Annotated in this window: 53 protein-coding genes and 1 pseudogene (2 of these 54 cut by a window edge); 41 read left to right on the top strand and 13 right to left on the bottom strand. The window is 56.5% G+C overall.

Annotated features, from left to right (window positions below; genetic code table 11):
• The 4 genes in view from flgG to RDV48_13260 are tightly spaced (at most 50 nt apart) and all read right to left on the bottom strand, a layout consistent with a single transcriptional unit that may run on beyond the window.
• Positions 1–406: the 5' portion of a flagellar basal-body rod protein FlgG gene (gene flgG / locus RDV48_13275; protein MDQ7823763.1), read on the bottom strand. It extends 359 nt beyond the left edge of the window; 406 of the gene's 765 nt are visible here — the first part of the coding sequence; its start codon is at positions 404–406; the stop codon falls past the left edge of the window.
• 31 nt (positions 407–437) lie between these two features.
• Positions 438–1,223, bottom strand: a complete 786-nt coding sequence (locus tag RDV48_13270; protein MDQ7823762.1) for a flagellar hook-basal body complex protein — start codon at positions 1,221–1,223, stop codon at positions 438–440.
• Between the two features lie 50 nt (positions 1,224–1,273).
• Positions 1,274–1,591: an EscU/YscU/HrcU family type III secretion system export apparatus switch protein gene (locus RDV48_13265; protein MDQ7823761.1), complete on the bottom strand. Its 318-nt coding sequence runs from the start codon at positions 1,589–1,591 to the stop codon at positions 1,274–1,276.
• Between the two features lie 35 nt (positions 1,592–1,626).
• Positions 1,627–2,961: a hypothetical protein gene (locus tag RDV48_13260; protein ID MDQ7823760.1), complete on the bottom strand. Its 1,335-nt coding sequence runs from the start codon at positions 2,959–2,961 to the stop codon at positions 1,627–1,629.
• Between the two features lie 190 nt (positions 2,962–3,151).
• Between RDV48_13260 and RDV48_13255 the strand changes: the two genes are divergently transcribed.
• The 5 genes from RDV48_13255 to RDV48_13235 all read left to right on the top strand — a co-directional run bounded on the left by RDV48_13255 (position 3,152) and on the right by RDV48_13235 (position 8,057).
• Positions 3,152–4,507 (top strand): HD domain-containing protein, encoded by a 1,356-nt coding sequence (locus tag RDV48_13255; GenBank protein MDQ7823759.1) that lies wholly within the window; start codon positions 3,152–3,154, stop codon positions 4,505–4,507.
• A gap of 143 nt (positions 4,508–4,650) precedes the next feature.
• Positions 4,651–5,184, top strand: coding sequence for a hypothetical protein (locus RDV48_13250; GenBank protein MDQ7823758.1), 534 nt, complete (start codon positions 4,651–4,653; stop codon positions 5,182–5,184).
• A gap of 107 nt (positions 5,185–5,291) precedes the next feature.
• Entirely contained in the window at positions 5,292–6,827 is a 1,536-nt protein-coding gene (locus tag RDV48_13245; protein ID MDQ7823757.1) for an HD-GYP domain-containing protein, read from the top strand.
• Positions 6,828–6,894: 67 nt separating this feature from the next.
• Positions 6,895–7,605 (top strand): MotA/TolQ/ExbB proton channel family protein, encoded by a 711-nt coding sequence (locus tag RDV48_13240; GenBank protein ID MDQ7823756.1) that lies wholly within the window; start codon positions 6,895–6,897, stop codon positions 7,603–7,605.
• Positions 7,606–7,643: 38 nt separating this feature from the next.
• The gene (locus RDV48_13235) at positions 7,644–8,057 is read left to right on the top strand and encodes a biopolymer transporter ExbD (protein ID MDQ7823755.1); all 414 of its coding nucleotides are present in this window, start codon (positions 7,644–7,646) and stop codon (positions 8,055–8,057) included.
• A gap of 61 nt (positions 8,058–8,118) precedes the next feature.
• Here the strand turns inward: RDV48_13235 and rsmA are convergent, their stop codons facing one another.
• The gene (gene rsmA / locus RDV48_13230) at positions 8,119–8,973 is read right to left on the bottom strand and encodes a 16S rRNA (adenine(1518)-N(6)/adenine(1519)-N(6))-dimethyltransferase RsmA (GenBank protein MDQ7823754.1); all 855 of its coding nucleotides are present in this window, start codon (positions 8,971–8,973) and stop codon (positions 8,119–8,121) included.
• Positions 8,974–9,138: 165 nt separating this feature from the next.
• On the opposite strand from rsmA, the gene RDV48_13225 reads away from it, so the two are divergent.
• Together RDV48_13225 and RDV48_13220 are read left to right on the top strand one after the other, a co-directional pair.
• Entirely contained in the window at positions 9,139–10,773 is a 1,635-nt protein-coding gene (locus tag RDV48_13225; GenBank protein ID MDQ7823753.1) for an LCP family protein, read from the top strand.
• A gap of 21 nt (positions 10,774–10,794) precedes the next feature.
• Positions 10,795–11,691: a PrsW family glutamic-type intramembrane protease gene (locus RDV48_13220; protein MDQ7823752.1), complete on the top strand. Its 897-nt coding sequence runs from the start codon at positions 10,795–10,797 to the stop codon at positions 11,689–11,691.
• Between the two features lie 9 nt (positions 11,692–11,700).
• Here RDV48_13220 and RDV48_13215 read toward each other — a convergent pair whose 3' ends face one another.
• Entirely contained in the window at positions 11,701–12,192 is a 492-nt protein-coding gene (locus tag RDV48_13215; protein ID MDQ7823751.1) for a diguanylate cyclase, read from the bottom strand.
• 290 nt (positions 12,193–12,482) lie between these two features.
• Here RDV48_13215 and lexA point away from each other — a divergent pair, with 290 nt between their 5' ends.
• From lexA to RDV48_13195, 4 genes are all read left to right on the top strand, one after another.
• Positions 12,483–13,088, top strand: coding sequence for a transcriptional repressor LexA (gene lexA / locus RDV48_13210; protein MDQ7823750.1), 606 nt, complete (start codon positions 12,483–12,485; stop codon positions 13,086–13,088).
• Between the two features lie 62 nt (positions 13,089–13,150).
• Positions 13,151–14,371, top strand: coding sequence for a DNA polymerase IV (gene dinB, locus RDV48_13205; protein MDQ7823749.1), 1,221 nt, complete (start codon positions 13,151–13,153; stop codon positions 14,369–14,371).
• Positions 14,372–14,413: 42 nt separating this feature from the next.
• Positions 14,414–15,274: a hypothetical protein gene (locus RDV48_13200; GenBank protein MDQ7823748.1), complete on the top strand. Its 861-nt coding sequence runs from the start codon at positions 14,414–14,416 to the stop codon at positions 15,272–15,274.
• Positions 15,275–15,415: 141 nt separating this feature from the next.
• On the top strand, positions 15,416–17,281 hold the full coding sequence (locus tag RDV48_13195; GenBank protein ID MDQ7823747.1) for a hypothetical protein: 1,866 nt from the start codon (positions 15,416–15,418) through the stop codon (positions 17,279–17,281).
• Positions 17,282–17,288: 7 nt separating this feature from the next.
• Here RDV48_13195 and RDV48_13190 read toward each other — a convergent pair whose 3' ends face one another.
• Together RDV48_13190 and glmS are read right to left on the bottom strand one after the other, a co-directional pair.
• Complete coding sequence (locus tag RDV48_13190; protein MDQ7823746.1) at positions 17,289–18,506, bottom strand: type II secretion system F family protein; 1,218 nt, start codon at positions 18,504–18,506, stop codon at positions 17,289–17,291.
• A 112-nt stretch (positions 18,507–18,618) separates the two neighbouring features.
• A complete protein-coding gene (gene glmS / locus RDV48_13185) occupies positions 18,619–20,442 on the bottom strand; it encodes a glutamine--fructose-6-phosphate transaminase (isomerizing) (GenBank protein ID MDQ7823745.1) in 1,824 nt (607 codons plus the stop codon).
• A 322-nt stretch (positions 20,443–20,764) separates the two neighbouring features.
• Here glmS and RDV48_13180 point away from each other — a divergent pair, with 322 nt between their 5' ends.
• From RDV48_13180 to RDV48_13145, 8 genes are all read left to right on the top strand, one after another.
• The gene (locus RDV48_13180; protein MDQ7823744.1) at positions 20,765–23,263 is read left to right on the top strand and encodes an ATP-dependent Clp protease ATP-binding subunit; all 2,499 of its coding nucleotides are present in this window, start codon (positions 20,765–20,767) and stop codon (positions 23,261–23,263) included.
• A 65-nt stretch (positions 23,264–23,328) separates the two neighbouring features.
• A complete protein-coding gene (gene radA / locus RDV48_13175; GenBank protein MDQ7823743.1) occupies positions 23,329–24,690 on the top strand; it encodes a DNA repair protein RadA in 1,362 nt (453 codons plus the stop codon).
• Between the two features lie 25 nt (positions 24,691–24,715).
• Entirely contained in the window at positions 24,716–25,840 is a 1,125-nt protein-coding gene (locus RDV48_13170; protein MDQ7823742.1) for a TRAM domain-containing protein, read from the top strand.
• 3 nt (positions 25,841–25,843) lie between these two features.
• Positions 25,844–26,584 carry a 2-C-methyl-D-erythritol 4-phosphate cytidylyltransferase gene (ispD, locus tag RDV48_13165; GenBank protein MDQ7823741.1) on the top strand — a complete coding sequence of 247 codons (741 nt, stop codon included), beginning with the start codon at positions 25,844–25,846 and terminating at the stop codon, positions 26,582–26,584.
• On the top strand, positions 26,574–26,948 hold the full coding sequence (locus tag RDV48_13160) for a hypothetical protein (GenBank protein ID MDQ7823740.1): 375 nt from the start codon (positions 26,574–26,576) through the stop codon (positions 26,946–26,948). Before ispD ends, RDV48_13160 begins: the two co-directional genes overlap by 11 nt.
• Complete coding sequence (locus RDV48_13155) at positions 26,914–27,210, top strand: hypothetical protein (GenBank protein ID MDQ7823739.1); 297 nt, start codon at positions 26,914–26,916, stop codon at positions 27,208–27,210. Before RDV48_13160 ends, RDV48_13155 begins: the two co-directional genes overlap by 35 nt.
• Before the next feature lie 48 nt (positions 27,211–27,258).
• A complete protein-coding gene (locus RDV48_13150; GenBank protein MDQ7823738.1) occupies positions 27,259–27,978 on the top strand; it encodes a deoxynucleoside kinase in 720 nt (239 codons plus the stop codon).
• 28 nt (positions 27,979–28,006) lie between these two features.
• Complete coding sequence (locus RDV48_13145; protein MDQ7823737.1) at positions 28,007–28,204, top strand: hypothetical protein; 198 nt, start codon at positions 28,007–28,009, stop codon at positions 28,202–28,204.
• Here RDV48_13145 and RDV48_13140 read toward each other — a convergent pair.
• Positions 28,185–28,523 (bottom strand): hypothetical protein, encoded by a 339-nt coding sequence (locus RDV48_13140; protein ID MDQ7823736.1) that lies wholly within the window; start codon positions 28,521–28,523, stop codon positions 28,185–28,187. The genes RDV48_13145 and RDV48_13140 overlap by 20 nt on opposite strands.
• Before the next feature lie 201 nt (positions 28,524–28,724).
• Here RDV48_13140 and RDV48_13135 point away from each other — a divergent pair, with 201 nt between their 5' ends.
• Positions 28,725–29,381, top strand: a complete 657-nt coding sequence (locus RDV48_13135; GenBank protein ID MDQ7823735.1) for a zinc ribbon domain-containing protein — start codon at positions 28,725–28,727, stop codon at positions 29,379–29,381.
• On the opposite strand, the gene RDV48_13130 is transcribed toward RDV48_13135, so the two are convergent.
• Complete coding sequence (locus tag RDV48_13130; protein ID MDQ7823734.1) at positions 29,362–29,919, bottom strand: macro domain-containing protein; 558 nt, start codon at positions 29,917–29,919, stop codon at positions 29,362–29,364. The genes RDV48_13135 and RDV48_13130 overlap by 20 nt on opposite strands.
• A 128-nt stretch (positions 29,920–30,047) precedes the next feature.
• Here RDV48_13130 and RDV48_13125 point away from each other — a divergent pair, with 128 nt between their 5' ends.
• A complete protein-coding gene (locus tag RDV48_13125; GenBank protein MDQ7823733.1) occupies positions 30,048–32,291 on the top strand; it encodes an HD domain-containing protein in 2,244 nt (747 codons plus the stop codon).
• A gap of 32 nt (positions 32,292–32,323) precedes the next feature.
• On the opposite strand, the gene RDV48_13120 is transcribed toward RDV48_13125, so the two are convergent.
• Positions 32,324–33,190 (bottom strand): M48 family metallopeptidase, encoded by an 867-nt coding sequence (locus RDV48_13120; protein MDQ7823732.1) that lies wholly within the window; start codon positions 33,188–33,190, stop codon positions 32,324–32,326.
• A gap of 268 nt (positions 33,191–33,458) precedes the next feature.
• Between RDV48_13120 and RDV48_13115 the strand changes: the two genes are divergently transcribed.
• The 5 genes from RDV48_13115 to RDV48_13095 all read left to right on the top strand — a co-directional run bounded on the left by RDV48_13115 (position 33,459) and on the right by RDV48_13095 (position 40,151).
• The gene (locus tag RDV48_13115) at positions 33,459–33,920 is read left to right on the top strand and encodes a hypothetical protein (GenBank protein MDQ7823731.1); all 462 of its coding nucleotides are present in this window, start codon (positions 33,459–33,461) and stop codon (positions 33,918–33,920) included.
• 97 nt (positions 33,921–34,017) lie between these two features.
• A complete protein-coding gene (locus RDV48_13110; GenBank protein ID MDQ7823730.1) occupies positions 34,018–35,733 on the top strand; it encodes a methyltransferase domain-containing protein in 1,716 nt (571 codons plus the stop codon).
• The gene (locus RDV48_13105) at positions 35,734–37,872 is read left to right on the top strand and encodes a glycosyltransferase (protein ID MDQ7823729.1); all 2,139 of its coding nucleotides are present in this window, start codon (positions 35,734–35,736) and stop codon (positions 37,870–37,872) included.
• Positions 37,869–39,848, top strand: a complete 1,980-nt coding sequence (locus RDV48_13100) for a glycosyltransferase (protein ID MDQ7823728.1) — start codon at positions 37,869–37,871, stop codon at positions 39,846–39,848. Before RDV48_13105 ends, RDV48_13100 begins: the two co-directional genes overlap by 4 nt.
• 3 nt (positions 39,849–39,851) lie before the next feature.
• Complete coding sequence (locus RDV48_13095) at positions 39,852–40,151, top strand: PqqD family protein (protein MDQ7823727.1); 300 nt, start codon at positions 39,852–39,854, stop codon at positions 40,149–40,151.
• On the opposite strand, the gene RDV48_13090 is transcribed toward RDV48_13095, so the two are convergent.
• Both RDV48_13090 and RDV48_13085 read right to left on the bottom strand, forming a co-directional pair.
• Positions 40,117–41,217, bottom strand: coding sequence for a radical SAM protein (locus RDV48_13090; GenBank protein MDQ7823726.1), 1,101 nt, complete (start codon positions 41,215–41,217; stop codon positions 40,117–40,119). The two genes, RDV48_13095 and RDV48_13090, sit on opposite strands and share 35 nt — an antisense overlap.
• An 11-nt stretch (positions 41,218–41,228) precedes the next feature.
• Positions 41,229–42,593 (bottom strand): NCS2 family permease, encoded by a 1,365-nt coding sequence (locus RDV48_13085; protein ID MDQ7823725.1) that lies wholly within the window; start codon positions 42,591–42,593, stop codon positions 41,229–41,231.
• A 225-nt stretch (positions 42,594–42,818) separates the two neighbouring features.
• Here RDV48_13085 and mtnP point away from each other — a divergent pair.
• The 15 genes and pseudogenes from mtnP to RDV48_13010 form a co-directional block, all read left to right on the top strand.
• A pseudogene (gene mtnP / locus RDV48_13080) lies at positions 42,819–43,559 on the top strand (S-methyl-5'-thioadenosine phosphorylase).
• A gap of 15 nt (positions 43,560–43,574) precedes the next feature.
• Complete coding sequence (locus tag RDV48_13075) at positions 43,575–44,108, top strand: adenine phosphoribosyltransferase (GenBank protein MDQ7823724.1); 534 nt, start codon at positions 43,575–43,577, stop codon at positions 44,106–44,108.
• A gap of 2 nt (positions 44,109–44,110) precedes the next feature.
• Positions 44,111–45,187: a hypothetical protein gene (locus RDV48_13070; protein MDQ7823723.1), complete on the top strand. Its 1,077-nt coding sequence runs from the start codon at positions 44,111–44,113 to the stop codon at positions 45,185–45,187.
• Positions 45,188–45,259: 72 nt separating this feature from the next.
• Positions 45,260–45,412: a hypothetical protein gene (locus RDV48_13065; GenBank protein MDQ7823722.1), complete on the top strand. Its 153-nt coding sequence runs from the start codon at positions 45,260–45,262 to the stop codon at positions 45,410–45,412.
• Positions 45,413–45,494: 82 nt separating this feature from the next.
• Positions 45,495–47,054 (top strand): DUF116 domain-containing protein, encoded by a 1,560-nt coding sequence (locus RDV48_13060; GenBank protein MDQ7823721.1) that lies wholly within the window; start codon positions 45,495–45,497, stop codon positions 47,052–47,054.
• Positions 47,041–48,102 carry an NAD(P)/FAD-dependent oxidoreductase gene (locus RDV48_13055; protein MDQ7823720.1) on the top strand — a complete coding sequence of 354 codons (1,062 nt, stop codon included), beginning with the start codon at positions 47,041–47,043 and terminating at the stop codon, positions 48,100–48,102. The genes RDV48_13060 and RDV48_13055 overlap by 14 nt, the downstream gene beginning before the upstream one ends.
• 16 nt (positions 48,103–48,118) lie before the next feature.
• The gene (locus RDV48_13050; GenBank protein ID MDQ7823719.1) at positions 48,119–49,063 is read left to right on the top strand and encodes a radical SAM protein; all 945 of its coding nucleotides are present in this window, start codon (positions 48,119–48,121) and stop codon (positions 49,061–49,063) included.
• Positions 49,060–50,097 (top strand): radical SAM protein, encoded by a 1,038-nt coding sequence (locus RDV48_13045; protein ID MDQ7823718.1) that lies wholly within the window; start codon positions 49,060–49,062, stop codon positions 50,095–50,097. The genes RDV48_13050 and RDV48_13045 overlap by 4 nt, the downstream gene beginning before the upstream one ends.
• A gap of 17 nt (positions 50,098–50,114) precedes the next feature.
• Entirely contained in the window at positions 50,115–51,206 is a 1,092-nt protein-coding gene (locus RDV48_13040) for a glycosyltransferase (GenBank protein MDQ7823717.1), read from the top strand.
• Positions 51,207–51,218: 12 nt separating this feature from the next.
• A complete protein-coding gene (locus tag RDV48_13035) occupies positions 51,219–51,998 on the top strand; it encodes an ABC transporter permease (protein MDQ7823716.1) in 780 nt (259 codons plus the stop codon).
• The gene (locus tag RDV48_13030) at positions 51,995–52,753 is read left to right on the top strand and encodes an ABC transporter ATP-binding protein (protein MDQ7823715.1); all 759 of its coding nucleotides are present in this window, start codon (positions 51,995–51,997) and stop codon (positions 52,751–52,753) included. The genes RDV48_13035 and RDV48_13030 overlap by 4 nt, the downstream gene beginning before the upstream one ends.
• Positions 52,737–54,092, top strand: a complete 1,356-nt coding sequence (locus RDV48_13025) for a glycosyltransferase (protein ID MDQ7823714.1) — start codon at positions 52,737–52,739, stop codon at positions 54,090–54,092. Before RDV48_13030 ends, RDV48_13025 begins: the two co-directional genes overlap by 17 nt.
• A complete protein-coding gene (locus RDV48_13020; protein MDQ7823713.1) occupies positions 54,089–55,681 on the top strand; it encodes a methyltransferase domain-containing protein in 1,593 nt (530 codons plus the stop codon). The genes RDV48_13025 and RDV48_13020 overlap by 4 nt, the downstream gene beginning before the upstream one ends.
• Positions 55,605–56,858 (top strand): nucleotidyltransferase family protein, encoded by a 1,254-nt coding sequence (locus tag RDV48_13015; GenBank protein ID MDQ7823712.1) that lies wholly within the window; start codon positions 55,605–55,607, stop codon positions 56,856–56,858. The genes RDV48_13020 and RDV48_13015 overlap by 77 nt, the downstream gene beginning before the upstream one ends.
• Positions 56,803–57,671, top strand: partial view of a type II secretion system F family protein gene (locus tag RDV48_13010; protein MDQ7823711.1) — the 5' portion only. 421 nt of this gene lie beyond the right edge of the window; the window shows 869 of its 1,290 coding nt (coding positions 1–869); the start codon lies at positions 56,803–56,805; its stop codon lies beyond the right edge, outside the window. The genes RDV48_13015 and RDV48_13010 overlap by 56 nt, the downstream gene beginning before the upstream one ends.

Raw genomic sequence — 57,671 nt, 5'->3', positions numbered from 1 at the left:
TGGGAATCTGCACGCCCAGTGAGTAGCCGGCACCGGTGAGGAGATTCCCCTGGCCGTCCATTTTGAAGGCGCCGTCCCTGGTATAGGCCTTCTTGTTGTTGGGAAGGGTCACTTCAAAAAAGCCCTGGCCCTGTACGGCCACGTCAAGGTCACGGCCCGTCTGAAGTAAGCTCCCGTCGGTGAAGATCTGCTGCGTCGCCGAGGCTCTCACGCCCATACCGATCTGGGTGCCCACCGTCGCGTCGGTGCCGGGATCCTGGGTGTGGGAGTAGAGAAGATCCTGGAAATCCAGGCGGGATTTTTTGTACCCCGTCGTCTGAATGTTCGCCAGGTTATTGGCAATATTGTCAATATTCATCTGCTGGGCAGACATTCCTGACGCTGCTGTGTAAAGCCCTCTTAACATATGGTTCACCCTCCTTGTTGATTTATAAAACTTACCGAACCTTACCGGTCTCGTTCACCGTCTTCTGGATCATCTTGTCTTCCGCCTGGAGGGTCTTCTGGTTCGCCTCGTAGGCCCTCATGATGGTCATGAGCTCAATCATCGACTGCACGGCATTGACATTTGCCATCTCCAGGAAGCCCTGCTTCACATGAGAGTTCGTGGCAATCCTGCCGCCGGCATTCGCCTGGAAGTTGTTGTCACCGGAGTGCATGAGGCCCCTGTTGGCCATCTTGTCGTTGAACTCGGTGACAAGAAGCTTGTCAACCTCTTTCCCGTCAACCTTGATCATCCCCTCGTTGGTCACCCCTACGCTCGAGCCCCCGAGCTGTATCTTCCCCTTGTGGCCCATCACGAACGAGCCATCCTGGGTGCACAGGTAACCCTGGTTGTCGATGCGGAAGGAGCCGCCCCTCGAAAAGGCCAGGCCCTTATCCGTCTTGATGGTGAAGAAGCCTCTCCCGTCGTCATCAAGGGCAAGGTCCAGGGTGTTGCCGGTGTTCTTCAGGGAGCCCTGCGAAAAAGAGGTCAGCGTGCGCTGGTAGAGCATCCCGTCTGACTCAACACCGATGCCGGCCTGCTGGTACTCGCTGCTCTTCTTGGTGGGACTGGGGTTGAAGGTCATCTCCTTCTCCATCACCTCGCTGAAGGACGAGAAGGTCATGTTCTCCCTCCTGTAGCCCGTGGTGCCCACGTTGGCCAGGTTGTTGAGTATGACGTCCTGCTTCTGGTTCATCGCCTGCATTCCTAACGTCGCCTTTTTTATTCCATCATACATATGCCGCACCTCCATTAATACTCTTTAATCCCTTGCGGGAATTAATTCCTTTACCCTTCGCCCTCTTCCGGGCTCTCTTCCTCGACTGTCCCTGTATCCCTCCTTAACCAGGCCTCGTTGAGCTCGGTCACGAAGGCTTCTATCTCGGCGACAAGACTGTATATCTTATTCGGTACCGCCTGCGGTGCCGTCCCGCCCAGGAGCCTCCGTATCTCTTCCTCATCCTTGACAATCTCTACTTCGGATTCTCTGGCTCTTTCTATTATCGCGTCGGCTTCTTCTCCCTCGCCGTACGCGAGGACACTCAGGGTTCCATCCTCCTCTCTCCTTACTGCCAAGGCCTTTCTCTCATTATTCTGTCCTTCCATTTTCTCTACCTGTCATCTTGCATCAGGTTATTTCTCTAACCGCTGATATTGACTCTTTCCATTTTTTCAAACTCCCCGGCTGCCTCGGTAAAAGAAACCAGAGGATCGTCTTCCTTCACGTAGCACCTGGTTTTCCCCGGTGCGTAAGGGATCCTCTTCAGGTTCTCCATAAGGGCCGGCACATATCTCTCAACAAAGGCGCACACTTCCTCGCTTCCTGTACCGACATCCATATATATTATACCATGAACTATCTCCACCTGGAAATAGAGGGCCCCAAGATGCTCCGTAACCACGGAGAACTCAAGCCTGGCATTGTCCTCATCGACCTTTTTCTCGTTGTAATAATCGGTGGTGTAATATATCTTCACCTCGGCGGTGACCTCTCTCTCATCGAGCCTGAGAGGAACCTGCATATAGTAATAGGGCGCCTCGTTACTTTTTTTCGCGCCGTTGATGAGCTGCTGCGCGGCGATATTCTCCTCAAGCTGGCCCATAAGGGCGAGGAGCTTCATAAGGGCCGCTTCCTCTTCGCTCATCTCCTCCTGTGAGAGCTTTCCTCTCACGGCGGCGAGCATCTTGAGCAGATCCCACTCATCTTCGCTTCCCCATCCCGGCCCGAGCATCTCGATGCCTACCTGGCGGGCCATATTCTTCGATGCCTTGGAGTTCTTCGCCCTGGGCTTGCTCTTCCCGTCTATGATGTACTCGCCCAGAAGCCCCGATGCCGCCGAGAGAATCTCCACCATCTCACGGGAGACCCTGCCCGACTTTCCCCCGGTGAGCTTCCTGAACTCCTGCTGCACCTCGAAAAGCTGGGCCCCTATGAGGGGATGGGTGGTGATGAAGTTGGAGAGGGTGGTGATATTCTGCGGAGTAAAGGGAAGGGAGCTCATCTTGAGAAAGGAGGCTGACTGCATGTCCGTTGAAAGGGTTTTGGGCAGCTGTGAAAAGGCTTCATTGAACTCCTTGAGGTTCTCCGAGGTGAGGGGTATGCCATTTTCCAGCATACCTTTGGCAAGTGTCACATTTTTCTCCGTGACGGGGAGCTTCATGGCCGCCATGGTGCTCATGAGGTCGTCTTCCGTCATGGGGGTGAAAGACTGGGCCCTCAGCAGCTGAAGGTTAAGAGTCCCCTGCGAGTCCTTGCCTTTCACCTGGACCTGGAACTGCGCTCCCACATCGACAGGCAGATTTCCCTCGGCCTGGAGCACATTGTTGCCGAGCCGGAGCGTCATCTGGTTTCCCGTCTTTGCCAGCACCTGGCCGTTGAGGACCCTTCCCATCGCGAGGTTAAGGCCGCTCTGGGGCTGCACCTGGAAGGGCATCGGGGTAAAACTCACAGGAGCCGGCATGTTCGGCAGCTGCATTGGCAGATTCCCTCACAACTCATAATAGAAAAAGCCCGTTAATCCTCAGTCTCATTATAAAAGAGGGCTGTTACCAATATATTAACAGTTTGTTTCCAACTTGTTAACATTTTTGATTTTTCCCATGGCACAGGAGTTTCTTGAGAGACAGTCCTTGCGAACCATTACCATGAGAGGAGCAGAATGGAATTTGTGGAATAGTGAGAGATGCGACAAGTCTTATGGAAGGCTTACAGGACTGATGGGCGGAAAACTCCATGACGGCGTGCAGAGAAGGCTCTTCAGAAGCTCCATTGCAGGGCTGATAAGCGCTCTCCTTATCATTTACATAGTGTGGGGGAAAAGCCTGTCCTACGGGAACGGGTCACAGGAACAATTTTTCAGCACAGGCCACGGAATCTTTATTCTTCTTTCCGTTATCACAAGCTTCTGGGTTCTTGACATGCCCCGTTACGGCAGGATAGTCATGCTCACCCCCGTCCTCTATGCCGCCCTTCTTCTCTACGGCCCCCTGTGGTGCCAGCTGCTCATCACCATTTCCGGCGCCGCCAAGTTTCTCTCTTGCCGGGCACTGAAAAGAAAAGTGCCGAAAGAGGAGGAAAGAGAGCTGTTTTTCCTCTTTATCTGTTTCGGAACAGGCGGGCTGATCTACCGGGCCCTCATTGACAGGCCCTTTTCAAAACTCCTTGATGTGCATACCGTCCTTGTCCTTATTCTCACTGCCCTTATCATATTATTACTGAATCATATCCTCACCTTCATCGAGAGAAAAATCAATACAGGCATAAATTTGAGGTACCTGCTGAAAATCAATCTAGGGAACATAAAAGTCCATCTCGCGATGCTTGTGCCGGTGGGACTGCTCGTTGCCACCGTGTATCTCATCGATCCCAAGGCCCTTCTCCTCCTCGCCCCCGTGTACCTCATGTACGCCTCCATAAAGAATTATTCCGAGATTTCGCGGGAGGCCCGCGCAGCCATAGAAGATCTTGCCCTTGCCTACGAGAGCCGCGATCCCTTTTCCAGGAGCCATTCCCTCAATGTGGCCCAGATCGCCGGGGAAATCGCCCGGGAGATGTTCCTGGAGGAAGAGGAGATAGAAAAGATCATTTCGGCGGGAAAGCTCCATGACATCGGTAAAATCGGAATTGCCGACGAGATCCTGGAGAAGGGGAAGCTGGAACAGCTCAGTTTTGAAGAATACGAGGAGATCAGAAAGCACCCCGAGACGGGCTTCAAGGTTGCCTACCAGCTCAAGTGGTATGAAGATGAAGCCAAGCTCATCTATTCCCACCACGAGTGGTTTGACGGGTCGGGATACCCCGAGGGGAAACGGGGAGAGGAGATCCTCATCGGCTCAAGAATTCTTGCCGTTGCCGAGGCTTTTGACTCAATGGCCTCGCCGCGATCCTACCGCGACCCTATCCCGCTTCCTGTCATACTTGACGAACTGAGAAAAAAAAGGGGAACCCAGTTTGATCCCCAGGTCGTCGATGCGTTTCTTGCCATCGTAAAGAGACAGGGACAGGCTGCTGTTCCGCAGTAGCAGTCCCCGTCTCTTGAGGATATGGCGATAAGTTAGCAAATTGTTAACAAAGAGGGAGACGATTTCTGATTGACCTCCCGGGCAGGTTTATGGTATAAAGAGAACGGGATATCTTTCTACTTCATCGTGGAGGGCAGAGCGCCATGGCAATTCAGCAGGTCGGAAATTCCATGCCACCTCTTTTCCCGGAAAAAGGGCTCCGGGCTTTACCCGGACCGCAATCGTCCGGTGATGCCTCACCTCCCCCTGCGGAAGATTCCACCTCGATATCGAGCGGCGAGAGAGGAAATGACCCTCCCCCTGCCCAGAGTGCACAGAGCACAGCGGACACTGAAGGCCCTGACAACTATCCCAGTTACGGCGACAAGAGCGACGCCTCTGCCCGGCAGGGAGGGAAGCCAAAGCCTGAAACTCCTGCTGAGCCTGCAATAGAAAACAGCGGGGAAGAATATTACATTGCCTGCGGCGCAGGCGGCACAAGCACGAAAAAAGAGCCCCAGGCGAGGGGAAACGCTACCGCAGAAGGCCCCGACAACTATCCCAACTATGGCGATAAGGCCAAGCCGGCTGATACACTGCTCACTGCAGGCTGCCAGGGCTTGATGAACGGGATAGGGAACCTTCCCATCACCCTGGGACCCGACAACTATCCGGGCTATGGCGACAAGCCGCATTAAAGCCCGTTTCACCATGCAAGAGTTTAAAAGCGCTTTTCTGAGCGCTTTTAATATATCCCGATCCCTGCTTGATGTTAAGTCCGCATGCCAGTGACAGGTGAAAGTTCATGCAAGAAGAGCTCTCCTGGCAGGAGAAGATTGTTTATCCACTTTTAATTGCCCTTGGGACTGTTCTTCTCATCTATGCCACGCCGATGGCGCCATGGAGAGTGCCCTGGAGCATGCCCTGTGCCCTCGCGGCCGCTTCAGACGCTCATGCACTGCTTTCCCCTGCTTTCCTCAAGACCCTGCGTATCTTTCTGAACCTTCATACCCTGCTCCTCAACAGGGAGACTTTCATCTTCACCCTGATCTTCGCCGCGCTCTGCTTTCTGCTCCACCTTAAAAAAATGGCGCTCCGCATCCTGAAGACGCCGCTTCGCAAAAAGACCAGGGGGGGGAGCGTCAAGTGGATTATGGATGAAATCATTCTCTATGCCGCCCTTTTCCTGAAAGGAGTGGGCGTCGCCGCGTGGGTAATCGCCCTTGCCTCATTCTCCTTCCAGGTCTATCTCCTTCACTCGGCAATCAAGAAGCGGATCAAGAAAGGCAAGCGCTTCATAATCATCGAGAAGAAGAGGAAAATCAGCGACAAGTTCAGGAAAGGGAAACCATTCCCCCTCGGCCAGGTCCTCTACGGCTTCACAAGCCCCTTTAACAGGGTCACCATGATTGTCCCGGCAGGCATTCTTTATGAATGCATAAACAGGGGAAGCCCCCTTGGCTCCTGGACCAACATAGCGGCCGTGCTTGCGATGTTCTTTGTCTATTTCACCATCGCGACATTTATAAGCGCCCTTACCATCATGCTCAGGGAGAGGCGCCCCAGAAGATATTTTCCCGTCATCTGGTGGGAGATGTATTCCGATCCCTCGATCTATATCTTCATGCTCTGCCCCCTGGGGCTTCTTTTTGCCCTCATTTACCAGCGCGAGCCCCTGGCGCTCGTTCTGATCCTGGTGCCCCTCTACGCTATGCACCGCGCCATGAAGAACATAGAGAGAATAATTGAAGACTGCGAGCAGTTCATCATTTCACTCGCCAACGCGCTGGATGCAAGAGACCATTATACTTACGGCCATTCTGACCGGGTTGCAAGATACTCCAAGACCATTGCCAAAGAGATGGGACTCTCACCGCAGAAAGTGGAGGCAATCGAGAGGGCCGGCCAGATTCATGATCTCGGGAAAATCGGCATACCGGACGCCATCCTCAGGAAGCAGGGAAAGCTTGACGACAATGAATATGCCATCATGAAAGGCCATGCCCTTGCGATCAAGGACTTGTTCGAAGGCAAGAAGAAGCTCCTGGAAAAAATACCGGTGGAGCTTGCCTATTCCCATCATGAGCGCTTTGACGGCAAGGGCTATGCCTATGGAAAAAGAGGAGACGAGATTCCCCTGGGCGCCAGGATCCTCAGCATCGCCGACACCTTTGACGCCCTTACCACCGACAGGCCTTACAGAAAAGGCATGAATCCCGAAAAGGCCCTCTCCTGCATCAAGGATGCGAGCGGGACTCAATTTGATCCCTCCGTGGTAGAGGTCTTTGCCAGGCTCTTTGCCAGGGGGGACATTGCCGAGGTCCTGGAAAAAAAACAATAATAATTGAAGGTGATTATCACCTGACAGAGAAACCATTATTCATTTCAGGGTGAAAGGAGAGAAGCACTTGGAAGACCAGAACCCAATCGGAGCAATATTCAGAATAATCAATGAAGGCGGCATGACGATGTACGCCATCGTCACGTGTTCTGTCGTTCTCCTTGGCCTCGTGATAGAGAGGTTCTACTTCTTCTGGAAAATGGGCCTCGACTACGAGTGGATGCTGATGCAGATGGCCTATTTCATAGAAAACAAGCAGATCCCCGAGGCCATCCATTTCTGCAGGCAGATCTCCGGGAGCCTCGCACGCGTCTTTGAAACAGGGCTTCTCAGGGCAGGCAAGCCCCGCCAGGAGATAGAGGAGGCCATGAACTCAACGATTTCGGAAGAGATTCTGGGCTTCGACAAAAACCTCTCTTATGTGGGAACCCTTGCAGTCATCGCGCCCTTTATCGGTCTCCTGGGCACTGTGCTCGGCATCATGAGAGCATTTGCCGATATAGCCCTTAAAGGCGCCACAGGCCCGGCAGTCGTCGCCAAGGGCGTGGCAGAAGCCCTCACCGCCACGGCGGCAGGCCTCTACGTGGCCATCCCCGCATCGGTATTTTTCAACTATTTCAAGAACCGCGTGAAAACCACCCAGCAGCAGATGCGGTTTTCCGGGTCCCGCCTTGCGGAGATGCTGGTTCTTGCCGATGCCGATGAGCCTCTTCCCGAAGACCTGAGGCCCTCGGTGGTCATGGAAAAGACCGCTGCCAAGGGAAGGCATGAAAAATAACATCCCCCTGGGTTGACAGGGAAAGGAGGTAATCTCCCATGGCTATGGGTGGCGGCGAATCCGAAGAGGATACCATGAGCTCCATCAATATCACCCCTCTTACAGACTGTATCATGGTGCTTCTCATTATCTTCATGATTGCAAGCACGGCAATGTCGCAGACTGGATTCAACATCCAGCTTCCCCGAGTCAGCACCAAGGAAGAAGCGCCTCCCTCGCAGATTGTCCTCTCTGTGTCCAAGGCGGGAGATTACTTCGTAGGCGCCAACAAGGTGGCAACCAACAACCTTGAGGCATACCTGAAGAAGCTTGCCGCCACCAAGCATACGAACCGTATCATTATCAATGGAGATTCCGACGTGCCTTACGGCAAGGTAATCTCTGCCATGGACTGCGCCAAGAAGTCCGGGCTCACCTCAATCGCCCTTGCCACCAAGCTGAAAGGAGAATGACTGTTTCTGTTGCCTCCCGGTAATGGAACTGTAACATTCCCGTAACCTTGTCCCGCTATACTTATTCATGAGTTTTCCCGCCTCTCTCCAGCAGGCAGGCGAGCCTGTCGAAATCCGCCAGGGCAAGGGTCTCAGGGCGGGCCATGGGATCGATGCCGCAGGAGCGAAGCACTTCTGAGAGAATCCTATCACCCGGGACAGGCTGAATCCCTTTGAGGGAATTCTTGATCCCCTTCCTCCTCTGGGCAAAAGCCCTCCGTATGATGCTGAAGAGGAGCCGGGGCGAGGAGTCTGCGGGCGGGGTCTCCCTGATGGTGAGACCTATAAGTGAGGAGTCGACTTCAGGGGGAGGCGTGAAGGCAGCGGCAGGTATATGAATAAGCAGGGATGGCACGGCATGATACTCGACGAAAAACGTGAAGGACCCCCTGTCGCGGGAACCGCCGGGAGCGCAGATCCTCTCTGCAAGCTCCCTCTGAATGGTGAGATAAATATGGGAAAAGAGGCCCTGGTGCTCCAGGAGCTTTTCGATGAGGGGAGTTGAAATGTAATAAGGTATATTGGCCAGAACCTTCCAGGGTCCCCGGCAGAGTGCAGGGAGCGCAGAAAAATCAAAGGCCAGGATATCAGTGAAAAAGAGGGCGAGCCTTCCCCGTGCGCCTTGCTCGAGGCGCCGGAGCTCCGGCTCGAAGCGCCTGTCGAGCTCTACCGCTGCAACCCTCGCCGCGGCACCAAGGAGGTGTTTCGTGAGGTTTCCCGGCCCCGGCCCTATCTCAAGAATACTGTCATCGGAACCCAGCGATGCCGCCTTTACAATGCTCTCAAGGAAATACGGGTCTGTGAGGAGGTGCTGGCCGAGCCTCTTTTGCAGGGCAATCCTGCCAGGGGGAGAATTCCGGCGGTGTTCTCTGGGCATGATGGTAAGACTTCTCTTCCCGGCCGGGGAGCCCTGCCGGAGGCGAAAAGGAGATGATGAGAGGACTTTTCTCATTGAATGAAAATTATTATAATATTAATAAGGTCACTTGCCGTCTTCACAGTGAACGAAGCCTGTATTTGATACCTGACCAGGAGGGGCCTCATGGGTAAGCTGGAAAACCTCAGTTTCAGTAAGAGGAAACCGAGCATCAAGCGCATCATTCTTTTTCTCCTTGTGGCTTTTATCGTGGCCTTTGGAGTCCTTGTCGCCGGTTTTGCCTACATTTACAGCATCACCCCCGCTGACTCCCATGGAACAATCGTTGACAGCATAAGATTCATAGTAAGTCCCGGCCAGACAGCCTTCGGCGAAAAAGAGACTATGAACATTCTGTGCCTGGGAATTGACTATAACTACAATGAAAAAGGCATATTATATACAAAAAATGCCCGATCTGACACCATATTCGTCCTCTCAATCGATGCAAAGGCGGATCAGATCAACATGCTCTCAATTCCCCGAGACACCTGGGTCAAGATATCCGATGAAGATGGCTTCGACAAGGTAAATGCCGCTTATGCTTACGGGGGAGTGCAGAAAGCGAGAAAGGTGATTGAGGACTTCCTTGGCATCACTGTTGATCACTACATCATACTGAAGGTGAAATCCACGGAGAATATCGTGAACGCCATCGGGGGAATTGAAGTCGATGTGATGAAGGACATGGACTACGATGACAACTGGGGGAATCTCCATGTGCACCTGAAAAAGGGGCCGCAGGTGCTGAACGGCCAGCAGGCCGTAGGATATGCCCGGTTCCGCCATGATGAGGAAGGTGACTGGGGCAGAATCAGAAGGCAGCAGCAGGTCCTCAACGCCCTCATCAGAGAGCTGAAAAAGCCTGCCAACATCATGCGGATGGAAAAAATTGCAAAAGTGCTCAAAGACGGCATAGAAACCGACCTCTCCATTGCGCAGCTCATAGACCTGGGAAGGCTCTACAAGGATTTTGACAGGGCGAATATGAAAACAGGCGTCATCAAGGGAGACGACGGCGCCACCGCTGACGGGATGAGCTATATTGTTCCCTACGAGGATGAGAAGAAGTTCCTGGTAAAGAAGCTCCTGATGAGGGACAGCTCACTCCCGCCGTCAGATATACGCATAGGGGTCCTCAATGGCAGCAGCACCGAAGGCCTCGCCACGGAGCTCGCAAAAATCATTGAGCACAGGGGATTCAAGGTCGTCAGGATTTCCGATGCAGACCGCAATGACTATGATTCCACAAGGATAATATGCCATATGAAGGACAGGAAAATTGCCGAGAGCCTCGAGGAGTTTCTCGGTCCCATCGAGTATGAAGAAAATACGGAAAACCCTGAGGGCGCCGATGAAGACTTCACCATCATCATAGGCAACAACTGGAAGAGCTGGAAAGCGTCCAGAGAGGAAAAGAACTCCTCGTCGCCGGAAAAGAGCCCCTCAAGCAGCCGCAGGCCGCTCAGGGAATCCCCGGATGTCGAGGAACCCGCTCCCGGAGAGGCTGAAAACCCCGAGGAAAATCCGGAGGCCGAGAGGATCAACGAGGAGAATCTGGAAAAGCCTCTCATTGAGCCTTCAGCGAATCCGGAGCCCTTCAGGAAAGGGAGCACCGGACCGCCATCTACAGGGAATGAGCCCGTACCGTCGCCGGTGCAGGCAACAGAAGAGCCGTCGGGACAAGACTCCACGCCACACGTTGCTCCTTCAGAAGAACCGCAGAAAAAAAACAAGGCAGAAAGCCCGCCTCAGCAATAACAGCAGGATAACAGCAGGACTATGCACACGCTCTTATATCTCTCTCTCGCGCCTGTGATCGCGCTCATAATCATGTTTTATCTCTATGACAGGTATGAGCCCGAGCCCAAGAAGATCGTGTTCAAGGTCTTTGCCTTTGGAATAGTGAGCGTCCTGCCAGCCATAATAATGGAGCTCATCCTGATGCCGGTATTCAAGTACCGCGAGGGCAACCTCAACCTCCTGTCCCTCTTCATCGCAATGTTCTTTGCCGTGGCCCTTGTGGAAGAGCTCTGCAAATTCGCGGTGATCATCTCAGGGATATACAAATCATGGGAGTTTGATGAGCCTTATGACGGCATTGTCTATACCGTCGCCGCATCGCTGGGCTTCGCCGCTTTCGAGAACATCCTTTACGTTTTCAACATGGGGATTGCAGTAGGCATCCTCAGGGCTCTCATCACCGTTCCCGGCCATGCCCTCTACGGAGCCCTCATGGGGTACTTCATCGGGCTCTCAAAGTTCCGCAGGAACAGGACTTCTCTCCTGCTGTGGGGACTTTTTCTCGCCACACTCGGCCATGCCATTTTTGACACCCTTGCATTCTCCCGGAATCCCTGGCTTGTGCTGTCGATATTCCCCTTCATAGGGTTCCTCTGGATCGTGGTGTTCCTGCTGGCGCGGCATTCACAGTCTCTTTCCATATACCGCTACAACCCCCAGAAAGAAGGTGCGGCTCCCGGTTCTGACAAAACATGCAGGGCATGCGGTTATTCAGTCCCCTCCGACAAAGGGATCTGCAGCAAATGCGGCACGCCGGCCGAGGAGCCTCCTGGTGCAGCCGATGCCGCTCTTCAGGAAAACACTGCTCCGACAGGAGAGGAAAATCACCTGGAAGGCAATGGAGAAAAGGGCGCGGAATCTGACGGGAGGGCATAACTGCGGGAGCTACTCTTCAGGGGCACTCCGGCGGGAAATCTTGTTCTTGAGCTTCTCACGGCTCTCCGCGAGATTCGCGCGGGCCGCCTCGAGAAGCTCTCCTTTTTCCGAGCCGTCATAGGGGAAGTTCGCAAAACCGAAGAGGAGATGCAAGGCGAAATCACTCAGGCCTTCTGCTTCCTTGAACTTGAAGTCCTTCACTTTTTTTGCTATCTTGTGAGCCACGGTATGAGCGCCGTCCAGAAAGGTCATGGGGAGGATAAGCAGCACGTTCCTGCCGAGAATTATCTCCGTATCCTCATCCCTTATGGTTTTTCTGATGATGCCGGCAATCTGCTTGAAAAGGGGCACAAAAAGGCTCTTGCGATACTGGTCATTTTCTATATGGCATTCGATCAGAATGATGGAGATAGACTCCCTGTAACGGATAGCACGCTTGAGCTCTCTTTTCAGGCTTATCTCAAGCCTGTCCATTGCTTCCTTGTTCTTGTCTTCCGCCATATACCTCTCCACCTGCCGGCAATTGGAAGCCCTGGCCTCTCCCTCAGGCCTCCTCCCTGGCTGTATTAAGTAATTTGACACAAATTGAATTATTCCTCGGAGGAGAGAATAATTTCCACATCTCGCACGAAAAAAAGAATCCGGAAGCGGTGAAATAGAATTCGAAATTATAATAAATTCTCACTTATACTTCTTATTTCATTCTAATACGCCATATTTCTCCGCCGTAATCCCTTGACAAGGATACATTTGTATCTTACAATAGAAGGAGATCCTGAAAGGAAAAAAACGTGACCAAAAACATCACACCCCGCCAGAAAGAGATTTTTGACTTCCTCTTCCAGTTTACCGAGGAAAGAGGATATCCCCCCACCATCAGGGAGATTGCATCCCATTTCCGCATCATCTCCCTTAATGCCGTCAGGGTGCACCTCAAGGCCCTCGAGAGAAAGAAGCTCATCACCGTTGAGAACTCGCGCTCACGGGGGATCCATATCCACAACTCGTACAGCCCGGAAGGCCAGCTCCCCATCGTCGGCAGGATTGCCGCCGGCACTCCCATGGCTGCCGTGGAAGAGAAGGAGGACCTCGTGTCGCTTGACGGCTCCTTCTGGGGAAGCGCCGATTCACCGCTCTACCTTCTCAAGGTAAAGGGCGACAGCATGGACCCCGAGATCCAGGACGGTGACCTCGTGGTGGTAAGGCACCAGCGCCACGCCCTGCCCGGCGATATCGTAGTGGCGCTCATTGAGGGCGAGGCAACGGTAAAAAAGCTGGTGCGCCGTCCCGGAGGAGACTTCGTGCTCCATCCCCTCAACCCCTCATACCAGGATATAGAGCCCGGGGAGCGCCTTGCTCTCAGCGGGAAAGTAGTCGGCATAATAAGAAAATACTGACCTGCTCTTATGGAGGTCCCATGAGCTCCGGTACTTCTGCGGGTGGGGCGGGGGAGTCGGGCATGGGTCCCAGGGAAAGGATCATCCTCCATGCGGACATGAATTCTTATTTCGCCACCGTGGAGCAGCAGGCCAATCCTCTCCTCAGGGGGCGCCCCATCGCCGTAGGCGGGAGCCTCTCCTCCAGGACCGTCGTCGCCGCCGCCTCGGTAGAAGCCAAGAAATTCGGCGTCAAATCGGGGATGCCCCTGGGGAAGGCCATGGGCCTCTGCCCGGGCCTCATCGTCGTCGAGGGCGACCAGGACAAGTATATGGAGCTCACCACGCGCATCTTCAGGATACTGCGGGATTACACGCCGCTCCTGGAGCTCTTCAGTATAGACGAGGCCTTCCTTGACATCACGGACACGTGCGAGCGCTTCGGAGGAAGCCTGGAGGTGGCCCTTGGGATAAAAAGAAGGCTCCGGGAAGAGATAGGAGAATGGATCCGCTGCTCCATCGGCATAGGGCCGTCAAAAATCATCGCGAAGCTTGCCTCGGAGCTGAAAAAACCCGACGGGCTCGTTATGGTGGAGAAAGGGGAGATAGGCGCTCTCCTCGGCAGGATGAAGCTTTCAGACCTCTGCGGGATAGGGGAGCGCATGGAGAAGCGCCTCATCGACGCAGGGATCGACACGATAGAGAAACTGCGCGCCGCCCCTGTGGAGCACCTCGTGAGGCGCTTCGGAATTACAGGCCATGTGCTTCACAGAATGAGCCTGGGAGAAGACTCGAGCCCGGTGCTGCCTTACTACGAGAGCCCCCCTTACAAATCGATGGGCCACCACTATACCTTTCCCCGCGACCTGGAAGACCTGGAGGAGGTGAAAAGAACGCTCCTGAGGCTCTCGGAACAGGTGGGAAGGCGCCTCAGGGCTCAGCACTATGCGGGAAAAACCATCACGCTGACCTTGAGAGCCTTTGACTTCTTTTCACACCGACGGCAGCGCACCATAGGAGATTACATAGATGACGGCTACCGCATCTACACCGAAGCCTGCGCCATCATGGAAAGCCTGGCCTTCCGGGGGGCCGTGAGAATGATAGGCGTCAGTGTAAGCAGCCTGGTGAAGGAGTACCGCCCCCTCCCCCTCTTTGACGACGAGCGCAAGGCCCATTTCCTGCTGGAGGCTCTTGACAGGATCAACGACCGGTACGGGGAATTCACCATCCTGCGGGCCTCCATAACGGGCACGCGCCTCAGGAAGCGCACGGGAGGCTATGTAGGCGTGAAAAAGCGGTAAAGGAGGACTCGGGGAAAAAATGTACAACATTTAACTCCTGATATGAGCAACAGACAATCTGCCCGCACCGACGGCAAATCATTGCTTTCCGGGATCTCATCAGGCACTGCGGCTGCCTGTTTACTCACGCTTGTCTTTCTGATCGCCAATACGGCAGGGGTATGCCAGGCCGAAGAGATCTCGGTGAAGCTCCTCAATTTTTATACCAGCTCTTATTACAGCACAGGGGAGACATCGGACATCCTGGCCTCCTATCTCACGGTGAACCTTCCCCGCTTCAACAAGGTGTGGTTCGGCTACCAGTCCCTCCATTATCACATGCCATACGGCTTTCTCGGAGGCTCCTACAAGGAGGAATTCCATACCATGGGAGGATACTTCGTTTACAACGACCGCATCTCGTACCAGGCCGACTATTTTTTCATGAGCAACTCTCTCTCTCTTCTCAGTGAAATCGTGGGGGGCGAGGTTTTTTACAGGATGGATCCTCAGCTTGCCGCAGGCTTAGGCTTCTACTCCGCAGCCCTCCCCTTTTATCACGTGAACCAGACAAGCCTCAGGCTTTATTACACCCCTCCGGGAGCCATGCGATTTACCACGAAAGTGTATTTTGCAAATGCCAGCGATTCAAGACTGGGGACGGCTGTCCAGGAAAAGATAGACCTGGCCCTCTCCCCTTCTCTTTCCCTCCAGCTCTCGGGTGCCACGGGAAAGAGAATAAACTGCATTGACAACGATGTCTCAAATTTCTACACGAACCTGGAGACCCTCAACAGCTCATACGGGGCACAGATCACCGGCACCGCGGCAGCGTCGCTTGATGTCACCGCCGGCTGGTACCGGGATAATTTCGACAGGTACTGGGTAAATAAATATTACGGAGGAATCACGATAAGGTTTTGAAGAAAATTTTCGCTCCCCGCGACTGATTGACATGAAGAAGAGTTCTTTATTACAATAAAGTCAGAAGAGGAAAATACGATTCTTGCCCATAGACAGAAAAAAAGACCATGCATTGACCCAAAAAAGGAAGGAGCACTATCCTTGAAAAAGCATTATCTACTGATATTCCTCGCCCTCGCCTGCCTCTGCCTCGCAGCGCCCCACCAGGTTCTGCCCGCTGAGAATGCCGGCCAGATAATGGACAAGGTCTATGAGAAGACCCTCTCGGTCAATAACTTCCAGGCCGATATCATCATTCTGAAACAGGATCCATACTACCTGGACAGGTTCTTCCCCGAGACGCGCAACCAGCCGGGCACCGTGCCTTTCAAGGGCAAGGTGAGCTTTTACAAGCCGAATTATTTCAACCTCATGTTTGAGACCCCCGATAAAAAGATAATGTCCCTCTTCAGTATGGATGGCGTGGGGCTCGTGCTCCGCGAACAGTTCTCCACGGTCTATCCTGCCGGCTTCCAGCCGGGCGTTACCCCCACTCCCACCGCTTCTCCCGGAGCCACTTCCACGCCTTCACCGACAGAAAGCGGCCCTTCGCCTTCCTCTCCATCGCCGACTGTGTCAGAGAGCACCTCAGTCTATAATTTCACTCCCAGCTCCTCCCTGTCGGCTTCTCCAGGCAGCACCGAGGCGCCGGGCACGCCGATGTCTTTTTCCGGCGACGTGACGCAGGACATGCACGCCCTGGCCCTCGCCTTCCCCTTCTGCCTCAAGATGAGAACTCCTGAGGACTATGCCGATATCATAGGCTCTGAAAAGATCTACGACGAGGACTGTTACGTCCTGAATGTCGGAAGCACCATACGGGGCGAATTCACCATCTGGGTGAACAAGAAAACCTATTATATCAACAAGATACGGTACTTTGACCCGGGAAACAACAAAGAGGTGGACGGCTACTTCAAGAACTTCAATGAGTTCACCAAGGACGGCAAGACATTCTATTTCTTCCAGGCAATGGAAGTGAGTGTTGATGGAAAAATGGTAGTGGAGGCCGAGCTCACAAACTTCGAGATCAACATCCCCACGAAAGATATCTTCGGGTATGTCGATCCCTCGCTGGTATGGAAGTTCGGCGAGGCCAAGGGCCGGTTCGTCCCGAGGCTCCTCATCAAGCGGGAGGAGACCCCTCTGGAAAAAGTGCGGTTCCTCTCGACCCCGCTCTCAATCATAGTGATAATCCTTTTATCGGCCCTTGTCTATTTCATATACCGCTACATGAAGTTCGTGCTCTCCAGAAAGCCTTTCTCCCAGGAGATCATTGTCATTGAATCAAGCGAGGGCAAGGCGCTTTCCAAGGCCCTCACCGCCATGAGGGTTCCCGTGGTGCCCTTCTCTGTTGAGCTCATCAGCGAGGAGCGAAACCTGCTTGAGAGGAAGAAGGGGCAGGAGCTTCCCCGGGTCGTGATCATAGAGAACCAGGCAAGCAGCACGATTAAGAAGGATCTCTACCTCCTCAAGGCCTACGTGGAAGAAGGAGGGAGAGTCATCGTCCTTCCCCACGGCATGGAAAGCATCACTTCCATGCCCGTGGCGCCGAATTTCATGCCCCTCAAGAAATTTGACGAGGACATCTCCTTCACGATAAAGCCATCGATATGGAAACGCACGAAAATAGCGGAGCTTGAGAAAAACATCTTTCCCTTCTCACCGGATCACATCTATTTCACCGTGAACAACAAGCCTGTGGACGTTCCCATGATTACCACCTACCACCGGCAGACAGGAGCGCGGGGCACCCTTGTGGGGATCTGCAAGGAAGGCAAGGGCGAATACCTCCTCTGCCAGCTTGATATACTGAAATCCCTCGAGAGCCAGTACGTGGTGACCCTTGCAAGGGCAGTATTCATTGATATAATAAAATTTATGCAGTACCGCGAGCATGTCGAGAAGGAAAAGCCCCAGGATATCACGCCTAAAAAGAGCGCCGGGAAAATCTCCAGGTCAGCCTGAGCGGGGCCTATCCCAGGTTCAGGATGATGGAGTAAAGGGGAAGGAATATCGAGAGCAGCACGAAGCACACCACAAGGCCCATAAAGCATATCATCAGAGGCTCCAGGAGGTTCAGGAACGTCTCAACGGCATAGACAATCTCGCCGTCATAGAAATGCGATATCTTGTTGAGCATCTGGGGCATCTCGCCGGTATTCTCACCGACGGCTATCATATTGATGGTCATAAGAGGGAAGAATGAGGCCTGGTTGTGGATTGCCTGCGTCACGCTGCTCCCCTCTTTGATCTCTTCATACATCGGCTTCAGCACGATCTGGCGGAAAAAGTCGTTTTCCATGAACTCCACGAGGATCTCGATGGCCCTCAGGATGGGGATGCCTGTCGAGAGAAGCACGCCCAGGGCCCGGCAGAAATTGGCGATGATGAGCTTCTTATTCAAGCCCCCCAGCAGCGGAATCGTCACTTTCAGCCTGTCAAACCTGAACTTGCCCTCAGCGGTCTTGATGTAGTCCCTGAAATAGATGAAATAATAGATGCCGCCGAGAATACTGGCAAGCTGTACATAGGGATTTTTCAAAGTGGTGATGATAAAGAGCATGATCTTCGTGGGAAGCGGGAGCTCCGTGGCCAGCTCAGTGAAAACCTGGAATATCTGGGGAAGCACGTAGAGGAATATTCCCGCCACCGTGCCGAGACAGAAGACAAGCACGAACATGGGGTACGCCATGGCAGACTGTGCCTGCTTGCGCACAGCGAGGTCACGCTCCAGGAAATCTGAAAGCTTGTCAAGCATGAGGGAAAGATCGCCGGTGGTCTCCCCCACTTTCACCATACTGATGAAAAGGCAGCCGAAGACCTGCGGATGCTTGCCGAGGGACCATGAGAGCGTTGAGCCCACGCGGATGTCATGGAGGACGTTCATCAGCACTGCTTTCAGCTTCCTGTCCGATTCCTGGTCGTGGAGCACCTGCATCGCCCTTGCCACAGGAAGACCTGCCTTGAGCATCGCGCCGAGCCTTCTCGTCATAAGCACCACAGCTTCGCGGCTTATGCCGCCCATATTGCGCATCCAGGCAAAGGGATCGAAGCTGAGAGGCTTTATCTCGAGGATTTTGAGCTTGCTTGCCGTGAGGGTGTCAATGGCAAGGTTGAGATTCACTGCTTCAATAGTGCCGCCCACCATCTGGCCTTCCTTGGTCTGAGCGGTATATTTATAGACAGGCATCTCTGGTCTCCCTGCAGCATGATGGTGTAAGGAAGGGAATCCTTCTCTATTATAACATAAATCATACGACCTTTGCAGCCAAATTCCTCTCAGGCGCGGAACATTCCGGGCACTATTCGACGGTTACACTTTTTGCCAGGTTTCTCGGCTGATCCACGTCGCATCCTTTCACGTCGGCAATGTGATAGGAGAGAAGCTGCAGGGGAATGATGGAGAGAAGGGGCGAGATCAAAGGGTCCGTCTCCGGCACGGTGAGCATATGATCGAGGTACTCGGCGGTCTTGTCATCGCCCTCGGTGGCGATGCCTATTACGAAGGCATCACGGGCGGCCACCTCCTTGACGTTCCCTATTATTTTCTCATAGACCTGGTTCCTGGTCATCACCACCACTACGGGGCACATGCGGTCAACAAGGGCGATGGGCCCGTGCTTCATTTCTCCCGCTGCGTATCCCTCCGCGTGGATATAGGAAATCTCCTTGAGCTTGAGGGCTCCTTCAAGGGCCACGGGGAAATTGACATTGCGGCCGAGGAAAAGAAAATCACGGCACTTCTGGAAACGCCTTGCCACAAGCTTCACCTTGTGGCTCTGCTTCAGGAGGACCTCCATAAGGGATGGGATCGCCTCCAACTCGCCGATCAGCCTTGTCCTTTCCTTCTCATCAATGAGCCCCTTCTCCTGGGCGAGATAAAAGCCGAGAAGGTACATCGTGAGCACCTGGGCCGTGAAGGTTTTCGTGGCGGCTACGCCTATCTCCAGGCCCGCCCTGGTGTAAATCACGCCACGGACCTCGCGGGTGATTGAGCTTCCTACCACATTAGTGACTGCGATTGGGTGGGCTCCCTTCACCCTGGCCTCTTTCACCGCGGCAAGGGTGTCGGCTGTCTCCCCCGACTGGCTTATGGCCACAAAGAGCGTCCCTTCCAGCACAATGGGGTTGCGGTAACGATATTCCGATGCCACATCCACTTCCACGGGTATGCCTGTCATCTCTTCGATGACATACTTCCCGATGAGGCCGGCATGGTATGCAGTGCCGCAGGCTACAATGGTGATCTTCCTTATTCCTTCTATGACCTCCCTGGTAAGCTCCGCTTCAGGCAGGACTATCCTGGAGCCATGGAAGCGGCCCTTGAGGGTGCTGCTGATGCTTGAGGGCTGCTCATAGATTTCCTTCAGCATGAAATGCTTGTGGCCCGCTTTCTCGGCCATCATGGCATCCCACAGGACAATAATGCTTTTCCTCTCAACAGGCGTTCCCTCAATTGTCATGAGCTTCAAGCCCTTTTCTGTCAGGACGCCCACCTCGCCGTCATTCAAAAGGACTACCTCTCTGGTGTGGGAGAGAAAAGCCGGCACATCGGAGGCAACGAAATTTTCCCCTTTACCGATTCCCACCACGAGAGGGCTCTCTTTCCTTGCGATAACAATCTTTTCAGGCTCCCTCACGCTTATAATCGCCAGCGCATATGCCCCTCTCACCTCCTGAAGAGTGCGGCACACTGCCTCTTCAAGGGAAGAGCCATAATACTTTTCTATGAGATGAACCAGCACCTCCGTGTCGGTGTCGGAGAGAAAGCGGTGGCCCTCCCTGGCAAGGGACTCCTTGAGCTCAAGATAATTCTCAATAATACCGTTGTGAACAAGCGCTATTGTTCTTGAGCAGTCGAGATGAGGGTGGGCATTGATATCCGATGGCTTCCCATGGGTAGCCCACCTGGTGTGGCCTATGCCCGGTGAGCCCGAGGGGGTGGCTCCCTGGAGCTTTTTCTCGAGCTTCTCGAGTTTCCCTACGCTTTTTATCTCATGAAGACTGCCCTCTCTGACGACGACCACGCCGGCAGAGTCATATCCCCTGTATTCAAGCTTGCTCAGGCCCTCAATCAGAATGGGCACCGTTTCCTTTTTCCCGATGTAGCCGATAATACCGCACATGAAGAGCTCCTGTCACAGATTCATTTTCCCTTAAGGGAAGGGATTTTCTTGCCTTATCAATTACATTCTTATTGGCGCCATAATTTTCCTCCTCATCAATACTCTCACCTGCTCCCGGCCCCTGGGCAGGGATCCCATTTTCAAGGCATCTCTTCCCCTTTTTATGCATCTTTTATTTCAGGAAGGCTTACTATTTTGCTGGAGGAATAGTCCTTTTACCGTCGAAAACTCATACCATCAGGCCCCTTTTTCGGGGATGACGGCCTTACATGAGGGAGAAAAGTCTTACTGGATTCATAAATGAAGGAGGTCAAAGCCATCAATGTGGGAACCATTCACTGAACGTGCGCGCCGGTCCATAGTACTTGCCCAGGAAGAAGCACAGAGACTGGGAAATAATTATATTGGCACAGAGCACCTGCTCCTTGGCATCATCAGCGAGGGGGAGAGCGTAGCTGCCAAAGTGCTTGAAAACCTCGGCATAAGCCTTCAGAAAGTACGCCAGGAGGTGGAATCGCTTGTAGGTAAAGGAGGGAAGACCTCCTCGCAGGAGATGGTGTTCACCCCAAGGGCGAAGAGGGTCATAGAGCTTGCCTTCGAGGAGGCAAGGAGCCTTACCCATAACTACATAGGGACGGAGCACCTGCTGCTGGGCCTTATCAGGGAAGGTGAAGGAGTTGCCGCCAGGGTTCTCACCAACCTGGGCGTGGAGCCTACAAAGATAAGGGCCGAGATCACCAAGCTCCTGGGCGTGGAGACATCGCCGTCGCCCTCCAAGGAGAGGACAAGAACACCGACTCTCGACCAGTACGGAAGAGACCTCACCCAGCTCGCCAGGGAGAAGAAGCTTGATCCCTGTATAGGCCGCCACCAGGAAATTGAGCGGGTCATCCAGGTGCTCTCCCGGAGAACCAAGAACAACCCCGCCCTCATCGGCGAGCCTGGCGTGGGAAAGACTGCCATCGTCGAGGGGCTTTCGCAGAGAATAGTGGAATCCGACGTCCCCGAGCTCCTCAGGGATAAGCGGGTGATAGCCCTTGACCTTGCGGGCCTCGTTGCGGGCACGAAATACCGCGGCGAATTCGAGGAGCGCCTCAAGAGAGTGATGGAGGAGATCCGTGCCGCCGCAGGAGAGATTATTCTCTTTGTTGACGAGCTTCACACCATAGTGGGCGCCGGTGCCGCCGAGGGGGCAATCGATGCCTCAAACATACTGAAGCCTTCCCTCTCAAGGGGCGAGCTCCAGTGCATAGGCGCCACGACCCTCGACGAGTACAGAAAGTATATCGAGAAGGACGCGGCCCTCGAGAGAAGGTTCCAGCCCATCACCGTGAACGAGCCTACCGTTGAAGAAACGATAGATATCCTGAAGGGCCTCCGCGACAGGTACGAGGCCCATCACAAGGTGCGCATCACCGACGAGGCCCTTGTCATTGCCGCAAAGCTGGCCGACCGCTATATCAGCGACAGGTTCCTCCCTGATAAGGCCATCGATGTCATGGACGAATCAGCCTCGCGTGTGAGGCTCCAGTCAACGCTCCCCCCCGTGGAGCTCCGGCAGGTGGAACAGAAGCTCCGCAAGATCCGCGAGGAGAAAGAGATAGTCATCAAGGCCCAGGAATATGAAAAGGCCGCCAAGTTCAGGGAGGAAGAGGAAAAGCTCCGCAAAAAGAAGGAGGAGCTCGAGAAGGACTGGCAGGAGAAGAAGAACAACAAGGGTGACAGGATAAACATGGTGACCGAGGAGGAGATAGCCTACATTGTCTCCCAGTGGACAAAAATCCCCGTCACCAAGCTTGCCGAGGCAGAGTCCATGAAGCTTCTGAACATGGAAAAGGATATCCACAAGAGAGTCATCGGCCAGGATGAGCCTATCAATATCATCTCGAAATCGATACGCCGGGCCCGTGCCGGCCTCCAGGACGCCAAGAAGCCGGTGGGCACCTTCCTGTTCCTCGGCCCCACCGGCATCGGCAAGACGGAGCTTGCCAAGGCCCTTGCCGAGTTCATCTTTGATGACGAGGACTCCCTTGTAAGAATCGACATGTCCGAGTATATGGAAAAATTCGCCGTCTCGCGCCTCGTAGGCGCACCTCCAGGCTACGTGGGATTTGAAGAGGGCGGCCAGCTCACCGAGGCAGTAAGAAGAAAGCCTTATTGCGTCATCCTCCTCGACGAAATTGAAAAGGCCCATCCTGATGTATTCAACATCCTGCTCCAGGTGCTTGAAGACGGCCGCCTTACCGATTCCCAGGGCAGGATCGTGAACTTCAAGAATACCGTCATCATCATGACAAGCAACATCGGCACCTCGGGCACCATGGAAACCACCGAGATGGGCTTCCGCACCGTCAAGGACGAAGGCTCGGCAGATGTGAAGTACGAGAGAATGAAGAAGAAGATCCTCGACGAGGTGAAAAAGATCTTCAAGCCCGAATTCATCAACAGGCTTGACGAGGTTATCGTCTTCCACCACCTCTCGGAGAATGAGATCAAGGACATCGTGGATCTCATGATGGGCCGCGTGAAGAAGGAAATCGAGGCCCAGGGGCGCTTCATGGAATACTCCCAGGAAAGCAAGGAGCTCCTCGCCAAAGAGGGATTTGATCCCGTCTTCGGCGCGAGGCCTCTTCGCAGGGCCATTCAGCGCCTCGTGGAGGATCCCCTTGCCGAGGAGTTCATCAGGAACAGCTTTAAAGAGGGAGATACTGTGCTGATTGACCTCAATCCTGAGGATAAAGCGAAGCTGAGCTTCGGCAAGAAAGAGGCAGTACCGCCGCCGCCGCCGGAGGACAAGAAAGAGGAACCGCAGGATGCCTGAGTGACAGGGCGGCCGGCGGCCGCCCTTTTCATCGAGGGTGAAGAAAAGGCTTATAAGGAACTTTTATGGGTAAGCCAAAATCACGGTTCGTCTGCCAGGAATGCGGCGCCATCGCCGTAAAGTGGCAGGGAAAGTGCCCCGACTGCGGGAACTGGAACACCTTTATAGAGGAGCTGGCAGCGCCGCTCCCCGCAAAAGGGCTCTTCCCGGCGGCCCGGGGAGAACCGGAGCTCCTTAAGGAGATAGAGACAAGCCTGGAAACCAGGATGCTCACCCATATAGAGGAGTTCGACAGGGTCCTTGGCGGCGGCCTGGTGCCGGGGTCCGTCGTGCTGGTGGGAGGCCCCCCGGGAATCGGCAAGTCTACGCTGCTCCTGCAGCTCGCCCATGGAGTATCGACAAAGACCGGCACGGTGCTCTATGTGACAGGCGAAGAGTCGTCAGCGCAGGTCAAGCTCAGGTCAGTGAGGCTCCAGATTGCCCCCGACAATATCTATATACTGCCTGAAGTGAACCTTGAAAGCATCGCGGCACAGATTGAAGCCATCAAGCCGGTCCTTGTGCTTGTTGATTCGATCCAGACCATTTACCGCCCTGAGCTTGACGGGGCGCCGGGGAGCGTGACGCAGGTCAGAGAATGTGCGGCAGCCCTGGTGAGGATTGCCAAATCGATAGGAATCACCCTGGTCATCGTGGGCCACGTGACAAAGGATGGAATGCTCGCCGGCCCCAGGGTCCTGGAGCACCTCGTGGACACGGTCCTCTCCTTTGAAGGCGAGGGCATCCAGAACTTCAGAATCATCAAGTCGGTGAAAAACCGTTTCGGCTCCACCAATGAAGTGGGTATTTTCGAGATGGGGAGCCTGGGCCTCAGGGGCCTCAAGAACCCCTCTGCCTATTTCCTTGCCCAGAGGAGCCGCGCCGTGGCAGGCTCCATCATAATCCCTGTCATGGAAGGCACGAGGGCAATCCTTGTGGAGCTCCAGGCCCTCGTGGCAAAGGCGAACTATGCAGTTCCCACACGCAGGGCCAAGGGAATCGATATAAACAGGCTTGCACTGGTCATCGCCGTGCTGGAGAAAAGAGCATCGCTGGGCCTTGGCGCCTCCGACGTCTTTGTCAATGTCGTGGGAGGCATGGAGATTGACGAGCCTGCCGTGGACCTGGGCCTTGCTCTTGCCATTGCCTCGAGCCTCAAGAACAAGCCCCTCAGGCCGGGCCTCGTGGCTTTCGGGGAAGTGGGGCTGGGGGGCGAAATAAGGGGGGCAAGCCACAGCGACAGGAGGATCATAGAGGCGGAAAGGCTCGGCTTCAAGGAATGCCTTCTCTCACCGCACAATCTCAACGCTGACTCGCCGATGCCTTCATCAATAAAGCTCCACGCCGTCGAGCTGATAAGGGGCGGCATAGAAAAAGCCCTGGAATAGGGGCACAGGGAAAGGAGGTGAAATTATGGAAAAATTCGTGAGATTACTCTTTTACGCCATTTTTGGTCTCTTTGGCAGCAATATAGGCTGGAAGCTCTCCGCAGAGACAGTGACATACTTCAAGCTGCTCCCCCCCGAGGCCCTGAAGGTGAACGCTTTCGCCTTCATCTGCCTGGGCTTCCTGATGGGGCTTGCCGTGTCTCCCTTTTTTGCCAATCTCTTTCTCAAGGCGATAGAGAAGGTTATCGTGCACCTGCAGAAATCTTCCCTGCCGCAGATCCTTGTGGGATCATTCGGACTCATAATAGGGCTTATCCTATCGTACCTCATTACTCTGCCCCTCACTGCCATACCCTTTTCCAGCATCCCCTGGGTTGGCGAATACCTCACCCCCCTCATCAACATACTGATCGCCATATTCTTCAGCTATATCGGCGTGTTCTTCGGCACGAGGATGTCCTTTGCGGGGAATCTCAACACCCTTATGGGCACCACCGTGCAGAGCTCCGATCTCATCTGGGGGAAAAATTACAAGGTCCTTGACACAAGCGTGATCATTGACGGAAGAATCGCCGATATCACCAAGACAGGCTTCATCGAGGGCACTATAGTGATACCGCGCTTTGTGCTCCGGGAGCTCCAACAGATAGCCGACTCATCGGACTCCCAGAAAAGAAACCGCGGCAGGAGAGGCCTGGACATGCTCAACACCCTCAGGAAGGACTTCGGCATCCAGATCCTGGAGAAGGACTACAACGAGCCCGGCGTGGACAGCAAGCTGATAAAGCTCGCCAACGAGGTGAAGGCGACAATCGTCACGACAGACTACAACCTGAACAAGCTGGCATCACTGCAGGAAATCAACATCCTGAACATCAACGAGCTCGCAAACGCCGTGAAGCCCATCATGCTCCCCGGCGAAACCATGAAAGTGAGAATCATCAAGGAGGGCAAGGAGCACGGCCAGGGTGTCGCGTACCTCGAGGACGGCACGATGGTAGTGGTAGAGGGAGCAAGGCGGCATATAGGGGAAATGAGCCTGATAGAGGTAACAAGCTCTCTGCAGACAGTGGCAGGGAAAATGATATTCGCAAAGCTTATGAGACCTGCCGATGCAGAAAAAGAAGACAGCTCACAGGGCAAGGAGTAGGCCATGGGCGTTACCGCTCTGATACCTGCCGCAGGAAAGGGGAGCCGCATGCGCCTGGGCCGCAACAAGCTCCTCCTTCCTCTCTGCGGGAAGCCCGTGCTGATCCATACCCTTGAGGTATTTGAGAAAAGCGCAGAGATTGTCTCCCTCGTCGTGGCATGCCACCGCGATGAGAAAGAGCCCCTCAGTGAGCTCTGCAGCAGGTGGGGCCTTGCCAAGGTGAAGCACATAGTGGAAGGCGGCGAAGAGCGCCAGGATTCCGTGCTTGCCATGCTGAGGGCCCTCGGGGGGGAAACAGAATTTGTGGCCATTCACGACGGGGCGCGCCCCCTTCTCTCAGAGGAAGACCTTCTCGCCACCATAGAGGCGGCCCATGATGCCGACGGGGCCGTGCTTGGATCACCCCTCAGGGACACGATAAAGCATGTGGGAAGAAACGGCGTCATCATTGGAACTCCACACCGCGAAGAATACTGGAGCGCTTTCACTCCCCAGGTCTTCAGGCTTGAAAAAATCATGGAGGCCTACGAAAAAGCTGCGAGAGAATCCCTGAGGACCACCGATGACGCCAGTATTGTCGAGCATTTCGGGGGGAAGGTGGTCATGGTGCAGGCCCGCCACGAGAACCTCAAGCTCACCACGGCGGGCGACCTGGCCCTCTGCGAGGCTGTCCTGAAGGAAAGGGCCGGGAACGTCTTTAAAGGCAGTCTGGGCAAAGAGAGCAGGATATCCAATGGACAATGAAGACCTGAAGGAATCACTGGAATACCTGGAAGAAGTGCTCTTTGAATATGAGCGCCTGGTCATGAACATCGGCAAAAACGGCCTCTCGGCAAGCCTTCTGATGAATTACCGCGACGAGGTGCAGGAGCTCATGACAGAGCTCTCCATGCAGGATATTGACCTGCGCGATCAGTGGAGAAAGGTGGTGACCCTTGACAATGTCCTCAGAAAGAGCGCCCAGCAGTTCGTCAACGAGGTGGGCCACCAGAACTTCAAGCAGTATCAGATAATCAATGACCCTCCCAGGGAGCACTGGTGGTGGTACCTCAACAGGACGACGGCAGCACCTGTTGAAAAGAAAGACTGGAAATTCTGGAAGAAATAGGCGAAATGGCCGGGAAGGCCCTTACCCCCTCCTATTCCCTCATGGCATGGAACATCCGGGCAGGCTTTGCCCCAAAGCAGAATTTCTTTCAAAAAAACCCTTTGTTCATGGGAAAAATGGCGTAAAATATATTTCTGATTTGAAAGATATTCTGCAGGAAATTGCTGGTCCGGGAGGAATTTTATCTTTCAAGCTGCAGGGCACATACTGCAAAATTAGTCCGCAAGCGAAAACTCCTTACAATGTTACCAGAATGATGTAGATGCTTTGTATTTCTCATGGATATCATTTGTATAAATGAGGTGAGACAATGTTCATAGTAGTGGCAGGTCCAATCGGTGCCGGAAAATCAACAGTAACCCGCATCTATTCGCAGATTACCGGCTTTGAGCCCCTTTTTGAGACGGTAGTAGGCCATCCCTATCTTGAAAAGTTCTACGCCAATCCCCTGGAATACGCCTTCAAGGCCCAGGCCTTCTTCCTATGGGACAGGTTCAACAAGCACTACTCCTCGGTGCAGAGCGGAAGGGACCTTGTAGCAGACCGCTGCATTTATGAAGACGGGATCTTCGCCAAGGTGCTCTACCAGCGCAATGTGCTGGATCACGACGATTACAACCTGACGTACCTTCCCCATTACAAGCTCCTCTGCCGCATACTCCAGCCGCCCGATCTGATGATTTACCTGAGAGCCTCGGTGGACACGCTGATGTACAGGATCGGAAAACGACAGCGCTCAATGGAAAAAGGAATACAGCGGGACTATCTTGAGATGCTCTCAAAAGCCTACGAGGAGTGGATCGAGGAGTACCCCCACAAGAAGCTCATTGTGGAAACCGACGATCTGGATCTCACATGCGATCTTCACCCGGACTGGTTCTACTTTTTCAAGGCCATCCATACGAAAGTGCTCAATGACGACATTCCCAGCGAGGCTGTAGGGCTCAACAAGCTCAAGAGCTTTCTCCCCGCTGTGCACAAGAACAACAACGCCGAGTGGGAGAAAAGGGAGATCTTCTGCTGCCCCTGAAAAGGCAAGTTCCTGAGGAGGTAAAGCCATGGCAATAAGCAAACGCGACTTCGATCTTCTGAGAGACCGGGTTTCACAGCTTGAAAGCAAGCTCTATGCCCTTGACAACAGGTTGAAAGTGCAGGAGAAAAAGCTTGATCCAAAGGAATTGCACCGCATTATAAAAACCGAGGAAAAGGCACAGGCGATAGAAAGCCAGATGGGCGCTACCGAGCGTCCTCTCTGACCTGCTCCTGCCTCTTGAAATCCTGTGTCCATAAAAGGGCGAACTGGTGGAACAGGCTCAATTCAAGGAGGAGGCTCGTGAAGAGAAAAAGCGCCACGATGGGGCAGACGCCTGCGGTATAGACCAGTGAAAAAGCGGTGAGAAGGCTTATCACCAGCGACAATGCCGCCGTGAGCGAGGTGGTATTCAGCGTCACCTTCCGGGAAAAAAAGCTCACCAGCACTTTGATGGCGTTACTCTTTCTGTACTTCTCAATGGACGCCGTGATTTCAGGATTAATCTGAGGCTTTGCATAGAAATTATATACGTTTACTGTCATGGTACCCTCCACTTTTATTATGCCCCATGGACCTGCCTGGATAAAGAGGATCTTCGTAAACTTATATGCCGTTTATTGCCGGATTGTTGCCGGAATATTAACATTTTGGGATGACGGGCCGAGGAGGCCCTTGAAGGAGTTGTCCATGGGGAGATGAATTAGACGTTATACTCAGAAGCACGCTGACAAGGAGGCCCTGGCATGGAGTGCAATCGATGCAGGGGGGCAAATGCTCCCGATGCGAAATTCTGTTCCCACTGCGGCGCACCGATGGATTCCCACAGCCGCTGCCCTTCCTGCGGAAAGTCCTGCGACGGCGCGGCAAAATTCTGTGACGGATGCGGCGCGCCCCTGGCAGGCTCATCGCCAATTCAGGTAATGGCGCCGCTGCCGCCGCCTGGCACTGCACCAGGGAGCCCTCCTGCACCCTCCTTCACGCCGCAGCCCTCAAGCCCTCAGGCATTGAAGGGTCTGCCGCCACTACCGGGCCTGCCTCCCTTGCCTCATGATGCCTACGGGGACCCTGCCCAGGGCCCCCCGCCGCTCCCTGACTCTCATGAGGGCCACGCACCGGGACTGCCGGTGCCCGATTTCCCGGGGATTCATCAGGGAGCGCCTCAGGCCGGCTTCACGGATCAGCCTTCTGTACAGAGCCCGGCACCATCAGAGCCCGGGAGCGCAAAGGGGAAAAAACCGTCCCTGTTCGTGCCGATAATGCTTATCATCCTTGCCTTCATTTTCCACAATGGCCTCATCAGCCTTGTGCTCCTTATCGTCGCCATCAGTATGCTTGTCTCGGCATTCCGGAAGGCAAAAAGCGTGGACGGCAGGGGCGGACCTACGCAAAAGCCTTCCTGAAGACGCCGGCAGTCTTTTCGCCAAGGCACGCAATCACTAAATTCCTCACAGGTGACTCAGGCGTTGATTGATCAAAGGCCCTGATGGCATCGCGCATTACGACAGCGCATGCACCGTCAGCCATGCCGCCGATACCGGCGCCCATGGGGGTGAAGACCAGGCTCCCTATGCCGGCTTTCGCAGCCGCTTCGAGCGATGAGTGCACGGCCCTGGCGAGGACGTCCCTGCTGGTCCGCTCCTTGAGCCGGAGCAGGAAAAGGGGGTTGAAGTCATACTTGTCAAGCACCGCGGCATGGATTATATGGGTGAAGTTCCTGAGGCTGCCGGCGCCGGTAAGCACCGCTTCGCCCAGGGCAATGCCGCCGGGGTGAGCCTCGAGAGCCTCTCTCTCGATGGCGCTTCCTGCCTCCTTTCTCACCAGCTCCGACAGGTGGGAGCCCCAGCCCAGCGAGAGCTGCCTGTTTGCAGGGATGACAAGGGCCGCCATGCCCTTCACCTCAAGGGCGCTCCCCTGGAACACCGAAACTTCAATGGCCATCTCTCCTCCACCTCCACGTCACCAGGACCTTCACAGGACCTGTTATTTTATCCGGCCTCCACGGCAAATCCTTTTATTCCACGGCCTGAATGGTATCCTGCGCCTTCCGGCGAATTTCTTTTCTTATTATGAAACGAAAAAGCCTGAGCTCCCTTTTCAAGGGCCCCGCAGGGGAGTCGTGGAAGCGGGCCGCCGACTTTTTCCTCCTCTCATGGGCGACCTCCCTTATTATCGCCTTTTTTGTCTCATACTCCCTTTTCAGCCTTGTCCGTGTTCCCGTCATACTCACGGCAGGTGCCTTCGTGGGCGCCTGCCTGGCCCTTATCATCTACCTCTCTGACAGGCTCATCAGCCGCTTCAGGAGAGACGTGGTGAAGCGCACCCTGGTGCACCTGGTGGTCTTCCCCGCAGGGAGCACCCTTGCCGGCGTCATGGCGGAGCTCTTTGTGTTCAGGCTCGGGGGCGCCCATTTCACCTGGGTTCTCGGCATCACCATCTCCACGGTGGCAATCGGCCTTTTTCTCGAAGGCCACGCAAGGGTCCAGGACCTCATCAGGAACTCCATGGAGCTCCTTGAAAGGGAATACCGGCAGATTGTCATATCGCTCAACAGCAGCCTTGACGTCATCGAGCCCTACAACAGGGGCCACAGCGAGAGAGTGGCCTGGTATGCCCTTGGCACGGCAAAAAGGATGGGCCTCGATGACGACCTTCAGCGCACTATCGCGAGGGCGGCCCTCCTCCATGACATCGGGAAAATCGGGATAAGCGAAAAAATACTCCTCAAGGAGGAGCCCCTCACCGGGGAAGAATGGAAAGTGCTGAAAAGCCACCCCGACATCGCCAAAAAAATCCTGAAGCCTCTCAGGGAGTTCACCACCATCATCAAGCTCATCCAGTTCCACCACGAGAGGTCTGACGGGAAAGGCTACAAGAAGGTCCCCGGCGACAAGGTGCCCCTGGGCTCCCGGATCATAATCGCCGCCGAGGCCTTTGACTCCATGACCACCGACACGCCCTTCAGGAAGGCAAGGACTGCCGAGGAAGCCCTCCAGGAGCTTGTTGATCTTTCAGGAAGCCAGTTTGACGGCGAGGTGGTGAAGCACCTGTCAGGTCTGATAGGAGATCCCGGCTCCTTTACCCTGCCCACCCCCGGGGAGATCCGCTCCATGATTGAGCCTGAAGGCTTCCTTGACCGCCAGGAAAGGGATTTCGACGCCGCTTTTGAGATTACCGGCACCGCGAAGAGAATCGGCACCATGAGAAGATTCTACCTTCTTTTCGGCCAGGAGAGGCACCAGGCCCTGAGCGCCCTTCTCTATGCCCTTGCCGCCGGGCTCCTGCTCGGCCTGCTCGTGGGGTTCTCCATCTTTGCGCTGCGCGGTGAGCCCATGAGAATAGTGTCCTCGCTGTGCCAGGGGCTCTTTATCGGTTTCGTGATATTTCTCGTTAGCCCCCTTGCCGAGAAAATACTGGCATTTTTGAGGAAAGGGCACTCACCTTTCTGGGAGTCGCCGGCAGCGGCGAGCCTCGCCTATTTCCCTGCAGGCATCATAGGCGGCGCCTTCTCCCTTTACCTTATCATCTTCACCCTCTATCCTCATGAGCCGACATCCCTCACGCAGTGGAACATGCTTTACATCACTGCTGTGGGTTTTGTAGCATCGGTGATGGCCTATTTCCTTGACAGGACCAGAAGGGCAGCCCGCCTCCTCCTTCTCTCCCTCAGGAAGCTCCAGGCTTTTCACCTTGAGCTTATCTATTCCCTCGCCTTCGCCCTTGAAGCAAAGGATCCCTATACCAAGGGCCACACCGAGCGGGTTGCGAAATATTGCCGCCTTGTGGGCGACGCCTGCGGCCTCGATGAAAAGGGGAAAGAGGACCTGAGGCTCGCCGCATTTTTCCATGACATAGGGAAAATCGGCGTGAGGCTCTCGGTGCTCCACAAGAGCGCCAAGCTCGACGAAGACGAGTTCGAGGCCATAAAGGGCCATCCCGCCACAGGCGCCGAGCTCCTCGAGTGCATCGAGGCCTTCTCCCATATAGCGCCTTACGTGAGGCACCACCATGAGCAGTGGGACGGCAGGGGCTATCCTGACGGCCTGAAAGGTGAGGAGATTCCCCTTATCTCAAGGATAATCTCCGTGGCCGATGTCTACGATGCCCTCGTGACAGACCGCCCTTACAAGGAGGGCTTCACCTGGGAGAAGTCCATTGCCATCCTGAAGGAGGGCTCGGGAACGCTCTTTGATCCCGGGGTGGTCACGGCCTTCATCGGGGAGCTCGAAAGGCTCGATCCCTCCGTTATCGAGGAAGTAGGCCTGTACTCCGAGGTGGAGAACCTTGATCTCTCCCCCCGCGGCGAGGAATGAGGAGCGCCCAGGAGCAGGGCCAGATTACTGTTTTACTGCCCGGCGGGGACAATGGCGGTGTTGACCGTCCTTTCCCTTTCGAGGGGCCTGGGGGGATCGAGGGTGAGGTCTATCGGATCGAGAGAGAAGGTCGTCACCTGCTGCCCCTGGCCGCCCGCAGGCGCTCCGGCGCCCTGGCCGCCTGCGCCGCTCACGGCGACGCCGCTGCCCTGCATCCAGGCCACGACGCTGCTCATGCGGTCACCGGCCCGTGGATGGGTGGGGAATACGCGCATGCCTCTTCTCCTGCCTTCCAGGTCCTGGAAGAGCCTGAGGGTCGTAAGGGCCCCATTGGGGTCATACCCCGATGCCCTCATGAGCTCCAGGGCCTTCCTGTCTGCCTCGTATTCATCAACCCTGGAATATCCCGACATCAGGAGCCCATAGCTTATGCCCCCGACAGCCTGCACCCAGCCGCTGGCCCTTCCCAGCACCAGCGACAGCAGAATACCGGAAGCGAGGGAGCGCGTCATCTGCTTTTCTCCATGGCGCATCTCGATATGGGAGATCTCATGGGCGGCCACCCAGGCAAGGGGGGCCATATCATCGGTAGGCAGCGACTTGATGAGCTCGGAGAAAAATACGATTCTCCCGTCGGGCAGGGCATAGGCATTTATTCTTGAGCTGTCCACGACTCTCAGCCGGTAGTTTATATTCTTGCGGCCTGCATGGGCCACGAGATTCCTGAAGACCTGCGTGAGGGGCCACTCTTCGGGAATATCAGACGTAGACCCATAAGTCCTGTGGATATCCTTCATCATCTGATCTGAAAGAGCGATTCTCTGCTGCTCCGAAGTATCGGCCCAGAGCGGGGAGGCAAGAAGCAGTATGAAAAGCAGGCAGACGCTTATATATCTCATTTCCGGCCTTCCTTCCGGCATGTTGACGGCAGTTTCACCAGGGGAGACCCGCCGCCCTCTCATGCCACGATAATTCTACCATGGAAAGCGGTGCCTTGACATTAGCAAAGTGTTAATATTTTGGCAGGCTTTCAAAAGCCGGGAGTTCTCGCTCTCTGGATGGAAACCATCTCTCCCCGGCGAATCACTTTATTATCATGAGAAACCCGGCAGCTTCCCCGGCTTTTTGGAGACCCGGCAGCTCCCCTGGTTATGGAGGTGATTCTTGATGGATCCGCAGCTTGAGCTTATGCTGGATTTTGTTATCAGGATATGCAGCATCGCTATCCCTGCAACAGTACTCTGCTTTCTCTTCCTCATCTACCGCGAGCCCCTGGCGGCAAAGATAGGCGGGACCGCTGCCGTCAAGGTAAGAGTCCCCGGCGGGGGGAAACTATCCCTGAAAGGCGATGAGGCCTGCAAGCTTGTTGAGGATGCCCTGCTGAGGCTCAAGGATGACATTGCCTCCCTTGACGAAAGGGCGAAAAAAACGCTGCTCTCCCTCTCCACCTCTGAGAATATCACTCCCCCCGTGCTCTTTCCCGGCTTCAGAAAAGAGAGCGAGGACGAGAGCCTCCTGAGGGAGCTCATGAAAAAGATGCTTGTACGATCCCTCGAAGGCATTCTCACGGAGGAGTGCCATATCGAGCTGACATCCCTCGGGAAAATGTCTGTAAGGCTGAAATGGTGATCCGGGCACTGACTGCGAGGCAAGAGAGCCCTGCCTGATCATCCGATAGGAATTTATCACGCCTCAAAAGAATTGATCCTGAAAAGAGACGCAGGCAATGGATACAAAGCAGCTCGATTTTCTGTACGGCCTCAGGGAGTACCAGACGCTCCTCTCCCTCGGAATTATCGGCGAGGAAGAGGCGGTGAAGCTCTCGCGGGCCTTTGATTTCCTCAGGGCATACAGAGCGTCGGGAAGACTGCTGGATGTGATGGCCTATCCCTATTTCCTTGCGGCGCTCCTCTCACGGTTTTCGGACTTTGCCGTTGATACGGTGTTCCGCTGGGAAGACGGCGCCCTGTGCCCCACCGGCTTCCACAGGGGCGTCACGACAGGAAAAGGAGAGAAGATTTCTTTCCCGTCCCTGACCTTCCATATCGAGCATGAGCACTTCCCCGTTCCCGATGAGACTTACGACGGCGCCCTGCTCTACGAGGCCCTTCATTATCTCACGGAGAACCCCTCCTTTGTTCTTGCGGAGCTCCACAGGGTCCTCAGAAAGGGCGGCTTTCTCTTCCTGTCCACGCCCAATGCCCTCTCGGCCTCAAATATACTGAAGCTCTTCCGCGGGGAGAATATCTATCCCCCTTACTCCGGCCTGGGTCTCCGGGGAACCCTCTGCAGGGAGTTCTCCAGGGCCGAGGTAAAGGAGCTGCTGGAAGCCCATCACTTCAAGGTGACTGAAAGTGCCCCGCAGGACGTGAAGCCCTTCAACACCCTTCAGCGAAGGGTATTCTCATCGCTCAAGGAGCTCCTTGTCAATCTTTTTCCCGGGGCGCCGAAAGAGGAGCACCACGACCACCTCTTCATCATTGCCGAAAAGGAGGGAGAGCGGGCCTACGCCTTCCCCCGGGGCATCTACTCCTCGGAGAGTGAAGAGGAGGAAGCCTGCGGGATCGTGCCTTCCCTCCCGCCCGCCGTGGCAGCCCACAGGGCATTTCTGCTTGATTTTGTGGAGGCGGGCTTCAACGACGGCATCCAGCTTGGCGAAGGATGGCATGGGGGGGAATATTCGGGCTTTCATTACCGCTGGGCAGGCTCAAGCGGCGAAGTCTATCTCAGGGCATCACTGCCCCTCAGGCTTCTCTCCCTTGAGCTCATCATCCCCGTGATTGAAGGGGAAGCCGCCGTGCCGCGGCTCGCCACGGGAAAGGGAGAGGCCCTTCACCTCCTTCATTTCAGCAGGAGAGAAGCATTCCAGGATCGCTATCACATGGTGCTCCTCCTCCCCGAATCAAGGGACACCCTGAGAAAAATCGTGATAACTGCAGGAAAAACCTATGTGCCCCGGGAGGTTGACCCCTCAAGCGAGGATCGGCGTATCCTTGGTATTGCCCTTGTGGCAATGCGCCTCTTCAGAGGTGACAGGCTCACCATGGGAGAAAACGAGCCCTTGCTGCTGGGGGAGGGATGGGGGCCCCTGGAGTGCGCTCCCCCTTCCGTGCGGCCGCTGAAGGACAGGGCATCGGTGACCCTCTATCCAGGGGGCGGCGAGACAGCTCTCATGATCACCTGCAGAAGGAGCGGCAGCGCCGATGGTCCCCTGATGCTCCATGTGCACGCCGATGGGCATGAAATGGAGAAGGGCCTCGCGGCGGGAAAAGAGTGGCAGACCCTGGCATTCCTTTTTCCCGAGCCTCTCGAGGAGAGGTTTGAAGACCCGCTGAAAGTCACGCTTTCCCTTCCTGGCGAGGAAAGCCGGGGCGACGGACTGGAAATCAGCGCGCTGGGGCTCGAAAAAGTGCCTCCCGCCGCAGACCGGCAGGTGCAGTAAATGGACCGCGGAAAAGCCTCAAGAACAAGGGAAGCCATTGAAGTGAGCCTCATCATTCCCTCGGCCATGGCCCACGACGGCCTTCGGCACACCCTGCAAAACGCGGCCCTTCTCATGTATCCTCCCCGGCAGCTTGAAGTCATCGTGGTAAACAACTCAGAGAAGACCATCCCCGAAGAGTGGCTCCTCGCGCTCCCCTTCAGCCATAAAGTGGTCACCGAGAAAAAGCGTTGCCGTGCCGCTGCCCGGAACAGGGGAATAAGGGAATCAAGAGGGAGGCTTCTCATCTTCCTTGATGATGACGTGCTCCCCGAGCCTCAGCTTGCAAAGGCCCACTGGGAGATGCACCTGAGATACCCGGGAAGCGCCGTGCTGGGCGAGGTGCTCCCCTGCCCCGGCACGTCACCTGCCGACCGCCTCCACCTCGCGGAGACCTTCAGGGGGCAGCATGACGGCAAAGCTCTGGAATATGGCACTGTCACCTGCAACCTTTCAGTGCACAGGGAGGCTATCGAAAAGGCCGGTTTTTTCGACGAGCAGTTCACCCTTTACGGCTTTGAGGACCTGGAGCTGGGCTTCCGCCTTGTGAAGGACGCGGGTGTCACCCTGAGGTATGCAAAAGGGGCACGGGCGTGGCATTACAGGGAGCTCTCCATAAGGGAGGCCTGCACCAATTATTTCCAGGCCGGCGCATCTTTTGTGAGGTTTATTCTCAAGCACCCTGCGGCTCTGAAGGCATCGGCTTTCCCCACGATAACAGGACACCTGCGCGAGACCCTCGCCAGGGCCTGCTCGTTCAGGGCATATACTGCCCGGGAAGCCTCGGCACAGAGGGAGCACTATGAGAGGCTCGAGAGGATATGCCTTGAAACCCCCGGGGAGAGCGCCGCCGCCGCCAGGGACAAAGCCTGCCGCAGCATCCTTGATTACTCGTTCATTGAAGGAGCTTTCCTGGCCGCCAGGAGAATCAAGGGCCCCTGCGGCCCTCTCCTCCAGGGTGAAGAGGCTTCGTACAGAGGGTACAGAATCTTCTGGCACGGCCCCACTGAGCTCAAGGGGGGATTCGGCACAGTATCGCGCCAGTGCGTCAAGGCCCTCGGGGAGCTTGGCCATGGGCTCACCGTCTGTGACAGGGAAGGCGCTCACCCTAGAGGAGCAGCTCTTTCCAGGGAAAGCCACCACCTCTATTTTCATCATTACTGGAAAGGACCTCTCCTCTACCCCGTGGGGCCTTACCGCATCCAAGTGTCGGCCTGCGAGACCACCGTCATTCCCCATGAAACCGCGGCAGCCATCAACTCCATGCATGAAGCCTGGGTGCCCTCGGAGTTCTGCCGCGAGAGCTTTTTCAATTCCGGCGTGAGAGTGCCGGTCCACATACTGCCCTACGCCGTAGACATGGGCAGGTTCGCGCCTTCGTCGCTGAGAAGGAGATATTTCCCCGACAGCCGCTTCTGTTTCATGGCCCTGGGCTCCCTTTACGAGTACAAAGGCTTTGATATCCTTGTGAGAGCCTATTACGAGGAGTTCCGCAGGGAGGACGATGTCCTCCTCGCCCTCAAGGTGAAGCCTCATGGCGCCTTGTCGCCGCTGGCGGCAAGGGAGGCCGTCCATGGGCTCCTGGAAGGGATAAGGCGCTCGGTGAAAAAGAAGAGCTTTCCTCCCCTCTTTCTCTATTATGAGGACCTGGCCGACGAAGAGCTCGCCGACTTCATCGGCACCTGCCATGCCTACGTGGTGCCGAGCCGCGGCGAGGGCTTCTGCCTCCCCGCCCTGGAGGCCCTGAGCCTCGGCAGGCCTGTAATCGCCACTGCCTTCGGCGGGCATCTTGACTTTCTCTCTGAGGACAACTCGTACCTCGTTGAGTATCGCCTCGTGGAGGCCTCGTCAAGGGATCATGGCGAGCACCGGCAGGGCCTCTGGGCTGAGCCCTCCCGCGAGCATCTCAGGGCCCTGATGCGCCATGTCTATGAGCACCGGGAAGAGGCCCTCCTGAAGGCCGCGCGGGGACAGCTCCTCGTGCGGCGGAGCTTCACCCTGAAGAACCTGAGAGAAAGAATCGCCGCAAGGCTCGAAGCTATCTACCATGACTACGGGAAGGCCATGGAGAATCTGTTTCACGTGGGGGGCCCGCAATGAGAGCGGCACCGGAAGTGACGGTCATCATCCCCACCTGCGGGAGAAAAGAGAAGCTCAGGAGCCTCCTCCTCTCTCTCGGGGCCCAGACCTTTCCTTTCAGCCGCTTTGACGTGATAGTCGCCGATGACGGCGGCACCGACGGCACCAAGGAAATGGTGAAAAGCCTCCCGACGCCTTACAGGATGCGCTACACCGCCACAGGGAGGGGAGGTCCCGCAAAGGCCCGGAACAGGGGCGCCTCCCTGGCGGGGGGGAACTACCTTCTCTTTCTCGATGACGACGTGATTGCTACAGCCGGCCTGATAGCGGCCCATGTGAAAATGCATGGCGAGCGGAAGCGCTGCATGGTAATGGGGAAGGTGCTCCCTCTCCCCGGTACGGGAATGCTCACCAGGAAGATCATGGATTATTCCTATGCACTTTACCGCCACGGCGACGTGATGGAATTCAACGCAGTGACGGCCAATCTTTCGCTTGAAAGAGTCCTCATGGAAAAGGTGGGGGGCTTCAGGGAGCTCTTTACCGGCGTGGGGTGCGAGGACACGGAGTTCGGCTTCAGGCTCAGGAGCATCCTCAATCTCCCCCTCATCTACAACGAGGAGGCCCTCGCGTGGCATGACAAGACCCTTACTGCCTGCGAGGCGGCAAGAAGCCAGTTCAATACGGGCAGGTTCTTCATTTGGGCGCTCAGGGCAAGCCCGGCAATGCTCTCAAGGCGCTACTCAATCCGTTTCAGCAGGAACATGACGTCGCTTTTGGCTTTCACAGGAAGGTACTTCAGGGTTCTCACTGTGCCAGAGAGGGAGAGGCTTCTCAGCGACGTTGACCGCTACGGGGAGCTGATGAAAAAAAAGCCCTCGCTCCTCATAGAGGAGCGCCTTGAGCAGGAGTGCCTCAGGCTCATCGACTATTCATTCGCCGAGGGAATGCACTGCGAGGCCCAGAAGCTTCCCCATCAGCACTCTCTGCTGGAGCGCATCGCCCCCGCTCCTGTCCCTTCACAACAGCTCACAGGGATCCCGCTTGAGATGGCGTTTCCTTCCGGCGGAAGCTCCTGGGCGGCCAGGATGGGATTTATGATGAAACAGGAGCTCTCGCGCAGGGGGTTTCTTGTCAGGCCGCCTGTCCCCGGCAGGAGCTGCACCATATCACTTCTCATCGGTGCCGAAGCGGTGATGAAAGCTGAGGTAAAACCCTATGCCATAGGCTACCTTGACGTCCCTCCCGGCGGGGATGCTCTCTCAGCCGAGGGATTGGCGGGGCTCGATGAGGTATGGGTCCCCTCCGAGGAGCTCAGAAAAAGCTTTGAGAAGGCCTGGAGGGGGAAGCCCCTTCATGTGATGGCGCCCGGCGTGGACAGGGCACTCTTCAGGCCCGGCGCCTCGATGCCCCTTTTTGAATGGCCAGGCCATTTCACAATCCTGGCAGCCTTTGAAGGGCGCTCCCCTGGAGGGCTCGAGCTCACCGCCGGCGCCTATTTCAGAGAATTTGGCGCTGCTGAGAAGGTGCTCCTCGCCGTGGCATGGGATGGGCCGCCTGAGGGCCTTCCAGAAAACCTTGCTCCCCTGCAGGGAGCGGGAACAGTGAGAAGAAAAAGCCCAGCGGCGGTGGTGCTGGGAAGCCCGCCGCCGTCTCGAAGGCCGATGCTTTACGCATCAGGTCATCTCCTGGTCCATCAGGGCGCCACTGCCTGGGGTTTTCTCACGGCTCTCGAAGCAAAGGCGTCGGCCCTCCCCTCCATAAGCACCGCGGGGGACAGCATGCCCTGTCCCGGCATTGAAATGGCTTTCGAAGGCATTTCTGCCCTTGAAAAAATGGGATCCATGCTGCGCTTTGCCTTTGAGCACCGTGATGAAATCGCGCGGAAAGCCTGGAAATCCCGGAATAAAGGGGATTCTGAATGGGACTCAAGAAGCGCGGGGGAGAGAATGGCGCGGCGCCTCTGGGAGATTGCCGCATTCCCGAAAGGAGCGTGAAGGATGGAGATAGACGAGATGTATGTTGCCAGAAATGAGGAGATTGCCTGGAGCGAGCTTGATGACGAGGTGGTCCTGCTGGACATAGACCAGGGAAGCTACTTTTCTCTCAATGCCGTGGCGGCAGATCTCTGGAAGCTCCTGGACGGGAGCCGCACGGTGGCCTCTCTTGTCGGCGAGGTCCTCACCCTCTATGACGTCGAGGAGTCCCAGGCGCGCCAGGACGTGATAAGGGTGGTAGGCGACATGGTGCAGAAAAATCTCGCCGTCATATCGCCGGCGACGGCAGAGCCTGCTCCCTGAGTGCTTCTTCCAGCAGATCCCGGCCTGCAAGCTCAGGGAGCGCCGCACATGCTCTGCAGCGACTGAAGGAGAGGCACTCAAGCATATCCTCACGGAGCTTGCTGTAGAGCCTCTTTCCCCATATGGCCTCCAGGGAGTCCCTCTTCAGGCTCCCCATAAGGAACTCGCCCAACTCGCAGAGAAAGCAGCAGGGATACACCTCGCCGGGCGGCGTGACAAAACTTGACAGGGAAGGCGCCATGCACCGCGGCGCGAAGCGCTCTCCCCTGGCGAGAAGATGGGCAGCCTGGGCCACCATGTCGGGATCACAGAATGCAGGGGGGGCCACGGCCTTCTCAAACTCCCTGAGTATCCTGCGGACATGGCCTCTTTCCCGGAAAATGAGCCTGCCGTCATGCTCGGTACCTGGAATATAGGGCTGCACCCTCACTTCATCGGCACCTGTCCGGCAGGAGAGGGCGGCAATGGCGGGGAGCTCTTCCAGGGTGTCCTTAACCAGCACCGTATTGGTGCATACGATGGTCCCGCTCCCCGAGACCTTTTTTGCCTCCACAAGGTTCTCAAGCCCCCGCAGGGCCTTCCGGAAAGCACCTTTCCGCTGCCTGAGGACGTCATAGGTGGCGGGAGAGGCGCCGTCAAGGCTTACCATTATCTCGCCGATCTCGAGCCTCATGAGATCCCTAGCCACCTTCCCGGTAATGAGAGTCCCGTTTGAGACCATCCCTGTCTTCATGCCCTTTTGCCGGCTGTATCTCAGGATATCCAGCATATCGCTCCTCATGAAGGGCTCTCCTCCAGTGAAATAGAGCGACTTCACCCCTGAGGCGGCCCCCTCGTCGATGATCCGGCAGACCTCGCGGAACGTGAGCTCATCTCTTTCGGTGTAAGTGCAGCTCCTGTTCATGGAGGCCACGCCGCAGTGGAGGCAGTCCAGGTTGCAGCGGTAAGTGATATGCCACGTGATCTGGCGCGGGGCACAGAGAGAGGCAAGCCCTGCGCGGAAGGCTCCGTCACGCTCGATGAGCCGGTAATATTCCCGGGAACTGGTGGGTATGTCTTTTTTCATGCTCCCCGCCTCTAGCCTTTGAAGTAGAGCTCCTTGAAGAGGAGGCCGCAGGCCAGGATCACTGCCGTGATATACACCACGGGGCTCACTTCCCTGCCCCTCCCCGAGAGGAGCTTCAGCACAGGGTAGGAGATGAAGCCCAGGGCGAGCCCATAGGCAATATTGTAAGTGAGGGGAGTGGCCATGATGGTGAGAAAGGCAGGTATCGTTTCGGTAAAGTCATCGGTATCGATATGCTTTATATTGGTGAGCATGAGGCATCCCACGAGTATTAAGACTGGTGCCGTTATGGGGTTGAATGGATTGCCGTTCTCCACGCAGCCTCCTCCGATAAGGCGCACAAGCGGTGAGAAGAAAAGGGCGACAAGAAAGAGAAGGCCCGTGACCATGTTGGCAAGGCCTGTCCGGGCCCCTTCGGAGATGCCCGTGGCGCTCTCAATGTAGCTCGACACCGTTGAGGTGCCCATCAGGGCGCCGGCACAGGTGGCAACGGCATCGGAGAGAAGTGCCTTGTCCGCCCTGGGAAGCTTGCCATCCCTGAGGAGGCCCGCAGGCTGGGCTACGCCGATAAGGGTGCCCACGGTGTCAAAAAGAAGCATGAAGAGGAACACGGTGATGACGGGGATCATGGTCACCGTGAGGGCCCCTTTCAGGTCCAGCTTGAGCATGGTGGGCTCAAGGGAAGGGGGGACACTGACCAGGGCCCCGAGGAGGCCGTTTTTCATATCAGGCTGGACCATTCCCGTCACAAGGGCTATCACGGTGGAGATGAGCATCCCCCAGAGTATGGCGCCCTTCACTCTGCGGATCATCAGGGTCCCTGTGATGATAATCCCCGCAATGGTGAGGAGAGCCGGCCTCCCGATAAGAGACCCCATGGAAACCATGGTGACGGGGTTGCCGACGATGATGCCGCCCTGCTGGAGCCCTATGAAAGCGATGAAAAGACCTATGCCCGCAGCTATCGAGTATTTCAGGCCCTGAGGCACGGAGTCCAGGATTATCTCGCGGACCCTGGCAAAGGTGAGGAGCAGGAAAAGGAGACCCGAGATGAATACGGCGCCAAGGGCCGCCTGCCAGGGGATTCCCATGCTCATGATGACCGTGGCGGCAAAAAAAGCGTTTTCGCCCATCAGGGGCGCCTGGGCAATGGGATAGTTCGCGTAGAGGCCCATTATGAGCGTGGCAAGCGCCGCCGAGATGCATGTGGCCACCATGACGGCGTTGAAGTCCATGCCGGTCTTGTTAAAGGCGGCGAGGATGGCGGGGTTCACGAAAATAATGTAGCTCATGGTAAGAAAGGTCACGATGCCTCCCCTGACCTCCGTCTTCACGTCTGTCCCGTTCTCGCCGAGTTTAAAAAGTTTTTCCAGCATGGTCTCCCCCTCCTGTGATGTCCAGGAAGAATTATCCCCCCCCGCTGGATTTTCCTTCAGTGAAGGCGCCGCCACCCGGTGCCGGGGAGGAGGGTCATACCCCGGTAAAAAAGCAAAAAAGGAAAAGCATGGCGCAAAAAAGAAAATACTAGGTCCTGCCGCCCGGCCCTTGGAGGAGGCAGGGCGCGGAAAAAATACCCTATAACCTGGAGAAGGAGCATAAGGATGGTTAAAATCGGCATCATAGGAGGCAGCGGGCTTGACAACCCCGACATACTCAGCAACCCGAAAGATACCTATGTAAGAACTCCCTACGGGAGGCCCGTCCTGCTCAAGGAAGGGATGATATCAGGCGTCCAGGTGGCGCTCCTTGCCCGCCACGGTATCGGCCACATCGTTCCTCCCACGCAGGTGAACTACCGGGCTCACATTGATGCCCTTAAAACCGCCGGGTGCACCCACATCATCGCCACCACGGCCTGCGGGAGCCTTCGCAATGAGATAGGAAGGGGCGACCTGGTGATTTTGGACCAGTTCATAGATTTCACCAGGCATCGCGCAATCACCTATTACGAGGATTTCCTTCCCCACGAGCCGATCCATGCGCCTATGAGCGCTCCTTTCTCAAAGCTGCTGAGAGACATTCTGAACGAGACCTGCGGGGAGCTTAAGCTTAAATACCATCAAAAAGGCACCGTCGTCACCATCGAAGGCCCCCGCTTCTCCACGAGGGCTGAAAGCCATATGTTCAGGCAGTGGGGCGCCGACGTCATCAACATGAGCATCGCTCCCGAGGCGATTCTTGCCAACGAGGCCGGCATCCCCTATGCCGCCATAGCGATGAGCACCGACTATGACTGCTGGAAAGAAGATGAAGAGCCCGTCACCTGGGAGGCCGTCCTGGCCATCTTTGCCCAGAACGTGGAAAAGGTGACAAGGCTCATAATCAGCGCAATCCCCAAGGTAAGGAGCCGCGCCGGCATCAAGGAGAAGCTCACGGAAAAGATAAGGACCATCCCCAACTGGCCCAAGGAAGGCATCATGTTCAGGGATATCACGACGCTTCTCAAGGACCCCGAGGGATTCAACCTCATGATAGATATCTTCTCCACGCGCTACAGGGACATGGGGATCAACGCCGTGGCAGGGATAGAATCGAGGGGCTTCATAGTCGGGTCGGTGCTGGCCCACAGGCTCAAGGTGGGATTCATCCCCATAAGAAAGCCGGGAAAGCTCCCCGCCGAGACCGTGTCGGAAGAATACACCCTTGAATACGGCAAGGACAGGGTAGAGATTCACAAGGACGCCCTGGAGAAGGGAAGCCGGGTCCTCCTGGTGGATGATCTCATCGCCACGGGGGGAACGGCCCTGGCAGCCTGCAATCTCCTGAAGAAACTGGGCGCCGAGATCCTCGAGTGCTGCTTTATTGTCGATCTCCCCGACCTGGGGGGAAAGAAAAAGCTTGAGGATGCCGGGTACAAGGTCTTCAACCTCGTGGAATTTGAAGGTGACTAGCGATGAGAAGGGCACCTCGTTTTCTCGCGGCTCTCCTGCTGGCATTCCACCTTTTCTCATGCACCCCCGGAGGCACAGGGGGCATCTCTCCCCCGCCGCCTGCGGCCACCTCTTCTCCGGTACTTTCCACCGGGTCCCCGGGAGCCCGGCCCACTGAAAGTCCGGGTAAAGTTGGAGAACACTGGAAAGAGGTCCTCGCTTCCCGCCTTAAGACGGCGCCCGGGCTTGTGTACTGCTCGGCCGGCGACGCCTCGCCCCTCGTAAAAGTCATTGAGGGAAAAGAGCACAAGGTCAAAGAAAAGTGGCCTTCGGAGACCATAAAGTACCACCTTGCCCTGAGGCCCGACGGGACCGAGCTGTGGTGCACTCCGCCCTACTGGGAGTTCGGCAAGGGCCTCCTCAGGCTCCCCCTCATGGTCATGAATCCCAAAAATGGCGCCATCATGGAGAAAATCCCCTGCCCCGGCGCGGTGATGACGGCCTTTACCCCCGACTCGGAAAAAGCCTACGTATCCCTCATCGCTTCGAGCACCGTGGAGGTCTATGACGTGAAGACCCGTAAAAAAACGGGAGCCATCGATGCCGGAAAGCACCCCAAGAGCCTCTGTGTGTCCTTTGACGGCCGCCGTCTCTACGTGGGCCATTCATCGGCGGTGACGGCGGATACCGTCACGACGCCCCAGGGGATAAAGCTCCCCAGGGTTGATACAGGAAGCGAATATGTCACCGTCATTGACACGGCCAGCGACAAGGTCACTGAAAAAATCGCGGTGAAGGGGATACCGGCGGGCCTCGCCCTGAAGCCTGACGGCTCCCTCCTCTATGCCTCGGTGAACAACGTGGTGCGAAAGCCTTACACGGCCCTCACCAAGGGGCCCGTTGCGGTAATTGACACGGCGGGCGGAAAAATCATCAGGACCATCACCTACCCTGGAACGCACCCCATAAGCGATCTCGCTTACACTCCCGACGGGAAGAAGGTGTACGGCATATGCGGCGGCCTCCAGGACTCGGCCTTCGTCTTCGATGCTGAAAAGCACGTGCTGAAAAAAGTGATAGCCCTGGACGTCGGCGGCTGACCCCACGATCTCGCCGTCAGGTCTGACGGCGCGAGGGTCTATATCACCTCGGGCATCATGAAGGGCGGGCTTGTGGCCGTTATTGACACTAAAAAGGATGAGGTGGTGCAGAGAATAAAGGTGGGAACGGGGCCGGGGGGGGGGCAGACAGGCCCCGGCATGGCCTTCAGGCAGGGCTCGGCCTTTGGTATCTGCGTCGATCCCTTCTGGTGGTTTTCCCCTTAGCGCGTCAATGGAGGAGGAGTTTTTCCTCTCCCTGGCATAGTGTTGACAAGAGCATAGAGAAAGGTTCTGGTATCTCCCTGCCGTGAATACCTGGCGCATCCTTGACACGGGAGCCCTCCCGGCCGCTGAAAATATGGCGCTTGACGAAGCCCTTCTCCAGGCGCGGGCCCGGGGCGAGAGCCCCGACACGCTGAGGTTTCTCCAGTTCTCCCCGCCTGCGGTGCTGGTGGGGCAGCATCAATGCCTCAGCCACGAGGTGCGCCTCGATTACTGCACCGGGAGAAAGCTTGACCTGAACAGGAGGATCACCGGCGGCGGCGCCATCCTCTTCGACGAGTCGCAGCTGGGGTGGGAGATCATCGCGGCAAAGGATTCCTTCGGCCTTGGCCTTCCCACCATCGACTTCTTCAGGAGGCTCTGCGAGCCCCTCGTGAGAGCCCTGGAGAAGCTGGGGCTCAAGGCCTCCTTCAGGCCGAGAAATGACGTGGAAATCGAGGGGAGAAAAATCTCCGGCACGGGAGGCACCGACGAAGGGCCCGCCTTCTTCTTCCAGGGAACCCTGCTGGTGGATTTTGACATCGCCACGATGCTCAGGGCCCTGAGAGTCCCCATTGAAAAGCTCCGTGAGAAGGAGCTCCGCCATGCGCGGGAAAGAGTCACGTGCCTCAAGTGGGAGCTCGGAAGAGTGCCATCGGCCGTAGAGCTGAAGCGCCTCATCGCCGGGAGCTTCAGCGAGGTCTTCAAGGTCACCCTCAGGGAGGGAGGCCTCACGGCTTCAGAACAGGAGCGCTTTGCAGAGAAGCTCCCCCTTTTTTCTTCCCGGGAGTACGTGGACAAGGTGAAAATGCCCGGTGCCGAGCAGCCTCTGGTCCACTCCCTCCACAGGGCCGAAGGGGGCCTCCTCAGGACTTCCCTGATAGTCAGCACAAAGACAAAGAGAATTCTTGACATCGTGATCACCGGGGACTTTTTTTCCTGCCCCCCGAGAGCCATGGCGGACCTGGAGGCATCACTGAAAGGAACCCCCTCCGACAGGGAGGCAGTAGAGCGCAGCCTTGCCAGGTTCTTTGAAGGGGGTAACGCCCGGTTCCCGGGAGTCTCCCCTGCTGATTTCGCAGGGGCCATAGAAAAGGCCCTGGAAAAGGTGCAGGTCACCGAATGGGGCATTCCTCTCTCCCATGCCAATGACATCTTCCTGACAGGGGGCTCCTTCAGGAAAGTGGCCGGCCATTCGCCGCGGCACATGCTCCTCCCTTACTGCGCGAAGCCTCTTGACTGCCGCTACCGCCAGCAGAAAGAGTGCGCACTCTGCGGGAGATGCACCGTCGGCAAAGCTTACGAGCTTGCCAGGGACAGGGGCCTTGAAGCCGTGAGCATCACCAGCTTTGAAGACCTCAAGGCCACGCTCGTGAGGCTCAAGGAACAAAGGAAGGCCTCTTTCATAGGCTGCTGCTGCGAAGGCTTCTATCGGAAGCACCTGGAGGACTTTGACGAAGCCGGCGTTCCCGGCATACTGCTCAATATCGATGATACGACGTGCTATGAGCTGGGCAAGGAGGAAGAGGCCTACCACGGGGCCTTTGAAAACGAGACGACGCTGAAAATCGGCCTCCTGGAAAGGGTCCTTGATGCGGTACTGTGACGTGCTCGTCGTGGGCGGAGGGCCTGCAGGCTCCGCTGCAGCCGCCGAGGCCGCGAAGCTCGGCGCTGAGACCATCATCGCGGAAAAGCAGAGAACCGTGGGGGAGCCGGTGCGCTGCGCCGAATTTGTGCCCCTCATGCTGCTCCGTGAGCTGGACATCCCCGCAGCGGCCGTCAGCAGGAGCACCACAGGGATGAAGACCTTCCTTCCGGGAGGAGAGGAGATTGTCTCTTCCCTGCCTGGCGTGATGCTCCACAGGAACCTCTTTGACCAGGCCCTGGCGGAATATGCCGCAGGAGAAGGAGCGAAGCTCATCACCGGGGCCCGGTGCACAGAATACCGGCGGGGAGAAGTGATAATGTCAGCGGGCAGCGGAGAAATCTCCATAGTGCCCAGGGTAATCATCGGCGCCGACGGCCCCGCCTCCACCGTGGGAAAATGGATGGGAAGCGTGAATAAGGACTTTATCATAGGCCTGCAGTACGAGCTCCCCCTTGCAAAGCCTCTTGAGCACACGGAGATACATTTCCGGCATGAGTTTTACGGAGGCTACGGCTGGCTCTTTCCCAAGGAGCACACGGCGAGGGTCGGCATAGGAGTGAGGCTCTCGAAGCCGCTCAGCAGGAGGCCTTACCTCAGGAGCCTCCTCGCGGGCTTTGCCGAAAGCCTCGCAAAGCAAGGAAAGGTAAAAGGCGATCCCCTCTCCTTCGTGTCGGGGCTCATTCCCTGCGGCGGGCCTCTCAGAACGGTGAAGGACGCCATCGTGCTCGCAGGCGACGCTGCAGGGCAGACTCATGCCATCACGGGAGGCGGCGTTCCCCAGGCGGTCTTATGCGGGAAAATGGCGGGCAGGGCCGCCGCGAGAGCCGCTGCCGCAGGCTCCATGGAGCTCCTCCAAGCCTACGAAAAGGAATGGCAGCTCCTCTTCCATGACGAGCTTGCAAGGGCCCGGAAGAAAAGGCAGCTCCTCGAGTCGCAGTGGGACACCCTTGATGCTGTCGTAAAGAAGACCTGGGTCATTTTCAGAGAATATTACCGGGAGGGGTAAGGAGACAGAAGATTCCATGGTGCGTGCCAGCGAGAAGATGAAAAGAGCCCGGGAGCTCTCAAGGGAGAGATTCGGGAAGAGGATAACTTTCTATCATCCCGGCATGTTTCATTACCGGGGGGAATGGGGAAAGTACCCCGCCCTCTCAATCACGGCGGACCGCTGCGAGCTGGCGTGCCTTCACTGCAGGGGAAAGCTTCTTGAGCCGATGATTCATGCGGTCACACCTGAGGAGCTGGTGAAGAAATGCCGCAGGATAAAGGAAAAAGGAGCCCTGGGCGTGCTGGTGACCGGCGGATCTTCAAAAAAGGGTGAGCTCCCCTGGGAAGGGTTTACCGAAGCGCTGCGGGAAGTGAAGAATGAGACGGGGCTCTTCATCTCGGTCCACAGCGGCATCGTGGACGAGGCCCTTGCAGGGGCATTGAAAGACGCCGGGGTGGATCAGGCCCTCATCGACATCATTGGTGACGACGGGACTTTCCGGGAGGTATGCCGGGTGCCCTTCGGCATCGAGAAGATCGCCGGGTCCCTCGATGCCCTTCATGGAAAGGCAATCCCTGTCATCCCCCACATCATCGTGGGCCTGAAGGGAGGAAAGCTTCAAGGGGAATACAGGGCCATTGAGATGGTGAAGAAATACCGCCCTGAAATAATTGTGATAGTATCGTTCATGCCCCTCGCAGGCACACCGATGGAGAAAGCCGCCCCACCAGATCCTTATGAGGTGGCCGATGTGCTTGCCGAGGCGCGCCTGGGGAACCCTGATTCCTTGATTGCCCTGGGGTGTGCAAGGGAGAGAGGAAGGGCCCTCATAGACATCCTGGCGGTGGAGTGCGGCGTGAACAGGATTGCCATACCGGCAGACGAGGCAGTGAAAAAAGCTGAAGAGCACGGCCTTGCCGTCACGTGGGAAAAGACGTGCTGCTCTCTGCCGGAAGGCTTTAAAGGAGGAATCGCATGAAGACAGAAACGCTGAAAACCAAAAGCCCCGATTACGTGAGGATAAGCCTTGCGGCGGCGATGATGCTTGATCTCAAGGGAGGGCTTTTCCACAGGAACGCCCTGTCGCCCTGCATCAACGTGCTTCTCACCTATGATTCAGGATGCGCGGGGAGCTGCGCCTATTGCGGACTCTCACTGAACCGGAAAGGCTCTTACAAGGAGAAGAGCTTTATCAGGGTAAAATGGGATCCCTACCTGCTCAGCGATATCATTGAGCGCATCAAGGCCAGGCCCGGGCAGGTGAAAAGAATATGCATCTCCATGATTACCCACCAGAAAGCCTGCAAAGATACCATAACCATCGCGGGAGAGATCAGGAAAAGCCTTGACATCCCCCTTTCTGTCCTCCTCTCCCCCTCGGTCACCAGAAAGAAACACCTTGATGAGCTGAAGAGGGCCGGCGTCCAGATGGCGGGCATTGCCGTGGACTGCGCAAGGGAGGACATTTTCGAGGAAATAAGGGGAAAAGGCGTGGGAGGCCCCCACCGCTGGGAGAGGTACTGGGAGTGCTTCCACGAGGCCCTGGAAATATTCGGGAAAGGGAACGTGGGCATCCACCTCATCGTGGGGCTTGGCGAGTCAGAAAGGGAGATGGTGGCCCTGATGGAGAAAATCCACTCGAGCGGGGGGAGCACCCATCTCTTCTCCTTTTTTCCTGAAGGGAACTCCAGGCTCTCAGGGCACCCAAGGCCTTCGCTTGGCCATTACCGCAGGATACAGCTTGCACGGTACCTCATCGATGAAAACATGGCAGGGGAATTTGCCTTTAATCCCCCGGGGAAGCTCACCTCTTTCGGGCTTGACAGCGAGAGGCTCGAGAAGGTCATCGCATCAGGGCTTCCCTTCATGACGAGCGGGTGCCCCAACAGCGGCGCCGCCGACTGCAACAGGCCCTATTCGGACTCAATGCCCGGCGAGGCCATAAGAAACTTCCCCTTTCTCCCGGAGCCCGGGGATATTGCAGCGATAAGAGAGGAACTGGGAACTCCCTGATCCCGAGGAAGAGATCTATGAGCCAGAAGGCGCCGCTGACCCTTTACGCCACCCGTCCCGGCACGTCAGGCTATGGAAAAGTGGCCGCGGGAATCCTGAAAGGCCTTGGAGGGGAAGGCTACGCCGTCCGCTTCAGGCCCTTCAAAGAGATCTCGGCCGAGGCCTCCTCCCCGGCGGCTCCTCATGAGGCCACTGAGGACGACGGTGCCATAACCCTCTGCCTGGCGCCTCCCTATGCTTTCGCTGCAGGGAGGGGACGGTACAGAATAGGCTACACGTCCCATGAGACCACGGAGCTCCCCGAAAGCTGGCCGCCTCTGCTGAACCGCATGGACGAGATCTGGGTATTTTCCACTTTTAACGAGAGAGCATTCAGAGCTTCCGGGGTGCGGGCTCCCATAAAGGTAATTCCTCCCGGCGTCAACAGCGATGAATTCCATCCTGGAAAGGGAGAAGGCCTGATGGAGCTTTACGGGGCCTTTGTCTTTCTCTCCGTCGGGAGCTTTCACCATTACAAGGGCCTCGACGTGCTCATCAGGGCATACCTGGAGGAGTTCAGGGCCTCCGACGAGGTGTGCCTGATCCTGAAAAGCTACCGGTATTTTAATTCCCCAGGGTGCGATCCTTTTCTCCATGCCGAGAAAGCGGTCTCTGAAAAAGGCCCCGGCGCCCCGCCCCTCGTGGTCATTGACGGGCCCTTCAGGGAATCCCTGGCCTCCCTCTACCGGAGCGCCGATTGCTATGTGAGCACAAGCAGGGGTGAAGGATTCTGCCTCCCCCTGCTGGAAGCAATGGCATGCGGCATCCCTGTCATCTCCAGCAGTTTCGGCGGGCCCGGCGACTACCTCACGGCAGAAACGTCCTACCTGGCCGACTACAGACTGGTGGATGTCGCGCCCAATGACCACCCTTTCCACACCAGGGGGCAATGGGCCGAAGTAGATCTTGACCATGTAAAGCACCTGATGCGCCATGTATATGAGCACAGGGACGAGGCGCGGAGCAGAGCGGAAAAAGCGCTCGACAAAGTGAAGCGTGACCATTCTGCAGGCCGATGGGCCGCCGCCATGGCTTCGCGGCTGAGAAGCATTGAAAAGCGTATTATCTGAAAGAGAGCGCCTGTGAGAGAGAGACTCAAGACCCTTTTCCATTTCCGCGAGCTTCTCATGAGCCTCTTCATGAGGGACCTGACTATGAAATACCGCGGGTCGGCGCTTGGCTTTCTGTGGGCCCTCATCAATCCCCTCATCACCCTTGCCATACTCTCGGTGGTCTTCACGAGGGTCCTCAGGATGGGCATTCCCCATTACCCCCTTTTCCTCTTCTGTGCCCTCATCCCGTGGAACTTCCTCCAGCAGAGCCTCCAGGCCGCCACCATGTCGCTGCCTCTCTACGGGCCCGTAGTCACCAGGGCGGCCTTCCCCCGGGAGGTGATCCCCCTGTCGCTGCTCTTCTCCAACTTTGTCCACACCTTCCTCGTAGGGCTCGTGATAAACGTCGCCCTCATCATCCTCTACAGGATTCCCGTGGGAGCGGCTCTCCTCTATATCCCCCTTATCTGCATGGTGCAGGTGCTGTTCACCGCCGGTATCGCCCTTATCCTCTCGTGCCTCCAGGTATATTACCGTGACGTGAACGTCCTTCTCACCCATGGCCTTACCTTCTGGTTTTATGCCACGCCGATCCTCTACCCCCTCTCGATGGTGCCTGAGCCTTATGCCGCGTGGATTGCATGGAACCCTCTCACCGGTATCATCATGGCATACCGGAACGCCATCCTATTTGCCGGGGCTCCTCCATGGGCGCTGTTCTCGTGGAGCGCCCTCGCGGCTTTCATCACTTTCCTGGCCGGTTACCATCTTTTTAACCGCCACCAGGATTTTTTTGCCGAGGAGCTATGAAAGTAATCGAGCTTGAAGGAGTCTGGAAAAAATTCAGGAGGTACGCGAGAGAACACAGGACTCTCAAGGAGACCCTCATCAGGGGGACAAGGGGCATCTGCGGAGAGTTCTGGGTCCTTGAGGATATCAATTTCTCGGTGGACGAGGGGGAGTGCTGGGGAGTCATGGGGGCGAACGGCGCGGGAAAGACCACGCTCTTCAGGCTCATAGCCCGCATTCTTCAGCCCACGAGGGGAAAAATCTCAACTTCCGGAAGAATCAGCGCCATCCTGGACCTGGGTGTGGGTTTCCACCCTGATTTCACAGGACGTGAAAATATCTTCACCTATGGCGCCATACTGGGAGTTCCCTCGAGGGAGCTGCGGGCGAGGCTCGATGAGATTGTCGCCTTTTCAGGGCTTGAGGATTTTCTGGAAGAGCCTCTCCGCTCGTATTCATCGGGGATGGCGGCGCGCCTGGCATTCTCCGTGGCGGTCCACGCAGGCCCATCGATTATCCTGCTGGACGAGATCCTCACCGTGGGCGACAGGGGCTTCCAGCGCAGGTGCCTGGAGAAGCTCAAGGCTCTCAAGAGCGAGGGAAAAACCATTCTGATCATCTCTCACAGCCCCGAGCTTCTCGCGGAGATCTGCCCCCGCTCCCTCCTCATAGAGGGCCACAGGCTCTCCGCCAGGGGTGAGACCGCTGAAATCGCCCGGCAGTATTGTGAGATCACCAGGAGTGAGAAAGGGGCCGACGATGAGAGAGCCTGCTGAAATGGAGGCCTGCCAGGCCTTCTCCATGGGGGGCATGCTCAGGGCCCTCAGGGAAAAGCTCCTCGGGCAGGAAAGGGAGAGAATCCCGGCCCCCCTGGAGCCAAAGGGGGCCTCATGGCCCGACGATGCCTTCCTTGTGCTGAAGGAGAGCTTCCTGAGAGGATATGCGACGGGGGCCGCCGCGGGAACCCCCGATGAAAAGGCATTTCTCATCAGAGAGATTCCCCTTGTCTGGAAAGGCTATTTCCATGCCGTGTCAGGATACGGCCAGGGCACGAGGGACTACGTGAGGGAGCTGAAGAGAAGGCAGTGGCATCTCTTCAGGGACAGCCTGAAGGGAGATCATGAGCTTGATCCATGCTTCTTCCCCGGGATCTCCTCCCTTCCACCGGCGCGCTCAATGAAGGCCGCTCCTTTCATATCCCTTCAGCATGTGCCTCCCCTTCAGCTCCAGAGGCTGGAAGGCGCCTATTCCATAGGCATCACCACATGGGAGACCTCAAGGCTTCCCCCCCGCTGGGCTGAGGCCTGCAACGCCGTCGATGAGCTATGGGTGGCCTCGTCATTCAACGAGCGTGCCTTCAAGGACTCCGGCGTCAGAGTGCCGATAAGGGTCCTTCCCTACGGCGTGGACCTGGCGCGCTTTCATCCCGCCGTGGAGCCCCTGAGGGAGCTCCCCGAGCTTCATATCGCCACAAAAAAGCTCCGGGACTTCTTTATCTTTCTCTCCGTCGGGGCTTTCTACCCCTACAAGGGCTTTGACGCCCTCATGGCGGCCTATATAAAGGAATTCTCCTCCTCCGACGGCGTGGTGCTCATCATAAAGGTTTATCCATACTTCGGCCACACGATACAGGGAATAGGTGCCTTCATCAGGACCCTCTCGAAAAAATTCGGCAGGAAGAAGATCCCCCGGATCCTCTTCCTCCAGGAGACTTACGTAAGCGAAATGCCCTCCCTTATGGCCCTCGCCGATGCCTATATCTGCTCGAGCAGGGGTGAAGGGTTCTGCCTCCCCCTCCTTGAGGCCATGGCAATGGGAAAGATTGTGCTTTCCCCCGCCTGGGGAGGGCAGGTGGACTACCTCCACGAAAAGAACTGTTATCTCGTTGCCTGCCGTGAAGTGCCTGTAAGGCCGGGATCACACCTTTACCACTCATCAGGCACGTGGGCAGAGCCTGACATAGAGCACATGGGCTCCCAGATGCGGCAGGTTCTTGAGCACAGGGAAGAGGCGATGGAACGGGCCTCCCGCGCCTGCCACGAAGCACGGGGGGCATGGAGCACTGCCCACGCCGCCGATATCCTGGAAAGATACTTACTGGAGCTCTGCCGATGACAATGGTACAAAACCCATCTCCATTGAGCCTTTTTCTCAGGCGTCTGCCCGGCACGGTAAAAGAGCACCTGGCTTCCTCAGGCCCCGGAGGGGGAAAGAAAATTCTGCTGCTCACAAGCCTTGTTGATATCCAGCCGGGGAGCATGACGGGCCGCCGCCTCTACAATGCCTGGAAGGGTGAGATCTCTTCTCTCCTGCCCGATAAGGAACCCGGCGGGGATGAGATACCTGCCGGCAGCGCTGATTTCCACGAGCTTGAGGAGCGCCCCTTCCCGTGGAAAACCGGGAGCCTGGACTGCATCGCGGCAGAAAGCATCCTCGAGCATTTCAGAAAGAGCCCCACCTGTTTTCTGAATGAGTGCCACAGGGTGCTCCGTTCCCGGGGAGTGCTCTATATCGCGACACGCCGGGCATTCTCGAAGGACGCCCTCGCAGGGCTCCTCTCGGGGAAAAACTGCTTCCCGCCTCTTTGCGCCCTGGGGACAGGGGTCCGCATCACAAGGAAGTTCACTTCCCGCGAGATTGAAGAGCTCCTGCGGGCCTGCGGCTTTGATGAAATCAAAGAAATCCCCCCTTCACCCGGCTCCCCCGGCGAAAAAGCCTTTTCCCTTGAGACGGTCAGGGACCTGGCCACACTCCTTGGCGTTGCCCCGGGAGCATGTGAGAATCTCCATGAGAGCCTCATCATGGCATGCCGGAAGGGGCCGGGAAGCCATTACTCCTTCCCGCCCGGCCTTTACCGCCATAAGTACCTTGACGCCGCCTCATACCGCAGCGAGGTGGTGATGGGAGACAACTGCGCCCTCCAGATCGCGGGGGGGTGGTATCCCCTGGAAAAGGGCCCTCCAGCGGGGCGCTGGACCGGGAAGACCGCCGCTCTATATCTTAAAAGGAGCGGATCGGAGAGCGTCCTGGCCCTTGAGTGCCATCTGCCCTCGCCCGATGGCGAGGTATTTCTGCCCCTGGCGGAGATGGAAGGCGCCGAATTGCCATTCACCGGCAGAAAAACCGGCGATCTCCAGATCCTCAGGTGCTGGTGCCCCCGGGGCGGCGAGGGGCTTGTCAAGGTGACCCTCCATGCAGGCAGAATTTTCAGGCCTTCCGATCATGGCAGCAGGGATACCAGGGAGCTGGGACTCTATGTGAGGAGAATCGCTCTCTCACCGGGGCACACCCTGCTCATGGGCATGAACGATGATATCCTGGCAGGCGAGGGCTGGCATGAACTGGAACGCCATGCCATGAGCGAAGAGACCCTCACCTACCGGTGGACCGCAGGAGAAGCCCGCGGAGAGCTTCTTGCGCGGGGGGGTGAAAAAGCCGTCTCCCTCCATTACTACTTCCCCTCGCAGGAGGGGAGCAGGGCATTTCTAGAGATAGCCGATCCCCCCATGGGGGCCATACCCCTGCCGCCGGCATGGGAATGGGAGAAGAGGACTCTGGCGCTTCCGGGAGCACTGGAAGGAAGGGTCATTTTCATCCTGAGGGTCACAGAGCCCTGGGTGCCCGCCCATGCAGATTCCAGCGGCGATACAAGGGAGCTGGGAATCGCAGTCTCTTCACTCTCCCTTGCCTATGGCCATGAATGACGGCGCTCTCACTCTTCTTTGCTCCCTGGCAGCAGACTTCCTGGAAGGGAGGCCTCCCCGTCCCCCTGGCGGCCTTTCCCCCGAAATCCCATGGGAAAGGCTCTCGCAGCGCGCCTGCGATGAGAGCCTTGTTCCCCTTCTTTTTCACCTGGCACAGGAGGAGTCTTTTGCCGCAACCATACCGCCCGTCCTCCTCTCTGCCTGGAAAGAGACTTACTACGGCACGGCAAGGCGCAACACCCTTCTGCTCCATGAAGTGAAGCAGATCATTGCAAAAAGCCGCGGACGAACCCATGAAGTCCTGGTCATCAAGGGCGCCTTTCTCATCGCCGCCCTCTACAGGAACTCCGCCTTGAGGCCCATGCACGATGCCGACCTTATCGTGAAAAGAGAGGATCATCAGGAGCTTGCGGGGCTTCTCATGGAGCAGGGGTTCTCCCCCTGCGGCACCAGGGAAGAGATTGTGAGGCACAGGAGGCTCGGCCGTTCTGTCTTCTCAAAACAGGCTGCCGGCGAAGAGCTGTTCCTGGAGCTCCACGAGGGGATCCTCTGGAGCGCGTCGTTCATCCCGGGGGAAATGCTATGGAGCGCGCCGGAAGCCTTCAGGCTCAATGATATTGAGGCATTCAGCCTTGAGCGCCATCTCCATTTTCTTTACCTGGTGGCCCACTGGGCCCACCACCTGAGGGAAAGGGCGCCCCTCATCTGGCTTCTTGACATGGCGCTCTTCCTGAGAGAAATGGGGCTCTCATGGGATGTCCTCACCAGGCTTGCGGAAAGCCTGAAGCTCACCGGGGCCCTTTTCCATCTTATCGCTTCCCTGGAGGATGCTTTCTCCGTTTCCGTTCCTGAAGAGACAAAAAACAGGCTCCGCCCCGGGGGTCTGGAAGGACTGCTTTATCGTCTTGCCCTTCCCCATGGGTCCCTTCTTTCCCTGTGGCTTACCAATCCCCTTAATTACCTTTTACCGCCCCCGGGGCTCCTGGAGGAGCGTTACCCGGGATCGGCCCGCAGTCTTTTCAGAAAACGCCTCGCTTTTCTGGAGGACACTGCCGAGAGGATGTACAAGATTATCATACAGAAGGTCCGCCCTCGGGGGGAGAAAAAGAGCAGCACTGCCGATGAAGAGATTTCATTACCTGGCGTTGAACAGAAAAGGGGACACCGTAAGCGGTGAGATGGATGCCGCCGACAGCGGGGAAGTCATTGCCCGGCTCAAGCAGGAAAAGATGCGACCGCTGAACGTGCTGGCCATCAAGGAGTATGGCCCTCCGCCGGGAAAATCGCTTCTCTTCAAGGTGCGCAGGGATCTGCTCCTGCTCATCAAGAATGCCTACAAGGTCCTTGCAGCGCAGCTTGAGCGCTCTCAGAAAATCGACGAGCGCAAGGTCTCAATCTTTACCCACCAGCTCTCGGCGATGCTCGGGGCAGGAATACCGATTACGGCGGGAATAAAGTCCATCCTGAGCGCCGAGAGCGACAGGAAGTTCGCCCTGGTGCTTGAACAGCTTGTCACCTTCATGGAGAGCGGCCATTCCCCCCACAATGCCTTCGGCCGGTTCCCCGGCACCTTTTCCAGGGCCTATGCAGGCCTGGTGGGAGTGGGACAATCATCGGGAAGGCTCCCTGCCGTGATGGAAAAGCAGGCCCAGGACCTTGAGAAATATTATTCCTTCAAGAGAAAGGTCATTTCAAGCCTTACGTACCCGGCTTTCGTGATGGCCTTCGCCATAATCTCAGTCTTTGTCATGATGATTTACTTCGTGCCTGGCTTTACCGGCATCTACCGTGAGACCAGAATGCCGCTCCCATTCATCACGGTGATGCTGGTCACGACCGTCAATTACCTCACCAACCCCCTGTTCTGGGCCGCGCTTGCAGCAGCAGCAGCTGTGGGGATCTTCCTGCTGAAGAATTACCTGGCGACCCCTGTAGGACGGTACTATTTTGAGACTACCAAGCTCAGCATCCCCGTTTTAGGTGGGCTCAT

It is taken from the genome of Candidatus Eremiobacterota bacterium (assembly GCA_031082125.1).
Lineage (GTDB): Bacteria > Vulcanimicrobiota > CADAWZ01 > CADAWZ01 > Ess09-12 > Ess09-12.
The sequence above is the reverse complement of the archived record's forward strand: the minus strand, read 5'-3'. Positions and strand labels throughout refer to the sequence as shown.

Excerpts from the sequence above, each read along its gene's own strand:
- RDV48_13045 (MDQ7823718.1), top strand. The coding sequence starts at position 49,060 with ATGAAGACAGAAACGCTGAAAACCAAAAGCCCCGATTACGTGAGGATA.
- RDV48_13130 (MDQ7823734.1), bottom strand. The coding sequence starts at position 29,919 with ATGGCCATTGAAGTTTCGGTGTTCCAGGGGAGCGCCCTTGAGGTGAAG.
- RDV48_13190 (MDQ7823746.1), bottom strand. The coding sequence starts at position 18,506 with ATGCCTGTCTATAAATATACCGCTCAGACCAAGGAAGGCCAGATGGTG.
- RDV48_13200 (MDQ7823748.1), top strand. The coding sequence starts at position 14,414 with ATGAGCAACAGACAATCTGCCCGCACCGACGGCAAATCATTGCTTTCC.
- rsmA (MDQ7823754.1), bottom strand. The coding sequence starts at position 8,973 with ATGCCCAGAGAACACCGCCGGAATTCTCCCCCTGGCAGGATTGCCCTG.
- RDV48_13030 (MDQ7823715.1), top strand. The coding sequence starts at position 51,995 with ATGAAAGTAATCGAGCTTGAAGGAGTCTGGAAAAAATTCAGGAGGTAC.
- RDV48_13235 (MDQ7823755.1), top strand. The coding sequence starts at position 7,644 with ATGGCTATGGGTGGCGGCGAATCCGAAGAGGATACCATGAGCTCCATC.
- RDV48_13100 (MDQ7823728.1), top strand. The coding sequence starts at position 37,869 with ATGAGAGCGGCACCGGAAGTGACGGTCATCATCCCCACCTGCGGGAGA.
- RDV48_13215 (MDQ7823751.1), bottom strand. The coding sequence starts at position 12,192 with ATGGCGGAAGACAAGAACAAGGAAGCAATGGACAGGCTTGAGATAAGC.
- RDV48_13135 (MDQ7823735.1), top strand. The coding sequence starts at position 28,725 with ATGGAGTGCAATCGATGCAGGGGGGCAAATGCTCCCGATGCGAAATTC.
- RDV48_13015 (MDQ7823712.1), top strand. The coding sequence starts at position 55,605 with ATGCAGATTCCAGCGGCGATACAAGGGAGCTGGGAATCGCAGTCTCTT.
- RDV48_13105 (MDQ7823729.1), top strand. The coding sequence starts at position 35,734 with ATGGACCGCGGAAAAGCCTCAAGAACAAGGGAAGCCATTGAAGTGAGC.
- RDV48_13260 (MDQ7823760.1), bottom strand. The coding sequence starts at position 2,961 with ATGCAGCTGCCGAACATGCCGGCTCCTGTGAGTTTTACCCCGATGCCC.
- RDV48_13140 (MDQ7823736.1), bottom strand. The coding sequence starts at position 28,523 with ATGACAGTAAACGTATATAATTTCTATGCAAAGCCTCAGATTAATCCT.
- RDV48_13115 (MDQ7823731.1), top strand. The coding sequence starts at position 33,459 with ATGGATCCGCAGCTTGAGCTTATGCTGGATTTTGTTATCAGGATATGC.
- RDV48_13125 (MDQ7823733.1), top strand. The coding sequence starts at position 30,048 with ATGAAACGAAAAAGCCTGAGCTCCCTTTTCAAGGGCCCCGCAGGGGAG.
- RDV48_13220 (MDQ7823752.1), top strand. The coding sequence starts at position 10,795 with ATGCACACGCTCTTATATCTCTCTCTCGCGCCTGTGATCGCGCTCATA.
- RDV48_13170 (MDQ7823742.1), top strand. The coding sequence starts at position 24,716 with ATGGAAAAATTCGTGAGATTACTCTTTTACGCCATTTTTGGTCTCTTT.
- RDV48_13270 (MDQ7823762.1), bottom strand. The coding sequence starts at position 1,223 with ATGTATGATGGAATAAAAAAGGCGACGTTAGGAATGCAGGCGATGAAC.
- RDV48_13020 (MDQ7823713.1), top strand. The coding sequence starts at position 54,089 with ATGACAATGGTACAAAACCCATCTCCATTGAGCCTTTTTCTCAGGCGT.
- RDV48_13050 (MDQ7823719.1), top strand. The coding sequence starts at position 48,119 with ATGGTGCGTGCCAGCGAGAAGATGAAAAGAGCCCGGGAGCTCTCAAGG.
- RDV48_13040 (MDQ7823717.1), top strand. The coding sequence starts at position 50,115 with ATGAGCCAGAAGGCGCCGCTGACCCTTTACGCCACCCGTCCCGGCACG.
- dinB (MDQ7823749.1), top strand. The coding sequence starts at position 13,151 with ATGGGTCCCAGGGAAAGGATCATCCTCCATGCGGACATGAATTCTTAT.
- RDV48_13025 (MDQ7823714.1), top strand. The coding sequence starts at position 52,737 with ATGAGAGAGCCTGCTGAAATGGAGGCCTGCCAGGCCTTCTCCATGGGG.
- RDV48_13150 (MDQ7823738.1), top strand. The coding sequence starts at position 27,259 with ATGTTCATAGTAGTGGCAGGTCCAATCGGTGCCGGAAAATCAACAGTA.
- radA (MDQ7823743.1), top strand. The coding sequence starts at position 23,329 with ATGGGTAAGCCAAAATCACGGTTCGTCTGCCAGGAATGCGGCGCCATC.
- RDV48_13265 (MDQ7823761.1), bottom strand. The coding sequence starts at position 1,591 with ATGGAAGGACAGAATAATGAGAGAAAGGCCTTGGCAGTAAGGAGAGAG.
- RDV48_13250 (MDQ7823758.1), top strand. The coding sequence starts at position 4,651 with ATGGCAATTCAGCAGGTCGGAAATTCCATGCCACCTCTTTTCCCGGAA.
- RDV48_13180 (MDQ7823744.1), top strand. The coding sequence starts at position 20,765 with ATGTGGGAACCATTCACTGAACGTGCGCGCCGGTCCATAGTACTTGCC.
- ispD (MDQ7823741.1), top strand. The coding sequence starts at position 25,844 with ATGGGCGTTACCGCTCTGATACCTGCCGCAGGAAAGGGGAGCCGCATG.
- RDV48_13145 (MDQ7823737.1), top strand. The coding sequence starts at position 28,007 with ATGGCAATAAGCAAACGCGACTTCGATCTTCTGAGAGACCGGGTTTCA.
- RDV48_13110 (MDQ7823730.1), top strand. The coding sequence starts at position 34,018 with ATGGATACAAAGCAGCTCGATTTTCTGTACGGCCTCAGGGAGTACCAG.
- RDV48_13225 (MDQ7823753.1), top strand. The coding sequence starts at position 9,139 with ATGGGTAAGCTGGAAAACCTCAGTTTCAGTAAGAGGAAACCGAGCATC.
- RDV48_13070 (MDQ7823723.1), top strand. The coding sequence starts at position 44,111 with ATGAGAAGGGCACCTCGTTTTCTCGCGGCTCTCCTGCTGGCATTCCAC.
- RDV48_13055 (MDQ7823720.1), top strand. The coding sequence starts at position 47,041 with ATGCGGTACTGTGACGTGCTCGTCGTGGGCGGAGGGCCTGCAGGCTCC.
- RDV48_13245 (MDQ7823757.1), top strand. The coding sequence starts at position 5,292 with ATGCAAGAAGAGCTCTCCTGGCAGGAGAAGATTGTTTATCCACTTTTA.
- RDV48_13095 (MDQ7823727.1), top strand. The coding sequence starts at position 39,852 with ATGGAGATAGACGAGATGTATGTTGCCAGAAATGAGGAGATTGCCTGG.
- RDV48_13120 (MDQ7823732.1), bottom strand. The coding sequence starts at position 33,190 with ATGAGATATATAAGCGTCTGCCTGCTTTTCATACTGCTTCTTGCCTCC.
- RDV48_13090 (MDQ7823726.1), bottom strand. The coding sequence starts at position 41,217 with ATGAAAAAAGACATACCCACCAGTTCCCGGGAATATTACCGGCTCATC.
- RDV48_13160 (MDQ7823740.1), top strand. The coding sequence starts at position 26,574 with ATGGACAATGAAGACCTGAAGGAATCACTGGAATACCTGGAAGAAGTG.
- glmS (MDQ7823745.1), bottom strand. The coding sequence starts at position 20,442 with ATGTGCGGTATTATCGGCTACATCGGGAAAAAGGAAACGGTGCCCATT.
- RDV48_13085 (MDQ7823725.1), bottom strand. The coding sequence starts at position 42,593 with ATGCTGGAAAAACTTTTTAAACTCGGCGAGAACGGGACAGACGTGAAG.